Consider the following 55,314-nt stretch of genomic DNA (forward strand, 5'->3'; position numbering starts at 1 on the left):
GCCCCCGGATCAATCCCGGAGCGAAGGAACCCGAGCCACAGCGAGGGCCGTACGTCAGGGTAAAGCCTTTTGGGTTACCTTTTCGGCGTTTGGAAAAGGTGACTCGCCGTAAGGGCGAAACCGCCAGCCGCAACACCCGAAGAAACGGATACACACCCAAACCCAAAAACAGCATGGTCGGCCCAAAGGCCGCCAAGCTCAACTGGGCGAACGCAAAGAATTACTCTCAAGCTCATACCGCAACTCACCAATCAAAGCATCCACCGCTTCCGGAGTACGCAAGGCACCAAGACTCAACCCACTGATCACCAGATCCACCCGCCCCGAAACCGGCTCATAAAGCTTTACAGTAAGGGAATGATCCCCATCCACCACACACTCACAAGCCAACGGCGAAAAACTGCGCTCAAGCCGAGCCCGCAACTGCGCCAGATAAATCATAGCGCCAGCTCCGACAATCGACGCAACACGCCAGGTTCAATGACAAACAACACATTCATGGTCAAATCCATTAACAACGACGGAGGGGACACGATCACGAACAAAACCCGCATCGCACCTCACCAGACTAAGAACAGCCCGCCCCGCCAGACACCCGAATTTGCACCCCATGAACTAGTGCATTTGCACCTTACCGCTGCCCCCGACCGCCCCCCGAAAACAACCCGCGCTCGCGAGCCCAGACAATCGCCTCGCTTCGACTGTGCACATCCAGCTTCGAATACACCGTCGCCACATGATTGCGCACCGTGTTCGGCGCCAGCTTCAGCCGCGCAGCAATCTCCTTGTCCGCCAGCCCCTCACAGATCAGCGCCAGCACATCACGCTCCCGGGCCGTCAGATCGGTGAACGACACGCTCGGCAGCTGCGGCGAGTTGACCTTCTTCACGTTGGCCAGCTTTTCGATCAACGTCCGACTGAACCAGGATGCATCCTTCATCACCTCTTCAATCGCCGCCACCAGCTCAAGCTCGGTGCGCTTGCGCTCGGTGATGTCCATCAGCACCAGCAGATAGCACACCGCGTCCTGGATGTTGACGGTGTCGGCGGACATCGCGCACTCCAGCAGCTCGGCGTCTTTCCTGCGGATCCGCATATCGACGCGGTCAACGCGACCGGTTTTCTCCAGTGCCGCCAGTAACCGGGCGCGTTCCGCCGGTTCATCGATGAAGTCCAGTTGCGCGACGGTCTTGCCGAGCACGTCGTCGCTCTCGTAAGCCAGGGTATCGAGAAAGGCCTGATTGACGTCGATCAGCCGCTGCTCATCGGCGCTGCAAATCAGGATCGGTACCGGCGTCAGGCGAAAGGCCTTGGCGAACCGCTCTTCACTCTGGCGCAGGGCGACTTCGGCCTTATGCCTGAGCTCCATGTCGACGAACGAGAACAGCATGCAATCCTCGTCATTGAGCACCAATGGCTGCCCCGCGACGATCACCTGTTTACTGCCACCGTCCGGCAATCGCAGCTCGGCCTGCATCTGCGGGATCGTCGCGACATCGCGCAAGCGCTGGATCGCCAGGTCCTTGCGCTCGGCCTGTTCGAGAATATCCAGCTCATAGGTCGAGGCGCCGATCACCTGATCGCGGGTGTAGCCGGTCATTTCCAGAAAACCCGGATTGACCTTGATGTAACGCAGATCGCTCAGGCGGCAGATCACCGCCGGGGCCGGGTTGGCGTTGAAGGTTTTTTCAAAGCGCTGCTCGGCGTTGGCCCAATCGGTGACGTCGCTCATGATCAGCACCAACGACTCGATGTCGCCGTCCCGATCGGTCAGCACCATGCTGCGCACGCTGTGCACCCAGGTGCGTTCTTCATCGCTGCGCGGGGAAACCTCTACCAGCACATCACTGAACGTTTCCCCGGTCGCCACGCGGCTGATCGGGTATTGCTCCGGCGTCAACGTGTGGTTGTTGCGATACCGCAGGTTGAAGCGCTCGACGTATTCCCCGGCGTTGTTGCCCAGCTCGCCGATCCGGCTGACGCCATGCATCGCCAGCGCCGCCTCGTTGGCCCAGAGAATCGTCTGGTCGAGCTCCAGCAGAATCACCCCGTCGGAAAGCCCGGCAATGATCTGCTGCAACTGACGGCGATTGGTTTCGGTGGTCAGGACGTCCCGGCTCATTGGTTCTCCACAAGTTCGCGCATGTGAAGTTTACGACCGCAGGCCGTTGTGATCGTGCCGACAATCTCGGACATGCCGCCCTCTCTGTGATCCGCACAAGTGTGCGGGTATTCGCGCGCCCACGGTTTCTCGACTAACGTTAGTACCTCATCGGATTGAGCCCCTGCCAGCCACACCGGGCTCTTGATCAAGGAGAGACTGATGACATCCCGCCGCCTCATCGAACAGACCTATCGCAGCTGGTCCAGCCCCATCCTGCTGGAACTGAAAAAGCGCGAACACCAGATGGCGCCAGTCGAGCGTCAGGCGCTAGAGAATGTAATGGTGGAAAGACGATTGCTGGACGTTGGCAACCCGAATGGCGTTGAGCGACGAAAAGCGCAGTGAAAGGAAATACTGCTCGGGGCAGTCCGCCGTAAGCTTTGCGCGTGGTGCGGGCCTGGCGTAGGCGTCAATGTCCAGATACGCCGAGCCTGAGGTGATGACTTTGATAAGCGACATTGCGCGTCCTGACTTCCTTTTCAGGGGCGGCAACGTCGCACATTTTCATGAACGATTAATGAACGTCAGGCAGCGCGTTGCCCCCCGGCCACCGCTGCCGAAGCCGCCAGCATTGCCCGCAGCAACACCGCGCATCCGGCCGCCAGATCGTCCGGCGCGGCGTTTTCGATTTCGTTGTGGCTGATGCCGCCTTCGCACGGCACGAAGATCATCCCGGCCGGACCCAGTTCGGCGAGGAAAATCGCGTCGTGGCCGGCGCCGCTGACGATGTCCATGTGCGACAGGCCCAGGCCTTTGGCGGCGCCGCGCACGGCTTCGACGCAGCCCTTTTCGAAATACAGCGGCGGGAAGTCGGCAGTCGGGGTCAGTTCATAGGTCAGGCCGTGTTCTTCGCAGGTCGCTTCGATGACTTGCTTGACCTCGGCGATCATCGAGTCGAGGCGCGCCGGTTCCAGGTGGCGGAAGTCGAGGGTCATGCGCACTTCGCCGGGAATGACGTTGCGCGAACCGGGATAGGCTTGCAGGCAACCGACCGTGCCGCAGGCGTGGGGTTGATGACCGAGCGCCGCGCGATTGACCGCGCCGACGATCACCGAGGCGCCGACCAGTGCGTCCTTGCGCAGGTGCATCGGGGTCGGGCCGGCGTGGGCTTCGACACCGCGCAGTTTCAGGTCGAACCACTTCTGCCCCAGAGCGCCGAGCACTACACCGATGGTTTTCTGTTCGTCCTCAAGGATCGGTCCTTGTTCGATGTGCGCTTCGAAATAGGCGCCGACCTTGTGCCCGCTGACCTTGCGCGGCCCGGCGTAGCCGATGGCGTTCAGTGCTTCGCCGACGGTTACGCCGTCGGCATCGACCTTGGCCAGGGTTTCTTCGAGGGTGAATTTTTCCGCGAACACGCCGGAGCCCATCATGCACGGGGCGAAGCGCGAGCCTTCTTCGTTGGTCCAGACCACCACTTCCAGCGGCGCCTCGGTTTCCACGCCGAGGTCGTTGAGGGTGCGCAGAACCTCGACCCCGGCGAGCACGCCGAAGCAGCCGTCGAACTTGCCGCCGGTGGGCTGGGTGTCGATGTGGCTGCCGGTCATCACCGGTGGCAGGTTCGGGTTGCGGCCGGGGCGACGGGCAAAGATGTTGCCGACTTCATCGACCGTGACGCTGCAACCGGCGTCCTTGCACCACTGCACGAACAGGTCACGGGCCTGGCGGTCGAGGTCGGTCAGGGCCAAGCGACAGACCCCGCCCTTGACCGTGGCGCCGAGCTTGGCGAGTTCCATGAGCGACGCCCACAAGCGGTCGCGGTTGATGTGCTGATGGGTCGATTGCAGAACGTCTACGGCTGCGTTCATGGGGATCTCCTCAGGCTGCTGTTCTTATGGATGTCGCTGTGGTGTCTGGTAGACCGCTATCGCTGGCAAGCCAGCTCCCACAGGATTTTGAGTGAACACACAATTTGTGTACGACTCGATCCCTGTGGGAGCTGGCTTGCCAGCGATGAGGCCTGTCGCTACGCCGCTGTTTTCACGGCAGAGGGCTGCGCACGCATCGCGCACAACCCGTAATAGATCAACCCGCCCAGCGCCGAGCCGGTGAACCAGCCGTAGCTGTAGAACCAGCTGAATGCGCTGCTGCCCAGCGACAGCAGGGTCAGCACCACCGGCACGCCGAAAGCGATGAACCCGGACCAGTTCCACGCCGGGTACACGTCGTCGCGGTACAGGCCGGCCAGATCCAGTTGCTGTTTCTTGATCAGGAAATAGTCCACCACCATGATCCCGGCAATCGGCCCGAGCAGACTGGAATAGCCCAGCAGCCAGTTCGAATACACGGTTTCCAGGCTGACATCGGAGACGATCAGCCCAAGCTTTTTCAGCAGCTCATGGCCCATCAGCGCCAGCCCGACAAACCCCGTGAGAATCACCGCTTTGGTGCGGTTGATGACTTTGGGCGCGATGTTCTGGAAGTCGTTGGTTGGCGAGACAATGTTCGCGGCAGTGTTGGTCGACAGCGTGGCGATGATGATCAGCGCCATGGCCACCGCAACCCACACCGGGCTCTGGATATGGCCGATCAACGTCACCGGATCGGAGACGCTGACGCCCACCAGTTTCACCGAGGCGGCGGTCATCACCACGCCCAGTGCGGCGAACAGGAACATGGTCAGCGGCAGACCGAAAATCTGCCCGAGGATCTGATCCTTCTGGCTGCGGGCATACCGGCTGAAGTCAGGAATGTTCAGCGACAACGTGGCCCAGAAACCGACCATCGCCGTCAGCCCGGCGGCGAAGTAACTGACCACGCTCGCACCTTCGGGACGCTTCGGCGGAATCGCCAGCAACTCGGTCATCGACACATTCGGCATGGCCCATACCAGCAGCCCGATGCCGACCGCCACCAGCAGCGGCGCGGAAAGGGTTTCCAGCCATTTGATCGACTCGGCGCCACGGATCACCACCCACAGGTTCAGCGCCCAGAAGATCATGAAACCGATCACCTCCCCCGTCCCGCCGAGGGATTTCCAGCCGTCGAACACCGAGCCGAGAAACAGGTGAATCGCCAGCCCGCCAAACATGGTCTGGATGCCGAACCAGCCGCACGCCACCAACGCGCGGATCAGGCACGGCACATTGGAGCCGAGAATGCCAAACGACGAGCGCAGCAGCACCGGAAACGGAATGCCGTATTTGGTGCCGGGAAACGCGTTGAGTGTGAGGGGAATCAGGACGATGACGTTGGCAAACAGAATCGCCAGCAGCGCCTCACCGACGGTCAAACCGAAATACGCGGTGAGCACGCCGCCGAGGGTGTAGGTCGGCACGCAGATCGACATGCCGACCCACAGTGCGGTGATGTGCCACTTGTTCCAGGTTCGTTCGCGCACCTTGGTCGGTGCCATGTCGTGGTTGTAACGGGGACTGTCGAGGACGTCGCTGCCGGCTTCGAGTTCGAACAAGCCGTCGCGCTCGGTCACTTGCGATCTGTTCTGTTGCATGGCCGCTCCACTGTTCTTCTGATTATTTTTTGCTCATCAGGCGGCTGCACACGCAAGTGCGAACCGGACGATGGCCGGAGGAACTGACAACTTTCATGCACCGGCCATGGTGTCAGCGGCGGCATCAATAAACGTGCCGGGGGAACCGCCTGGCGCCAGGGACGTGCTTTGATCTTGTTGTAACTGACTGATGTTTATCAGTTTTAATTATTCACCTGGTCAGGCCGCGAAAACTTGACTGAACACTCAAGCCAAATGCCAGGCAAGTTGTCCGAACTGTCAGGACTCAATCTGGTGCACTGCATTATTTTTCTTCAGGACGCCTCACTCCCCGCTCAACTTCAAGCGGCTGATTTCACATAGGAAATCTTGCTCATATTTCCATCCTGTCAAGTGCGTCAAAATGGTGAAGCGCCTCACCATTTTGGTGACTTTGTATTTTTATCGTTATTTTTCAATTAGTTAAAACAGCCATAAGCTTATAAAAAATAATCTTGATCAATTGCATAACTGCGACTAGCGTCTATTCCTGACAGCGCTGACAAGATTACGCTTTTGGCGCTGCAGACAATAAAACACTAGAACCGGCACAAGTCGGTCATGCCTGCGAGGAACTCGGAATGTCTCTGTTGATCCGTGGCGCCACCGTTGTTACCCATGATGAAAGTTACCGCGCCGATGTCTATTGCGCTGACGGCGTGATCAAAGCCATTGGTGAAAACCTGGATATTCCCGCCGGCGCCGAAGTGCTCGACGGCAGCGGTCAATACCTGATGCCCGGCGGCATCGATCCGCACACCCACATGCAACTCCCGTTCATGGGCACCGTGGCCAGCGAAGACTTCTACAGCGGCACCGCTGCAGGGCTGGCCGGCGGCACCACCTCGATCATCGATTTCGTGATTCCCAATCCGCAGCAGTCGCTGCTCGAAGCCTTTCACCAGTGGCGCGGCTGGGCGGAAAAGTCCGCCTCCGACTACGGCTTCCACGTCGCGATTACCTGGTGGAGTGAGCAGGTGCGGGAGGAAATGGCCGAGCTGGTCAGCCATCACGGGATCAACAGCTTCAAGCATTTCATGGCTTACAAGAACGCGATCATGGCCGCCGACGACACGCTGGTGGCGAGCTTCGAGCGCTGCCTGGAACTCGGCGCGGTGCCGACCGTGCACGCAGAAAACGGCGAGCTGGTCTATCACCTGCAACGCAAGTTGATGGCCCAGGGCATCACCGGGCCGGAAGCGCATCCGCTGTCGCGGCCCTCGCAGGTCGAAGGCGAAGCCGCGAGCCGGGCGATCCGTATCGCGGAAACCATCGGCACACCGCTGTACCTGGTGCATGTTTCGACCAAAGAGGCCCTCGACGAAATCACCTACGCCCGCAGCAAGGGCCAACCGGTCTACGGCGAAGTGCTGGCCGGGCATCTGCTGCTGGACGACAGTGTCTATCAGCATCCGGACTGGCAGACCGCCGCCGGTTATGTGATGAGCCCGCCGTTCCGTCCGCGCGGGCATCAGGATGCGCTGTGGCATGGTTTGCAGAGCGGCAATCTGCACACCACCGCCACCGACCACTGCTGCTTCTGCGCCGAGCAGAAAGCCGCCGGCCGCGACGACTTCAGCAAGATCCCCAACGGCACTGCCGGCATCGAAGACCGCATGGCGGTGTTGTGGGATGAAGGGGTGAACTCGGGACGGTTGTCGATGCAGGACTTCGTCGCCCTCACCTCCACCAACACTGCGAAGATCTTCAACCTCTACCCGCGCAAAGGCGCGATCCGCGTCGGCGCCGATGCCGACCTGGTGCTGTGGGACCCGCAAGGCACCCGCACCATCTCCGCCAAGACCCACCATCAGCAGGTGGACTTCAACATCTTCGAAGGCAAGACCGTGACCGGTGTGCCAAGCCATACCGTCAGCCAGGGCCGGGTGGTCTGGGCCGACGGCGACCTGCGCGCCGAGCGTGGAGCGGGCCGGTATATCGAACGGCCGGCGTATCCGGCGGTGTTTGATTTGCTGAGCAAGCGGGCTGAGTTGCACAGGCCTGTGGCCGTCAAGCGCTGATTTCCTGATTGCCGATGATCGTTCCCACGCTCTGCGTGGGAATGCCTCAAGGGACGCTCTGCGTCCAGTGACGCGGAGCGTCACGGGCTGCATTCCCACGCGGAGCGTGGGAACGATCAAACACAGCACAAAAAACCACTGCCCGACAGAGGCAGAAACCTCAATTAACCGTGAGGCAAAAAACCGTGATCGAGACCCTGAACCATCTCCCGCACCCGCACGAAAGTGCGGCCGCCCTCGCCGGCCATTTCACCGATCTGGCGCCACCGCTCAACGACCGTCAGGCGCATCTGGAAGCCTCGCGCTGCCTGTATTGCTACGACGCGCCGTGCGTGAATGCATGCCCGAGCGAGATCGACATTCCGTCGTTCATCCGCAATATCCATCAGGACAACGTGCCCGGCGCAGCGCAGAAAATCCTCTCGGCGAACATCCTCGGCGGCAGTTGCGCCCGCGTCTGTCCGACCGAGATCCTCTGCCAGCAAGCCTGCGTGCGCAACAACGCCCACGAATGCGCACCGGTACTGATCGGCCTGCTGCAGCGTTATGCCGTGGACAACGCGCACTTCACCGAGCACCCGTTCCAGCGCGCCGCCGCCACCGGCAAACGCATCGCGGTGGTCGGTGCCGGCCCGGCGGGTTTGTCCTGCGCGCATCGCAGCGCCATGCACGGTCACGAGGTGGTGATTTTCGAAGCGCGGGAGAAGGCTGGCGGGCTCAACGAATACGGGATCGCCAAATACAAACTGGTGGATGACTACGCGCAGAAGGAGCTGGATTTCCTCCTGCAGATCGGCGGCATCGAAATCCGTCACGGCCAGAAACTCGGTGAAAATCTGACCCTCAGCGAACTGCATCAACAGTTCGACGCGGTGTTCCTCGGCCTCGGCCTGAACGCCAGCAAGCAACTCGGCCTGCCCCACGAAGACGCCCCCGGCCTGCTCGCCGCCACCGACTACATCCGCGAACTGCGCCAGGCCGATGACCTGTCGCAACTGCCGTTGGCCGAACATTGCATCGTCCTCGGTGCCGGCAACACCGCCATCGACATGGCCGTGCAAATGGCCCGCCTCGGCGCCCGCGACGTCAATCTGGTCTATCGCCGTGGCGCAGCGGAAATGGGCGCCACCGGCCACGAACAGGACATCGCCAAGGCCAATCAGGTGCGGCTGCTGACCTGGGCGCAACCGGACGAAGTGCTGCTCGACGCTCAAGGCAAGGTGCGCGGCATGCGTTTCGCCCGCACCCATCTGGTGGACGGTCGTCTGCAAACCACTGGCGAAACATTCGAACTGGCCGCCGATGCGATCTTCAAAGCCATCGGTCAGGCCTTCGACGGCAGCGCCCTCGCCGACCCGCTGGCCCGCGAACTCAAGCGTCAGGGCGAACGCATCCAGGTCGATGAAAACCTGCGCACCAGTATCCCCGGCGTGTACGCAGGCGGCGACTGCACCAGCCTCGATCAGGACCTGACCGTGCAAGCGGTGCAACACGGCAAGCGCGCCGCCGAGGCGATCAACGCTCAACTGATGCTCAACGTGGAGGCTGCGTAAATGGCCGATCTCTCGATTGTCTTCGCCGGTATCAAAGCCCCCAATCCGTTCTGGCTGGCCTCCGCGCCACCGACCGACAAAGCCTACAACGTGGTGCGCGCCTTCGAGGCCGGCTGGGGTGGCGTGGTCTGGAAAACCTTGGGTGAAGACCCGGCGGCGGTCAACGTGTCGTCGCGCTACTCGGCGCATTACGGCAACAACCGCGAAGTGCTGGGCATCAACAACATCGAACTGATCACCGACCGCTCGCTGGAAATCAACCTGCGGGAAATCACCCAGGTGAAAAAGGACTGGCCGGATCGCGCGCTGATCGTGTCGCTGATGGTGCCGTGTGTCGAGGAGTCGTGGAAACACATCCTGCCGCTGGTGGAGGCCACTGGCGCCGATGGCATCGAACTGAATTTCGGCTGCCCTCACGGCATGCCCGAGCGCGGCATGGGCGCGGCGGTCGGTCAGGTGCCGGAGTACGTCGAGCAGGTGACGCGCTGGTGCAAGACCTATTGCTCGCTGCCGGTGATCGTCAAACTGACGCCGAACATCACCGATATCCGCGTCGCCGCCCGCGCTGCACACCGTGGCGGCGCCGATGCGGTGTCGCTGATCAACACCATCAACTCGATCACCAGCGTCGACCTTGAACACATGGTCGCCCTGCCCACCGTCGGCAGCAAAAGCACCCACGGCGGTTATTGCGGCTCGGCAGTGAAGCCGATCGCGCTGAACATGGTCGCGGAAATCGCCCGTGATCCACAGACCCAGAGCCTGCCGATCTGCGGCATTGGCGGCATTGGCAGCTGGCGTGACGCGGCGGAGTTCATCGCACTGGGCAGCGGCGCGGTGCAGGTATGCACGGCGGCGATGCTGCACGGCTTCCGGATTGTCGATGAGATGAAGGATGGCCTGTCGCGGTGGATGGACAGTCAGGGTTACGCCAGCATTGCCGAGTTTTCCGGGCGCGCGGTGGGCAATACGACCGACTGGAAGTACCTGGACATCAATTATCAGGTGATCGCGAAGATCGATCAGGAGGCATGCATCGGTTGCGGGCGTTGCCACATTGCCTGCGAAGACACGTCACACCAGGCGATCAGCAGTCTGAAACAGGCCGATGGCACGCATAAATATGAAGTGATCGATGATGAGTGTGTGGGGTGCAATCTGTGTCAGATCACCTGCCCGGTGGCGGATTGCATCGAGATGGTGCCGATGGAGACAGGGAAGCCGTTTCTGGACTGGAATCATGATCCGAGGAATCCGTATCACGTCAGCCCTTGAATGATCGTTCCCACGCTGAAAGATCGTTCCCACGCTCCGTGTGGGAATGCAGCCATGGACGCTCTGCGTCCGCTTCAGAGCATGACGCAGAGCGTCACCGGAGGCATTCCCACGCGGAGCGTGGGAACGATCAGTTACGAGGCTCAAGGTTCTAATCCGATCCCCCGCAAAATCACGCTGGTCACCGTCTGCACCGCCCGCTCGAACTGCATGTCCGACAGCGGCTGATGCTCATTCAGAATATTCACCTGATGATCGAAGTCCGCATAGTGCTGCGTCGAGGCCCAGATCATGTACAACAAACTCGACGGCTCCACCGGCAGAATCCGCTTGTCCTCGACCCACTGCCGGATCTTCGCCTCTTTCATCTTCGCCCAGTCATACAGGCTCACATCCAGCGCCTCGCCGAGGGTTGGCGCGCCGTGGATGATTTCGTTGGCCCAGACTTTCGAACCGTAAGGCCGACTGCGCGAGTGGTTCATCTTGGCGCGGATGTAGCTGCTGAGCACCACGCGCGGATCGTCGAACATCTCGAAGCACAGCGCGTCCTGCTTCCACACTTCCAGCAGGTCGAACAGCACCGCGCTGTACAGCTCGCTCTTGGTCGAGAAGTAGTAATGCAGGTTGGATCGCGGCAGCTGCACTTCAGCGGCGATGTCCGCCATGGCGGTGCCGCCGAAACCTTTTTCGGCGAAGACTTTTTCCGCCGCCAGCAGGATCTTGTCGACGTTGGTGCGGCGGATTTCGATCTTGTGATTGCCCATGAGGGCTCCCTGAAGACAACGTTGTTGAAGACTAGCATCCGCTCTGGGCACGGTGCGACAGCCGAGAACGATTCTTCACACACTTGGGCTTTTTTCTGGTTTAGGATCGCCCTCCTTCTCCCCGTCAGACACTGAAGGATCTGTCCATGACCATTCGAAAGCGCGTCGCTGCGGATGATCCGCAGCTCGCCGCACTGTGGGAGCGCTCGGTCCGCGCCACCCACGATTTCCTCCCGGAAGATGACATTCACCGGCTGTTCCCGCTGGTGCGTGACACCTACCTGCCTGCGCTGAATGTGCAGGTTTTCGAGAACCCCGATCACTCTCCGGCAGGCTTCATCGCCACCGACGACGACACCGTGCAGATGCTGTTCATCGACCCGGCGTTTCGTGGCCAGGGCATCGGCCGACGTTTGCTCGACCACGTCCGCCGCCCGTTGCTGAAGGTCGACGTCAATGAACAGAACCCGCAGGCCCATGGTTTCTACCGGCACTACGGCTTCGAAGACATCGGCCGCTCGGCACTCGACGGCGAAGGCCGGCCGTTTCCGGTCATTCACATGCGCCTGAAAGCCCTGTGATCCACGTCCTATACTCAGCCCGCCATTTCACTGAAAGGAATCGTTCCATGTCGATGAAAAAACTGTTCACCGCTGGCGCGCTGCTGGCCTCGCTGGTCGTCACTTCCCAGGCCTTCGCCCACGCCCATCTGAAAAGTCAGACCCCGGCCGCCGACAGCACCGTCGCCGCACCGGCGGATCTGCGCCTGGTGTTTTCCGAAGGCGTCGAAGCCAGCTTCACCAAAGTCACCGTGACCCACGACGGCAAGCCGGTGGCGGTCAAACCGCTGACCACCGAAGGTGACAAGAAAACCCTGATCGTCACCCCCGAAGCACCGCTGACCGCTGGCGAATACAAGGTCGAATGGCATGCGGTGTCGGTCGACACGCACAAGAGCGAAGGCGCCTATCAGTTCAAGGTTGGCCAGTAATTCATGAGCGAAGCGCTGGTGCTGTGCCGGTTCCTGCATTTCATCGTGGTATTGATGCTGTTCGGGGCCTGGCTGTTCCGGCCGCTGCTGCTCAAGGGTGAAGCGCCAGTTCTGGATCGGAAGCTGGCGCAACTGTCCCGCTGGCTGGTGGCGATTGCCCTGGCCAGCGGCGTCTGTTGGGCGTTGTTGATTACCGCCAGCATGGCCGGTTCGGCGGCTGCGGCGTTTGATCCGGCCACCGTCGAGCTGGTTCTCGGTCATACGTTTTTCGGTCAGGTCTGGCGCTGGCATCTGTTGATCAATGCGCTGTTGCTCGCGTTGCTGTTTACGCCGTGGCGTTCGAACCGGCCATTGCGGCTGGGCCTGAGCGCACTGCTGCTGATGACGCTGGCACCGGTCGGTCACGGCGCGATGCTCGATGGTTTCAGCGGGCAGATGCTGATCCTCAATCAATTGATACACCTGACGTGCGTCGGCGCCTGGCTTGGCGGGTTGCTGATGCTGGCGATGATCCTGCGCCAACCTGACAAAAACATTCGCGAAATCCTGCGGCGATTCAGCGGGCTCGGTTACGGGCTGGTCGCCGGCCTGCTGATCACCGGGCTGATCAACGTGCGCGTGCTCACCGGCCAGTGGTGGCCGACACCGCTGTTCTCGGGGTTCGCCCTGATCCTGTTGATCAAGGCGCTGCTGGTGTTCGGCATGCTTGCACTGGCGCTGTTCAATCGCCTGCGGATCAACGATTGCGAACAGCGGATCGACACCCTCAAGCGCAGCGTCATGCTCGAATGGCTGCTGGGCATCGGCGCCGTGGCGGCGGTGTCCGTGCTCGGCACCCTGCCGCCGATGATCGCTGCCTGAAGGCTCACCACGCATCCCTGTGGGAGCGGGCTTGCCCACGATCGCGGAATATCAGAAACAGAGATCGTGTAAGTGCCGACCCCATCGCGGGCAAGCCCGCTCCCACAAATTGATGTGTTGATCAGTGAGGTTGTGTATCACCGGCGGCCGTATCAATGCTGACCACCACCGACATCCCCGGCCGCAAGCGCTCGCTTTCCTGCTGATCCGGATCGATGGTGATGCGCACCGGCACCCGCTGGGCGATTTTCACGAAGTTGCCGGTGGCGTTGTCGGCCTGCAACAACGCGAATTCAGAACCGGTGCCCGGCGAGATGTGCTGCACGTGGCCGGTGAATTTACGGTGGTTCAAGGCATCGACGGTGAAGCTCGCCGGTTGCCCGACGCGCACGTTGTCCATCTGGGTTTCCTTGAGGTTGGCGATTACCCATTTCTGGTTCGGCACCAGCGCCATCAACTGCGCCCCGGAGTTGACGTAGGCGCCGAGGCGCACGCCGATCTGCCCGAGCTGACCGTCACGCGGGGCGATGATCCGGGTGTTGGACAAGTCGATCCGCGCCAGCTGCACTGCCGCCTCGGCACTTGCCACCGCGGCTTCCAGCGAGCCGCGATTGACGATCACCGTTTGCAGATCCTGCCGGGCGATTTCCAGATTGGCCTTGGCCTGCGCCACCGCCGCAATGCTTTGCGCATTGGCAGCCAGCGCCACGTCCATCTCACGCTTGGACACCGAACCGTCATTGACCAGCGCCTTGTTGCGACGCAGATCCGCCTCGCTTTTACGTAACTGCGCTTCACTGTCGGCCACCACCGCCTGACGTAATTTGATCGTCGCTTCGGCGCTGTTGCGCTGCTGCACGACGTTGGCCAGCGAAGCCTTCTGCACCGCCAGTTGCGCCAGCGACTGGTCGAGGCGTTGCTGATAGATGCGGTCATCAAGACGCACCAGCAAATCCCCTTCCTTCACAAACTGGAAATCCTGCACCGGCACTTCAAACACATAACCGCTGAGCTGCGGACCGATGATCGTCACCTGCCCGCGCACCAAGGCGTTTTCAGTGGTCTCGACCGCACTGCTGAACGGCGGCAGTTGCCACGCATAGAGCACGATCAGCACACCGACGATGGCAATCGCGGCAAACCCCAGCGACGAGATGATCCGCACCCGCAACGAGCGCGGCTCGGTGTTCGGTGATGACGGCGGCGCCACACCTTCAGGGGTGGCGGCGATGGCATTGGTGGTTGTGGTGGTCGGTTCGGTCATGAAGAAGTGGCACCGCTGGAAGGTACGGAAGATGTCGGGGCGACGGCTCGGGTGGTGCTGATCAGCCACAGCGCACGGATGGAAATCCAGATCATGGTCAGGATCGCGATCACCGCGATCAGCATGAACACATCGTTGTAGGCCAGCACATTGGCTTCGCGGGTGGCGGCGTTGGCCAGGCTGCGAATGCCTTGCAGATTGCGCAGACTCGGGTCGGCAATCACGGAGCCGACCGCCGACCCGCCGCTCTGCACCCGGGCGGCGACACGCGGATCAGACATCACCAGTTGCTCGACGATGTGGCTGGAATGAAATTTCTCGCGCACGATCTGGAACGTCCCCAGCAACGCCGCGCCGATCAGGCCGCCGAGGTTGTTGCAGATCCCGAACAACACCGAAAAACTCACGAGGTTGCGCGGATTGGTCAGCACGTTGCGCGTGCCCAGCACCATGGTCGGGCCGAGGAAGAAGGTACTGCCGAACGCCAGCAGGAACTGGCTGAAATACAGGTTTGCGGGGCGGGTCAGGTTGTTCGATGAGCTGTCCATGATCGAGCCGGTGGCCATCAACGCCAGCGAAATGATCAGCGGCATCAGCAGGTGTTTCGGGTCGATGGTCAGCGCACTGGTCAGCAGCCCCGCGACGCTGCCAATCAGCATCACCACATACAGGCTATGAAGCTGCTGGCTACTCATGTTCAGGTTCTGCATGAAGCCCACGGCGCCGGTGGATTGCTCCGAGGTCACCATGCGAATCAGGATCACCGCCAGCGCCAGGCGGATCATCACCCCGCTGCCGAGCCAGCGGGTCATCAGCATCGGGTTGCTGCGGTTATGTTCGATGGCCAGCCCCGCGAGAATCAGGGCAATCGATGCGGCCAGGGCGATACCGATCCAGTCGGCCTCCAGCCACCAGTCGATCCGCCCGAGAGACAACACGGCGCACAACAGGGCCACGCCACTGGCAAGGATCGCAAAGGTCAGGAAGTCGAGGGGTTCGAAGGTCTTGAAGCGGTCACCCGGCGGCAGTTTGAGCAACAAGACGCAGCCCAGCGACAGCAACGCCATGCCCAATTCAAACAGGTACAGGCCGCGCCATTCGGCGATCTGCAGCAGGTCTTCGGAAAACAGTCGCGCCAGTGGCAAGGCCAGCTGTGAGGTGCCGAGGCCCAGCACCAGCGCCTTCATCCGCCATTTGGCCGGGAACGCCTGCACCATGTAATACAGGCCCAGCGAACTGAGCGCCGCACCGACCATGCCATGGGCCGCACGCACGGCGACCGCCGAATTCAGGTCATTGACGAACAGATGGCCGAAGGTCACCAGCGCATACAGCACCAGAAACACTTCGGTGAATGCCCGCAGCCCGAACTGCTGGCGAAACTTCACCAGCAGCAGGTTCATCGACACGTTGGTCATCACATACGCCGCCGGCAGCCAGGCCATCTCCGCCGTGGTCGCCCCGAGCGCGCCTTGCAGGTAAGGCAGGTTGGCGACCACCAGTGCATTGCCCAGACCACCCGTCACCGCGACAAGCACGCCCACCAGCGCATAAGCCAGGCGCTTGGGGTTGGAATGCAGCGGCGTCGAGGGGGAACCGGGCAGACTGGGCTTCTCGTGCGGCTGCCAGTTGCGCGGGGCGTATTGATCCATTGAAAGGCCTTGTCTTGTAGTCGCTTAAGTGTGCCGCAATTCCTGGTCGAACACCTATCCAGTGTGAGAGCAAGCTCGCTCCCACAAAGGGATTTTGGGTGGATTCGTAAATTCTGTTTAAAAGACATCTCGCCCGCAGCTGATTTTTCCCAAGCGTAGCGGATGCCAACCTTGCAGCACTTCTCAACCTGCAAGGTGCCCGATATGACCACTCCCCGCTGGCAACGCTCCCCGCGTCTGCTGAAAAACCTGCTGGCCGCCGCGCTGATGCTGCCCGCCCTCGCCTTCGCTCAGGAACGCCCGTGGCCGGATGGCTCGCAACTGGTGATTTCGGTGTCGATGCAGTTCGAAACCGGTGGCCAGCCCGAGGGCGCCGAAAGTCCGTTCTCCGGCACACCGCTGCCAAAAGGTTATCCGGACCTGCCGGCGCAGACCTGGTTCGATTACGGCTACAAGGAAGGCCTGTGGCGCATGCTCGATCTGTGGGATCGCACCGGCATCAAAGTCACCTCCCACGTGGTCGGCGAAGCGGCGCTCAAGCACCCGGAACTGGCCAAGGCGATCGCCGAGCGCGGTCATGAACTGGCGGCCCACGGCATGCGCTGGGCCGATTCATACAACATGAACTACGCCCAGGAAAAACAGTTCATCGGCGACGGTGTCGCAGCGGTGGAAAAAATCACCGGCCAGCGCTCGGTCGGCTACAACGCCAACTGGCTGCGCCGCAGCCCCAATACGTTGAAGGTGCTGCAGGATCTGAATTTCACCTACCACATTGACGACGTCAGCCGTGACGAGCCGTTCGTGACCATGGTTCGCGGGCGTAAATTTGCCGTGGTGCCATACACCCTGCGCAACAACGACATCGTGCTGGTCGAGGGCCGGCATTTCTCTGCCGAGCAGTTCTATCAGCAACTGGTGCTGGAATTTGATCGCCTCTACGCCGAAGGCGCGAGCAAGCGGCGGATGATGTCGGTGAGTCTGCACGACCGCATCGGCGGCACCCCGGCGATGGTCGAGGCCATGGAGCGCTTCATCCGGTACGCACAGTCGCATCCGAAGGTGAGTTTCATGCGCAAGGACCAGATCGCGCAGATCGTGCTGACCGAAAAAAATCCCCTGATCGATAACACTGAAGCGCTCTACAACCAGTAAACGTGCCGAAAGCAGCCCTCTTCACAGCGCTTTGAGGGCTGCCCGCTCACCCAAAGTCATCGTACGACGCCCTGTTGACATTTCCGGAAAACCTCGCAAATATCCGCAACCATGTTGTACGACGACGTATAACAAATAATAAAAACAACAAATGAAACAGGGAGCGTCACAGTGAGCACACTCGTCTGCAATTCCGTCCGCACGTCCCGTTTTTCTGTCCCCCGCCCGCGTTCCACCTTGAGCCTGATCGGCTGCAGCAGTCTCGCTCTCGTCTTGCCGATGAGTGCCGATGCCGAGGGTTTCCTCGAAGACAGCAAAGCCACCCTGAACCTGCGCAACGCCTACTTCAATCGCAATTTCGTCAACCCCAACTACCCGCAGGGCAAGGCTGAAGAGTGGACACAGAACTTCATCCTCGACGCCAAATCCGGTTTCACTCAGGGCACCGTCGGGTTTGGCCTGGACGTGCTGGGCATGTATTCGCAGAAACTTGATGGCGGCAAAGGCACCGGCGGTACGCAGCTGTTGCCGATCCACGATGACGGGCGCCCGGCGGACAATTTCGGGCGCCTGGGTGTAGCGCTCAAGGCCAAGGTGTCGAAGACCGAATTGAAGGTGGGTGAATGGATGCCGGTGCTGCCCATCCTGCGCTCGGATGATGGTCGATCACTGCCCCAGACCTTTCGCGGCGGCCAGATCACGTCTACCGAAATCAATGGCCTGACCCTTTACGGTGGCCAGTTCCGCGGCAACAGCCCGCGCAACGATGCCAGCATGGAAGACATGTCGATGAACGGCCGAGGCGCCTTCACCTCCGACCGTTTCAACTTTGGCGGCGGCGAATACACCTTCAACGATAAGCGCACGCTCGTCGGTGTGTGGTACGCCGAACTCAGCGACATCTACCAGCAGCAGTATTTCAACCTCAGCCACAGCCAGCCACTGGGCGACTGGACACTCGGCGCCAACCTCGGTTTCTTCACCGGCAAGGAGGACGGCAGCGCTCAAGCCGGCGACCTCGACAACAAAACCGCGTTCGCCATGCTTTCGGCCAGGTACGGCGGCAACACGTTCTACATCGGCTTGCAAAAGCTCAGCGGCGACGATGCCTGGATGCGCGTCAATGGCACCAGCGGCGGCACCCTGGCCAACGACAGCTACAACGCCAGTTACGACAACGCGAAGGAGCGCTCCTGGCAGATTCGCCACGACTACAACTTCGTCGTCCTCGGCGTCCCCGGCTTGACGCTGATGAACCGCTACATCAGCGGTGACAACGTGCACATCGGCACCATCACCGATGGCAAGGAATGGGGTCGCGAATCGGAACTGGCCTACACCGTGCAGAGCGGCCCGCTGAAGAACCTCAACGTCAAATGGCGCAACGCGACGATTCGCCGGGACTTCAGCACCAATGAATTCGACGAGAACCGGATCTTCATCAGTTACCCGATTTCCTTGCTGTAAACCCGAACATGGCATGAGCGGAAGGTGAATCAGCCTTCCGTCATTTACACCGAAAGTCGCGTTGACAAGCTCCGGAAACCCTACCGATACTTCAACGCAGTCATACGACAACCTACAACAAACCTAATAACAACGTGTAAGGGATTGCCATGACGTCCACCTCCACCGCCCCAACTCCGTTCAATCGCCTGCTGCTGACCGGCGCCGCCGGTGGCCTGGGCAAAGTCTTGCGCGAACGTCTGCGCCCGTATGCCAACGTGCTGCGCCTGTCGGATATCGCCGCCCTCGCCCCGGCCATCGATGACCGGGAAGAAATCGTGCTCTGCGACCTCGCCGACAAAACCGCCGTGCATCAACTGGTCGAAGGCGTGGATGCGATCCTGCATTTCGGTGGCGTTTCAGTGGAGCGCCCCTTCGAAGAAATCCTCGGCGCCAATATCTGTGGCGTGTTCCATATCTATGAAGCGGCACGCCGCCACGGCGTCAAACGGGTGATCTTCGCCAGTTCCAACCATGTCATCGGTTTCTACAAACAGGATGAGCATCTCGACGCCAGCTCCGCTCGCCGCCCCGATGGCTACTACGGTCTGTCCAAGTCCTACGGCGAAGACATGGCCAGTTTCTACTTCGATCGCTATGGCATCGAAACCGTCAGCATCCGCATCGGCTCGTCGTTTCCCGAACCGCAGAACCGCCGAATGATGCACACCTGGCTGAGCTTCGACGACCTCACCCAATTGCTCGAGCGTTCGCTGTACACCCCCAACGTCGGCCACACCGTGGTTTATGGCATGTCCGCCAACAAGGATGTGTGGTGGGACAACCGCTTCGCCAGCCACCTCGGCTTCGAGGCCAAGGACACCTCCGAAGTGTTTCGCGACAAGGTCGAAGCGCAGCCGATGCCCGCCAGCGATGACCCGGCGCGGATCTATCAGGGCGGCGCCTTCGTTGCGGCCGGCCCGTTCGGCGATTGAACGGCGCGTTTCACCTCTCCAACAAAACCAAGGGAATGAGTATGCAAGCCGAATTGATCGTCGACGCCCGCAACGCGGTGGGTGAAAGCCCGGTGTGGGTGCCACAGGAAAACGCCTTGTACTGGGTCGATATCCCCAATGGTGGCCTGCAGCGCTGGGATGCCGACACTGGCCATGTTCACGCCTGGAAGGCTCCCGAGATGCTCGCCTGCCTCGCCCGACACAGCCGGGGCGGCTGGGTGGCCGGCATGGAGAGCGGGTTCTTTCAACTGCGCCCCCACAGCGATGGCAGCCTTGACAGCGACCTGCTCGCGACCGTGGAACACAGCCGCCAGGACATGCGCCTGAACGACGGCCGCTGCGACCGTCAGGGCCGGTTCTGGGCCGGCAGCATGGTGCTGAACATGGGCCTGAATCTGCCCGAGGGCCGGCTCTATCGTTACGGTGCCGGGCAAACAGGCGTGATAGAGGCACAACTTGATGGCTTCATCGTGCCCAATGGTCTGGGCTTCAGCCCGGACGGCAAAACGATGTACCTGTCGGACTCGCACCCGAACGTGCAGCTGATCTGGGCTTTCGATTACGACACCGAGACAGGCACACCCTCCAACCGCAGGGTGTTCGTGGACATGAACCATTTTTACGGCCGTCCCGACGGCGCTGCCGTGGATGCCGATGGCTGCTACTGGATCTGCGCCAACGATGTCGGCCTGATCCACCGGTTCACCCCGGAAGGCCGCCTTGACCGCTCGCTGCCGGTACCGGTGAAAAAACCCACCATGTGCGCCTTCGGTGGCAGCCGGATGGACACCTTGTTCGTGACCTCGATCCGCCCCGCCGACGACCAGGACCCGCATTCGCTGGCCGGCGGCGTGTTCGCCCTCAACCCCGGCGTCAAAGGCCTGCCGGAGCCATTGTTCGACGACCTGCTGTAACCCCCCTGCTGCATCGCTGTGCCTTGAACACAAAAATAACAAGACTGGAGAACCCCTCATGGACTTCAAACGCACGTTGCTCGCCGCCGCTCTCCCCCTCGCGCTCACCTTCGGCAGCGCCGCCCAGGCGCTGGAAATCAAATTCGCCGACATCCACCCCGCCGGTTATCCGACCGTGGTCGCCGAAGAACAGTTGGGCAAGACCCTGGTTGCCGAAAGTGACGGCAAACTGACCTTCAAGATGTTCCCTGGCGGCGTACTCGGCTCGGAAAAGGAAGTGGTCGAACAGGCTCAGGTCGGCGCCATTCAAATGGCCCGCGTCAGCCTCGGTATCGTCGGCCCGGTGGTGCCGGACGTGAACGTGTTCAACATGCCGTTCGTGTTCCGTGACCAGGCGCACATGCGCAAGATCATCGACGGTGAAATCGGTGACGAGATCCTCGACAAGATCACTCAATCCGAATTCAACCTCGTCGCCCTGGCGTGGATGGACGGCGGCACGCGCAACATCTACACCAAGAAACCGGTGCGCAGCCTTGAAGACCTCAAGGGCATGAAAATCCGCGTGCAGGGCAACCCGATGTTCATCGAAACCATCAACGCTATGGGCGGCAACGGGATCGCCATGGACACCGGCGAAATCTTCAGTGCGCTGCAGACCGGCGTCATCGACGGCGCGGAAAACAACCCACCGACCCTGCTTGAACACAACCACTACCAGAACGCCAAGTTCTACAGCCTGACCGGGCACCTGATCCTGCCCGAACCGATCGTGATGTCGAAAATCACCTGGGAAAAACTCACGCCCGATCAGCAGACGCTGGTGAAAAAAGCCGCCAAGGCTGCACAGGCTCAGGAGCGCACGCTGTGGGACGCCAAGTCCGTCAGCAGCGAGGAAAAACTCAAGGCGGCCGGCGTCGAGTTCATCACAGTCGACAAGAAGCCCTTCTATGAGGCCACCGCCTCGATCCGTGAAAAATACGGCGCGCCCTATGCCGACCTGATCAAGCGCATCGAAGCCGTTCAGTAAACCTCCCAGCCCTCTGCAAAAGGCCCGGCAGCGCTGACGTCGCCTGATGTCCGCGCGTGCCCGGTTACGGTGGAACCCGATGAAGAATTTGCTGCTGCGCATCAATGACCGGATCTACATGGCCTGCATCTGGGTCGCCGGTCTGTCGGTGCTGACCATTTCCCTGATCATCCCCTGGGGCGTGTTCGCCCGTTACGTCCTCGGCACCGGTTCAAGCTGGCCGGAGCCCACCGCCATTCTGCTGATGATGGTCTTCACCTTCATCGGCGCCGCCGCCAGCTATCGCGCCGGCGCGCACATGGCGGTGGCGATGGTCACCGACCGCCTGCAACCGAACATGCGTCGAACCATGAGCATCGTTTCGCAAGTGCTCATGGGCACCATCTGCCTGTTCATGACCATCTGGGGCACCAAGCTGTGCCTGTCGACGTGGAACCAGTTCATGAGCGCCCTGCCGACATTGCGGGTCGGCATCACTTACATGCCGATCCCGATTGGCGGTGCGCTGACGCTGGTTTTCGTACTGGAAAAACTCTTGCTCGGCGATCAAAGCAATCGCCGCGTGGTGCGGTTCGACCTGGTTGAAGAAAACGAAGGGGCTGCCTGATGGACGCATTGATTCTGCTGGGCAGTTTTATCGCACTGATCCTGATCGGCATGCCGGTTGCCTATGCCCTCGGGCTGTCGGCGCTGATCGGCGCATGGTGGATCGACATCCCGTTCCAGGCCTTGATGATTCAGGTGGCGGGCGGGGTGAACAAATTCTCGCTGCTGGCGATTCCGTTCTTCGTGCTGGCCGGCGCGATCATGGCCGAGGGCGGCATGTCTCGGCGGCTGGTGGCGTTCGCCGGGGTCCTGGTGGGCTTCGTGCGTGGCGGGCTGTCGCTGGTCAACATCATGGCCTCGACCTTTTTCGGCGCGATTTCCGGCTCGTCGGTGGCCGATACCGCGTCGGTGGGTTCGGTGCTGATCCCGGAAATGGAGCGCAAGGGCTACCCTCGGGAATTCTCCACAGCGGTCACCGTCAGCGGTTCGGTACAAGCCCTGCTGACCCCGCCGAGTCACAACTCGGTGCTCTACTCGCTGGCGGCCGGCGGCACCGTTTCCATTGCGTCGCTGTTCATGGCCGGCGTGGTGCCGGGCCTGCTGATGAGCGCGTGCCTGATGGTGTTGTGTCTGATTTTTGCGCGCAAACGCGACTACCCCAAGGGCGAAGTGATCCCGCTGCGCGAAGCCCTGAAGATCTGCGGCGAAGCCTTGTGGGGCCTGATGGCGATGGTGATCATTCTCGGCGGGATTCTGTCGGGGATCTTCACGGCCACCGAGTCGGCGGCCATTGCCGTGCTGTGGTCGTTTTTCGTCACCATGTTCATCTACCGCGACTACAAATGGAGTGAGCTGCCGAAACTGATGCATCGCACGGTGCGCACCATTTCCATCGTGATGATTCTGATCGGCTTCGCCGCCAGTTTCGGCTACATCATGACCCTGATGCAGATCCCGGCGAAGATCACCACGCTGTTCCTGACCCTGTCCGACAACCGCTACGTGATCCTGATGTGCATCAACGTCATGCTGCTGTTGCTCGGCACCGTGATGGACATGGCACCGCTGATCCTGATCCTCACACCGATCCTGATGCCGGTGATTCTCGGTATCGGCGTCGACCCGGTGCAGTTCGGCATGATCATGCTGGTCAACCTCGGTATAGGCCTGATAACGCCGCCCGTGGGAGCCGTGCTGTTCGTGGGTTCGGCGGTGGGCAAAGTCAGTATCGAAAGCACGGTGAAGGCGCTGCTGCCGTTCTACGCCGTGCTGTTCCTGGTGCTGATGCTGGTGACCTACGTTCCGGCGCTGTCGCTTTGGTTACCGCACCTGGTGTTGTAACGCGATCACTGTGGCGAGGGCGCTTGCTCCCTCGCCACAGGTGTTGTCTCACGCCCGCAGCAACATGTAAGCCGCAACCACCAGGCACACACTGGCAAACCCCACCTGCAACGTCCTCGCCGGCACCCGCGCGCAGAGTTTGCGACCGATGATCATGCCGACGATGCTGGCCACGATGAACGACGCGCCAAGATGATCGATCCGCACCCCGGCATGGAACGCGCCGATCACGCCGATCGCGGAAATCAGGCTGATGACCATCAGTGAAGTGGCGACGATGCCGCGCATCTGCACATCGGTCAGTTGCTTGAACGCCGGCACGATCAGAAAACCGCCGCCCACCCCCAGCAACCCGGACACCACACCCGTGACCGCGCCCAGTGCCGCGAGGGTCGCGGTGCATTTGGCGGTCCAGTCGAAACGGCCGGTCTGCTCATTGAGCATGCAGTTCTTCTGGCCCCAACTGGCGTGGCCATGGTCGCTCGGGCCCTCTTGCTGGCGTTCGCGGCGCAGCATGCGCCACGCCACCATCACCATCAGCAGGCTGAACAGGATCATCAGGACCTTTTCCGGCAACTGATGGGCGAAGTAGATGCCCACCGGCGAAAACACCGCGCCGAGCGCCGCGATCAGCAGCGCCGCGCGATAACGCACCAGACCATGGCGCAAGCCATCGATCGCGCCGACCGCCGCTGCGCTGCCAACGGCAAACAACGCCACCGGCGCCGCCTGCGTCATCGTCCAGCCCAGCCCGAGCACCAGCGCCGGTACGGCGAGAATCCCGCCGCCGGCCCCGGTCAGTCCAAGGATCAACCCCATCACCACGCCAAACAGACTTGCCAGCAACATAGAGTGTTCTCAGTCGACCCTGGACAGACGCGTCAGCCATTCGCGGCCCTTGAGCATGCCGTTCCAGTAGAACCACGGCAGCAGCGTCGCCTTCAGCCACCACGCGGAGCGGCGCGGCACGGTCGGGTCGAGGGGAAAGGTCGGCAACAATTTTCCGCCGTAGCCGAACTCGGCGAGGATCACCTTGCCCTTCTCTACCGTCAGCGGGCAGGAACCATAGCCGTCGTACTTCAGCGGCAGCGCCAGTTCCTTGCGCAGGGCCAGCAGGTTTTCCGCCACCACCACGACCTGCTTGCGCACTGCCGCGGCGGTTTTCGCATTGGTGGTGCCGCAGATATCGCCCAAGGCAAACACTTCCGGATAGCGCGGGTGTTGCAGCGTGTGCGGGTTGACCTCGCACCAGCCGGCGGCGTCGGCCAGCGGACTTTGTGCGATGAAATCCGGTGAAACCTGCGGCGGGACGACGTGCAACAAATCGAAAGTCTTTGCCTGACGGGTAACGTTGCCGTCCGCATCCTTGACGTCGAACCAGGCAGTTTTCGCCGGGCCGTCGACCTTCACCAGATTGGAATTGAATGCCAGCCGCGCGTTGTATTTCTCGATGTACTTCATCAGCGGCGGCACGAAGGTCGGCACGCCGAACAGCGCGGCACCGGCCAGATTGAACTCGACATCGACCTGACTCAGCACGTTGCGCTTGAGCCAGTGATCGCAAGACAAGTACAGCGCTTTTTGCGGCGCGCCGGCACACTTGATCGGAATCGGCGGCTGGGTGAACAGCGCTTTGCCGCCACGCAATTTCTGAACCTGATCCCAGGTGTATTGCGCGTGCTGATAGCTGTAGTTGGAGGTGACGCCGTGCTGGCCGAGGCTGTCCTGCAGGCCTTCGATCTTCTCCCACGCCAGCCGCAGGCCGGGGCAGACGATCAGGTTCTGATAGGTAATGGTGCGTTGATCGTTGAGGGTGAGACGGCGCTGGTCGGGGTCGATGCCGGTCACGGCGGCCTGAATCCAGGTGGCCTGGCGCGGCATCACTTTGTTCATCGGTCGGGCGGTGTCTTTGGCGTCATAGGCGCCACCGCCGACCAGCGTCCACGCCGGTTGGTAGTAATGCAGGGTGCTCGGCTCGATCACCGTGATTTTCAGGCCGGGATCGCGCTTGAGCAGGCTCGCGACAAAACCGATGCCGGCAGTGCCGCCGCCGATGACCACGATGTCCGCACTGATGGATGGGCCCCAGTGTTGATCGTTCATTGTTTGTTCCTTATGGCTGCACGCAAGGATAGCCGGGTCTATTGCGCCCAGCTTTTGAGCACGGCTCCGCAGTAGAGTCCGGAGAGGGTTTTCATCACCTGGATCACTTCGTGACTGGCGAGACCGTAAAAAATGTACTTGCCTTCACGACGGGTCGCGACCAGCCCTTCATCACGCAGGATGCCCAGTTGCTGGGACAGGGTCGGCTGACGCACGCCGGTCATTTTCTCCAGTTCGCCGACGTTGCGCTCGCCCTGGGTCAACTGGCACAGGATCAACAGCCGATCCTCGTTGGCCAAGGCCTTGAGCAGCGAACAGGCCTTGGAGGCCGAGGCGCGCAGTTGCGCCACTTCACATTCGGTCAGACTGGATTGCATTTGCAGGATGCCTTCAACGTCACTTAAGCTGCGGACATTATGTGTTTACATAAAGTGTTGCAACCCTGACTTCCCACCTTCCCGCACAGGACCGTGTTCATGCCCGCGCTGATTGAAGCTTTCCTCGACCCCGCCTCTTCGACCTACAGCTATGTGGTCTACGAGGCCGACGGCGGGCAGTGCGCGATCGTTGACCCGGTGCTCGATTACGACGGCGCCGCCGGCCGCACCTGCACGGCTCAGGCGGACAGGATCATCGCCTTCGTGCGTGCCCATAACCTGCAAGTGCAGTGGCTGCTGGAAACCCATGCCCACGCCGACCACCTGTCCGCCGCGCCCTACCTGCGCCGGGAACTGGGCGGGAAAATCGCGATTGGCGAATCGATCAGCAAAGTGCAGAACGTGTTCAAGGCGCTGTTCAACCTGGAACCGGAATTTCGCGTCGACGGCTCGCAGTTCGATCACCTGTTCGCACCGAACGAATCGTTCAGGATCGGCAATCTCAAGGCCACCGCCCTGCATGTCCCCGGCCACACCCCGGCGGACATGGCCTACCTGATCGATGGCGAACAGATCCTGGTCGGCGACACGCTGTTCATGCCCGACGTCGGCACCGCCCGTTGCGACTTCCCAGGTGGCAACGCCCATCAGTTGTTCAATTCAATTCAAAAGCTGCTGGCCTTCCCTGCCAGCGTGAAGCTCTATGTCTGCCACGACTATCCGCCGCAAGGCCGCGACTCGCAGTGCCAGACCACCGTCGGCGAGCAGCGTAAAAGCAATATCCATGTACATGACGGCGTCGACGAAGCCGCGTTCGTCGAGATGCGTACCAGGCGCGATTCAGGACTGGGAATGCCGACGCTGTTGCTGCCGGCGATTCAGGTGAACGTGCGAGCAGGAAATCTGCCGCCGGCTGAAGGCAATGGCGTCGTCTACCTGAAGATCCCTATCAACTCCGTGTAAGAAAAAATCAGTGAAGCAATTCGAATCAAGGGGATTCGTACCTGTTACGTCGGATTCCATGAACTGGGCGTAATCTCGGCCGACAGGCAGACTTCATGGGGTAATCAACCCATGGAGATTTGGCAATATGGATATTCGCCGCAACCACCGGGATCTATCCCGGGAGGAAAAAGCCGCCTTCATCAACGCGGTCCTGACGCTGAAAAACAACGTCAACAGCGTGCTGCGTCCCGGTCAGCAAAGCCGTTACGACGATTTTGTACAGATACACAAAAACTCAATGGGACGTGGCAATCCGCTCGCTCCCAACCCGCATCAAAGCCCCTTGTTTTATCCGTGGCACCGGGTTCTGATCCGCCAGTTCGAACTGGCGCTGCAGGCCGCCGCCGATGACCCTCGCATCACACTGCCCTACTGGAACTGGCAAATCGGCGGCGCCGACAATCCATTCACCTCGGACTTCATGGGCGGCAACGGTGACAATACCCAGAATCAGCTGGTGACCAGCGGACCCTTTTCCAATAACCAGTCGCCATTCATCGTCTCGGTATGGGACGAGGGTGTCGGTGATGCGGGCTTGCGTCGCAATCTCGGGGCTGCCGGCGCCTTGCCGTCACCAGAAACCGTCATCTCGGCCCTGAACAGAACGTCCTATTGGATGGAGCCGGGCGGTTGGGAAAACTTTTCCGAACGTGAACTGCACAATCCCGTGCATGCCTGGATCGGAGGCAACATGATGGAGGCATCCTCTCCCAATGACCCGATATTCTTCCTGCATCATTGTTATCTGGATCTGCTCTGGGAGCGCTGGAAACACCAGCATCCGAACGTTCCCTCTTTCCCGCAGGAGGAACTGAGCAACTCGACACTGGTCTTTCACCCCGAAAACGAACTCGCTCCGTGGCCTCAAAGCTTCACCATTGAGCAGACTCTTTTTACCGAAGAACTGGGTTATCGATATGAATACCTGTGAACGGCACCGGATTCAGTTGCCCAGCGTCAAACCGTTCGACGGCAGCGGCAATGCCGTCTTATAGCGCACCTGCTTGAGCGCAAAACTTGACCGAATGTTGGCCACGCCCGGCACCTTGGTCAGAAAGTCCATCATGAAGCGTTCGAGCGACTGAATGGTCGGCACCAGCACCCGGATCAAGTAGTCAGGGTCGCCGGCCATCAGGTAACACTCCATGACTTCAGGACGATCGGAAATGGCTTCTTCGAAATGCTGCAGCGCTTCCTCTACCTGCTTCTCGAGACTGACGTGGATAAACACGTTGACGTGCAGTCCCAGCAGGTCGGCATCGAGCAGGGTCACCTGCTCGCGGATCAGCCCCAGCTCCTCCATCGCCTTGACCCGGTTGAAGCACGGCGTCGGCGACAGATTGACCGAACGGGCCAAGTCGGCGTTGGTGATGCGCGCGTTCTCCTGAAGGCTGTTGAGAATGCCGATGTCGGTACGGTCCAGTTTGCGCATGAGACAAAACCACCTGCTTTTTATGTTTATGCAGAATTTCTATCTGCAAATGATCTTCAGCGCAACGAAACAGAGAGAAATATTCTTCTTGCCCGGGCCTATGATTGTTGTAGGACAAGATTTCTTTTATCGAAGAATGACTGCCAGCTCACTACAAGAAATTCACAAGATCGAGCGTAGAAGCCATGACCCAAGCGTATGAACCGCTGCGTCTGCACGTCCCTGAACCCTCGGGCCGCCCAGGCTGCAAAACCGACTTCTCCTACCTGCATCTGACCGATGCGGGCACGGTGCGTAAACCTTCCATCGACGTTGAACCCGCCGACACCGCCGACCTGGCCCGTGGCCTGATTCGCGTGCTCGACGACCAGGGCAACGCCCTCGGCCCATGGGCTGAAAACGTGCCGGTCGAGATCCTGCGCAAAGGCATGCGCGCCATGCTCAAGACCCGGATCTACGACAACCGCATGGTGGTTGCCCAGCGTCAGAAAAAAATGTCGTTCTACATGCAGAGTCTTGGTGAAGAAGCCATTGGCAGTGCCCAGGCCCTGGCCTTGAACATCGACGACATGTGCTTCCCGACCTACCGCCAGCAAAGCATTCTGATGGCTCGCGACGTACCGCTGGTCGACCTGATCTGCCAGTTGCTGTCCAACGAACGCGACCCGCTCAAGGGCCGTCAACTGCCGATCATGTACTCGGTCAAGGACGCAGGCTTCTTCACCATTTCCGGCAACCTCGCCACCCAGTTCATTCAAGGCGTGGGCTGGGGCATGGCCTCGGCGATCAAGGGCGACACCAAAATCGCCTCGGCCTGGATCGGCGACGGCGCCACCGCCGAATCGGACTTCCACACCGCCCTCACCTTCGCTCACGTCTATCGTGCGCCGGTGATCCTCAACGTGGTCAACAACCAGTGGGCGATCTCGACGTTCCAGGCCATCGCCGGTGGTGAAGCCACCACCTTCGCCGGACGCGGCGTTGGTTGCGGCATCGCCTCGCTGCGGGTTGACGGCAACGATTTCTACGCGGTCTACGCCGCCTCCGCCTGGGCTGCAGAACGCGCCCGCCGCGGCCTCGGCCCGACCATGATCGAATGGGTCACCTACCGCGCCGGCCCGCACTCGACCTCCGACGATCCGTCCAAATACCGTCCTGCGGACGACTGGAGCCACTTCCCGCTGGGCGATCCGATTGCCCGCCTGAAACAGCACCTGATCAAGGTTGGCCACTGGTCGGAGGAAGAGCACGCCGCCGTCAGCGCCGAGCTGGAAGCGGAAGTGATCGCCGCACAGAAACAGGCCGAGCAGTACGGCACCCTGGCCGGTGGCCAGATTCCAAGCGCCGCGACCATGTTCGAAGACGTCTACAAAGAGATGCCGGAGCACTTGAAGCGCCAGCGTCAGCAGTTGGGGATCTGACATGAACGATCACAACAACAATATTCAGTTGGAAACCGCCATGACCACAACCACCATGACCATGATCCAGGCCCTGCGCTCGGCCATGGATGTGATGCTTGAGCGTGACGACAACGTGGTGGTGTTCGGCCAGGACGTCGGCTACTTCGGCGGCGTGTTCCGTTGCACCGAAGGCCTGCAGACCAAGTACGGCACCTCGCGGGTGTTCGACGCGCCGATTTCCGAGAGCGGCATTGTCGGTGTCGCCGTGGGCATGGGCGCTTATGGCTTGCGTCCGGTGGCCGAGATTCAGTTCGCCGACTACGTGTACCCGGCGTCCGACCAGATCATTTCCGAAGCCGCCCGCCTGCGTTATCGCTCGGCCGGCGAGTTCACCGCACCGATGACCCTGCGCATGCCCTGCGGCGGCGGCATCTACGGCGGCCAGACCCACAGCCAGAGCATCGAGGCGATGTTCACTCAGGTCTGTGGTCTGCGCACCGTCATGCCGTCCAACCCGTACGACGCCAAAGGCCTGCTGATCGCCTCCATCGAAAACGATGACCCGGTGATCTTCCTCGAGCCAAAACGCCTGTACAACGGCCCGTTCGACGGCCACCACGACCGCCCGGTGACCCCGTGGTCGAAACACCCGCAAGCCCAGGTGCCGGACGGTTACTACACCGTGCCGCTGGACGTTGCCGCGATTACCCGTCCGGGCAAGGACGTAACTGTGCTGACCTACGGCACTACCGTGTACGTGTCGCAAGTCGCTGCTGAAGAAAGCGGCGTTGACGCTGAAGTCATCGACCTGCGCAGCCTGTGGCCGCTGGACCTGGAAACCATCGTCAAATCCGTGAAGAAAACCGGCCGTTGCGTCGTGGTTCACGAAGCCACCCGCACCTGCGGATTCGGTGCCGAGCTGGTGTCGCTGGTGCAAGAGCATTGCTTCCATCACCTGGAAGCGCCGATCGAACGCGTCACCGGTTGGGACACCCCCTACCCGCACGCGCAGGAGTGGGCGTATTTCCCTGGGCCGTCCCGAGTGGGCGCGGCGCTGAAACGGGTCATGGAGGTCTGAATGGGCACGCACGTTATCAAGATGCCGGACATCGGCGAAGGCATCGCAGAAGTAGAACTGTCGCAGTGGCACGTCAAGGTCGGCGATCTGGTCGTTGAAGATCAGGTGCTGGCGGACGTGATGACCGACAAGGCGATGGTCGACATTCCGTCGCCGGTCCACGGCAAGGTCATTGCGCTGGGTGGTCAGCCGGGCGAAGTGATGGCGGTCGGCAGTGTGCTGATCAGCATCGAGGTCGAGGGCGCCGGCAATCTGAAGGAGTCGGACAAACCGGCGTCTGTTGCGGCGAAAGAAACACCTGTCGCCCCCAAAATTGAAGCTGTCGTTGAAAGCAAACCTGCTGCCGCCGCTCCGCGTCCGGCGGCAGCCGCTTGCCAGGGCCCGATGGTTGCCCGCGAAGCCAATGAGCGCCCGCTGGCCTCGCCAGCCGTGCGCAAACACGCGCTGGATCTGGGCATTCAATTACGTCTGGTGCGCGGTTCCGGTCCGGCCGGTCGCGTGTTGCACGAAGACCTCGACGCCTATCTGGCGCAGGGTCAGTCCAATGCTTCGGCGCCGGTCGCCGCTGCGTACGCCCAGCGTAATGATGAAGAACAGATTCAAGTGATCGGCATGCGCCGCAAGATTGCCCAGCGCATGCAGGACGCCACCCAGCGTGCGGCACACTTCAGTTATGTCGAAGAAATCGACGTCACCGCGATTGAAGAACTGCGCGCCCATCTGAACGAAAAACACGGCGCGAGCCGTGGCAAGCTGACCTTACTGCCGTTCCTGGTGCGCGCACTGGTCGTCGCCCTGCGCGACTTCCCGCAGATGAATGCCCGTTACGATGACGAAGCCCAGGTCATCACCCGCCTCGGCGCGGTGCATGTCGGCGTCGCTACGCAAAGCGATGTCGGCCTGATGGTGCCGGTCGTGCGTCACGCCGAGGCTCGCAGCCTGTGGGACAGCGCGGCGGAAATTTCCCGTCTGGCCAACGCCGCGCGCAATGGCAAGGCCAGCCGCGATGAACTGTCCGGCTCGACCATCACTCTGACCAGCCTCGGCGCCCTTGGCGGCATCGTCAGTACCCCGGTGCTGAACCTGCCGGAAGTGGCCATCGTCGGCGTGAACAAAATCGTCGAACGTCCGATGGTCGTCAAAGGCCAGGTGGTGATCCGCAAGATGATGAACCTCTCCAGCTCCTTCGATCACCGCGTGGTCGACGGTATGGACGCGGCGCTCTTCATCCAGGCCATTCGTGGTCTGCTCGAACAACCCGCGACCCTGTTTGTGGAGTGATGGCATGCAATCTCTGAACACCACGCTGCTGATTATCGGCGGCGGTCCTGGCGGTTACGTGACGGCCATTCGTGCCGGGCAACTGGGCATTTCGACCATTCTGGTCGAGGGTGAATCGCTGGGCGGCACCTGCCTGAACATCGGCTGCATTCCGTCGAAAGCGCTGATCCACGTGGCCGAGCAGTTTCACCAGACTCAACATCACAACCAGCATTCGGCACTGGGCATCAGCGTTTCCGCGCCGACCCTCGACATCACTAAAAGCGTCGAGTGGAAGGACGGCATCGTTGATCGCCTGACCACCGGCGTCGCCGCGCTGCTGAAGAAGAACAAGGTTCAGGTCATCAACGGCTGGGCCAAGGTCATCGACGGCAAGACCGTGGAAGTCGGCGACACCCGCATCCAGTGTGAACATCTGGTGCTGGCCACCGGCTCGAAAAGCGTCAATTTGCCGATCCTGCCGATTGGCGGGCCGATCATATCGTCCACCGAGGCGCTGGCGCCGAAGTCGGTGCCGAAACACCTGATCGTGGTGGGCGGTGGTTACATCGGTCTGGAATTGGGCATTGCCTATCGCAAGCTCGGCGCCGAGGTCAGTGTGGTCGAGGCGCAGGATCGGATCCTGCCGGCCTACGACGCCGAACTGACTCAACCGGTGCACGACGCGCTGAAGCAACTGGGCGTGAAGCTCTACCTCAAGCACAGCGTGCTGGGTTTCGACGGCACGTTGCAGGTGCGCGATCCGAACGGCGACACGCTGAATCTGGAAACCGATCAGGTGCTGGTGGCCGTCGGTCGCAAACCCAACACCCAGGGCTGGAACCTTGAAGCGCTGAACCTGGACATGAACGGTTCGGCGATCAAGATCGACAGCCGCTGCCAGACCAGCATGCGCAACGTCTACGCCATCGGCGACCTGAGCGGCGAGCCGATGCTGGCCCACCGCGCCATGGCCCAGGGCGAAATGGTCGCCGAGCTGATCAGCGGCAAGACCCGCGAATTCAACCCGACTGCCATCGCTGCCGTGTGCTTTACCGACCCGGAACTGGTAGTCGTCGGCAAGACGCCGGACGAGGCCAAGGCGGCGGGACTTGAGTGCATCGTGTCGAACTTCCCGTTCGCGGCCAATGGCCGGGCGATGACCCTGGAATCGAAAACCGGCTTCGTGCGGGTGGTCGCTCGTCGGGACAATCATGTGATTGTCGGCTGGCAGGCGGTCGGTGTCGGGGTCTCGGAGCTGTCGACTGCGTTCGCGCAAAGCCTGGAAATGGGGGCGCGACTGGAAGACATCGGCGGCACCATCCATGCGCACCCGACCCTGGGTGAAGCGGTGCAGGAAGCGGCGTTGCGTGCGCTTGGGCACGCGTTGCACCTATAACTCTCGGTCGCAGATCGTTCCCACGCTCTGCGTGGGAATGCCTCCACGGACGCTCCGCGTTCGGCTGTTGGGACGCAGAGCGTCCCGGACTGCATTCCCACGCAGAGCGTGGGAACGATCAAAGGCAGAGATTTCGGGCTGCGAAACCGCTCAAGAATGAAGTATTGTTGTGCCCATCCAAAAAAACGTCAGAAGCCTTGAACCGCTTCGGCGGTTGTTCAGTGATAGAGGGTGTCATGGGTAACGAAAGCATCAACTGGGACAAGCTGGGTTTTGACTACATCAAGACCGACAAACGCTATCTGTCATACTTTCGCAACGGCGAGTGGGACAAAGGCACCCTGACCGAAGACAACGTGCTGCACATCAGCGAAGGTTCCACTGCCCTTCACTATGGCCAGCAATGCTTCGAAGGCCTGAAGGCCTATCGTTGCAAGGACGGCTCGATCAACCTGTTCCGTCCCGACCAGAACGCCGCGCGCATGCAACGCAGCTGCGCCCGCCTGCTGATGCCGCATGTGTCTACCGAGCAGTTCATCGAAGCGTGCAAGGAAGTGGTTCGCGCCAACGAGCGTTTCATCCCGCCTTACGGCACCGGCGGCGCGCTGTACCTGCGTCCGTTCGTGATCGGCGTGGGTGACAACATCGGCGTGCGTACCGCGCCTGAGTTCATCTTTTCGGTATTCGCGATCCCGGTTGGCGCCTACTTCAAGGGCGGCCTGACCCCGCACAACTTCCAGATCTCCAGCTACGACCGCGCCGCGCCACAAGGCACCGGTGCCGCCAAGGTCGGTGGCAACTACGCGGCCAGCCTGATGCCAGGCTCCCAGGCCAAGAAAGCGCACTTCGCTGACGCCATCTACCTGGATCCGCTGACCCACAAGAAGATCGAAGAAGTCGGTTCGGCCAACTTCTTCGGGATCACCCACGACAACAAGTTCGTGACCCCGAACTCGCCATCGGTACTGCCGGGTATCACCCGTCTGTCGCTGATCGAACTGGCCAAGTCCCGTCTGGGCCTGGAAGTGGTCGAAGGCGACGTATTCATCGACAAGCTGTCGGACTTCAAAGAGGCCGGCGCCTGCGGTACTGCGGCGGTGATCACCCCGATCGGTGGCATCAGCTACAACGACCACCTGCACGTATTCCACAGCGAAACAGAAGTCGGCCCTGTGACCCAGAAGCTCTACAAAGAGCTGACCGGCGTGCAGACCGGCGACGTCGAAGCGCCAGCAGGCTGGATCGTCAAGGTTTGACCTGACGGCCAGATGCACAAAAGCCCCCATCGAGTGATCGATGGGGGCTTTTTTATTCGTTTGGCTCGGTGGCCTTCATGGCAATCCGCTTGCCCGCGCGACCGGCAATCCCGCTCGCCTGTCCGTTCTGCTGCTTGCCCATTCGCGCCTGGGTAATCAATCCGGGAATCAGCTCTCCTTCCGGCAGGTTCTTCCAGAACCGCGTCGGCAAATGCCCTTGCATGACCTTCTCGTTCAACCGCGCCGGGTTGAAGATGTGGCTGTAGTACGTCAGCCACAAGTCACCGTGGGGGTCGTCGACGTTCTGCGCCAGTTGCTGCCACTCCAGCGGACACTGACGTTCATGGATCAGTTGTTCACCATCGTAATAAACCCCATCGCGGGGCGTGGCGATCAGCCAGCGATGCCGGCCCATGCGCCCGACGAAGTGTTCGCTGGCACTGTGCAGAATGTCGTGGGCCGGCTCGTGCCACGCGACGTATTGCGGGCCCGGCAGCTCTGCGGGGCGCTCGATGAAGCGCACGAACGCATGCAGATGATGGGCTTCGCGCTGCACCTGCTTGATCCGCCGCTGCAACTCGCTGCCCAGCTTGTCGCCGGCCATCATTGCCGTGCGGTCGCCGTGGCTGACTCGCCACAGCACTTCATACAGCAAACTCCAGCGCTGATCGCCACGGTATCGCGACGCTTGTTCCAGGGTGTCGAGCAACGCACGCGGAATCCGCGCCTGAAACGGCCCCTGTCCTTCGGGCACCGCTACGTCACTGGCAAACAGATCACTTACCCCTTCCGACGCCCAGCTCACCAGACTCGGATCGATTTCATGGCTGAGCAGCCAGCGCGCCTGTTGGCGCCAGGTGTCGAACAGGTCGTCGCAGTCGAGGTTGATCATCCCCACAGCCCCATCTGTTGCGGCATTGGTCGGTCGCGCAATTGCTGATAAAGCATCTGGCTGGTGACTTCCGCCTGCTGAGGGTGGTAATCGCTGGTGATGATGAACGGCTTGGCTTTGGCCAGCACACAGCGCATGCGCGCCACGTCTTCGTAGCGAATGCGCCGCTGCCGACGCAGTTCCACCAGACGTTCGGTGGTGCGCAAGCCGATGCCGGGGATGCGTGAAATCAACGCCGGTTCGGCGCGATTGAGATCCAGCGGAAACAGCTCGCGATTCTGCAGCGCCCAGGCCAGTTTCGGATCGATGTCCAGCGCCAGATTGCCGGGGCCCGTGAGCAACTCACCGGCGGTATAGCCATAACCGCGCAACAGAAAATCCGCCTGATACAAGCGGTGCTCGCGCATCAGCGGCGGTGCGGCCAACGGCACGCTTTTCGGGCTGTCGGGAATCGGGCTGAACGCCGAGTAATAGACCCGGCGCAGTCGGAAGTTGCCGTAGAGCGCCTGAGCGCTGTGCAGGATGGTGCTGTCGTCGGTGTCATCGGCACCGACGATCATCTGCGTGCTCTGCCCGGCCGGGGCGAACTTCGGGGCACGGGGTTCGTTGAGCACGGTCTGCACGCCGGTGTAGATCGTGTTCATCGCCTGCTTGATCGAGCCGATCTGCTTCTCCGGCGCCAGGGTTTGCAGGCTGGCATCGGTGGGCAATTCGATGTTGACGCTCAGGCGATCGGCGTAACGCCCGGCCTCTTCGATCAGAGCGGGATCGGCGTCAGGAATGGTCTTGAGATGGATGTAGCCACGGAACTCGTGCTCTTCGCGCAACAGCTTCGCGACGCGCACCAGTTGCTCCATGGTGTAGTCCGCCGAACGAATGATCCCCGAGCTGAGGAACAACCCGCTGACGCAATTGCGCCGGTAGAAGTCCAGGGTCAGTGTCACCACTTCCTCGGGCGTGAAACGCGCACGGGGCACGTCGCTGGAACGGCGGTTGACGCAGTATTGGCAGTCGTAGAGACAGAAGTTGGTCAGCAGAATCTTGAGCAGCGACACGCAACGCCCGTCCGGCGTGTAGCTGTGGCAGATGCCCATGCCATCGGTCGACCCCAGCCCGGTCTTGCCTTCGGAACTGCGCTTGGGCGCGCCGCTGCTGGCGCAGGAGGCGTCGTACTTGGCGGCGTCGGCGAGGATGCTGAGCTTGTCGATGATTTGCATGGCAGGCACTCGATACTGTTCACATATACAGTATAGAGAGCGGTTGGCTCATACAAGGCGCAACGCCGCTCTTCGTCGGAATGTCATGCCACAGCAGTCAGGTCAATTTGACTCAAGCGCAGTCAGATTGACTCGATGTAACAAAGGTCATAATGACTATCAAACCTGCGCAGCCCTTGATATTAAAGGCTCTCCGGCATGGCCCGAAAATTGACTGGTTCCCCGTAGCCATTTGGCTGAAGACCAAAAACGGGAGTCGAACATGGATCATATTTTTCAGGGCAAGATTGCCGTCATCACCGGTGCCAGTTCGGGCATAGGCCTGGCCGCTACCGAGCGTCTGCTGGATCAAGGCGCACGCGTGTTGGCCATGTCGCGAAAGCTCGGCCCACTGGCCGAACTGCTTGAGCGGTATCCGCAGCAACTGGTCTGGCATCCCGGCGATGTCACTCAAGCCTCTGACCTTGCCTCCTTGGCCGAGCAAGCTGCACACATCGGTCCGGTAAGCTTCGTGGTGCCCAACGCCGGTATCGCAGAACTGGCCGACGGACTCGACAGTTCGGCGTTCGATCGCCAATGGGCAGTGAACGGCGCCGGCGCCCTGAACACCTTGGCCGCCCTGCGCCCGCACCTTGCAGGCAAGGCGTCAGTGGTGTTCATCGGTACTTTTCTGGCCCAAATCAGTTTCGCGGGACTGGCCGCCTACATCGCGTCAAAAGCGGCGTTGATCGCCCATGCCCGAACCCTTGCGGTCGAGCTGGCACCCCATGGCGTGCGCATCAATTGTGTCTCCCCCGGCCCGACCGCAACGCCGATCTGGTCAACGCTGGGCCTGAGTGACGAAGCGCTCGGCGACGTCGCCCAAGGCGTCAACAAACGACTGTTGGGCGGACAATTCCTGGAACCTGCGGCGGTGGCCGACGTCATTCTTTTCCAGCTGGGCAATGGTGCTCGCGGCGTCATCGGTCAGGATTGGGTGGTCGATAGCGGATACACCTTGAGCTAACGCGCATGCAGCGATCCGGGCGTGGAATCCGTCAGCTGGCGGCCTGACGATTCCCGCCCGGCCCCAGGCAAAACCAGTCCCCAGCGCGACGCCAGTTCCCGACGCCCCTGCACCGTCAACGTCAGTGCCCGACTGTCCAGATCCTGCGTCACCCATTTGCGCTTCAACGCGGTCTGCAACAGCGACGCTCCAAGTGATCCACCCAGATGCGGCCGACGCATGCTCCAGTCCAGGCACGGGCAGGCAAAGCGACGGCGCATCGTCGACAGATCCTTGACCTCAATACCCAGCCCTTCAAAAAACGCCTCCCCGCTTTCACTGAGGCGATAAACCTGCTCGTCGGTTTCCACCAGCCATCCCGCCTCAAGCAGGCGGTCATGCAGCAACACCGCCAACGTTCCCGCCATGTGGTCGTAACAGGTACGGGCGAATTGCAAGCGATCCGGCGTGTGCGGTTTGAAGGCCGGCGCGGGGTTCTGTCCGATCACCATCAGCGCTTCGAGGGCCTGGGCCACACGCTTGTCGGCGAGGCTGTAATAACGATGGCGGCCCTGCACATGCAGGCGCACCAGCGCCAGGTCCTTGAGCTTGGCCAGGTGTGCGCTGGCGGTCGAGGCGCTGACGTCGGCGAGGCTCGCCAGCTCCGTGGCGGTGCGGGCGTGGCCGTCCATCAGCGAACACAGCATTTTGGTCCGCGCCGGTTCCGCGATGGCGGCGGCCACTTGCGAGACGCCGATGTCTTGATGTGCTGCGTGCATATTTCGCTCCCGGACGAATCATCGCCCTCAAGGACTGGAGATAGTAGCAACACTTTCCCCACCGACAAGGTTGCGATCCATGGACCCGATCATCGCGGCGTCTCACGCCGACCCCTACCCTTATTACGCCGAACTGCGCGCGGCGGGCGGGCTGACCTTTCATCACGGACTTAAACTGTGGGTTGCCAGCAGCGCCCGCGCGGTGTGCGCGGTGCTGGCGCATCCGGATTGCCGGGTGCGTCCGGTGCAGGAGCCGGTGCCCAAGGCGATTGCCGATGGCTTGGCGGGCGAGGTGTTCGGCCAGTTGATGCGCATGAACGACGGCGAGGCTCAGCGCTGCCCGCGTTCGGCCATCGAGCCGCCGCTGGGATTGATTGATCGGGAAGAAGTCAGCGATCTGGTGTCCGCGCGGTTGATCACGAACGATGCCGACGGCCTCTATAAAGCCATGTTTCGCGGCCCGGTGTGCGTGGTTGCATCGCTGCTCGGGTTCACCCCGGCGCAGGCGCGGGTCATCAGTGAACTGACGGCGGATTTCGCGGCGTGTCTGTCGTCGTTGAGCAATGACCTGCAACTGGCGGCAGCCCATCGGGCGGCGGAGCAATTGCGCGGATACTTCATCGAATTGCTGGCGAATCCGAATCCGTTTCTCGCCGACATTCGCCAGCGTTTTGTCGGCAATGAGGACGTGCTGCTCGACAACCTGATCGGCCTCTGTTCGCAGACGTTGGAGGCTACCGCCGGGTTGATTGGCAATGCGCTGGTGGCGCTACAGCGGCAGCCTGAATTACACAATGCGTCCTTAGATTCGCTGCTCGCCGAAGTCCAGCGTTTCGATCCCTCGGTACAGAACACCCGTCGATTTGTGGCGAACAGCTGCGAAATCGACGGCGTTCGGCTGGAAGCCGGCGACGTGATTCTGGTGCTGCTGGCCTCGGCCAATCGAGACCCGGCACTGAATGAAAACCCGGATTGCTTTATGCCGGTTCGCCCGAATCGCCGCAGTTTCACGTTCGGCAACGGTCGGCATCAATGTCCCGGACAGACGCTGGCAATGACGATCGCCAGCGCCACGCTCACCGAAATCCTCGCCCACAACATTGATCCGGGAAGATTCGCGTGGCACTACCGGCCTTCGCTGAATGGACGAATTCCGATGTTCAGCGAGGTGCAGCCTTAAGCGTTGCGCAATTCGATGGTCAGGTGCGAAAGCTCATGCACCGGCGCCAGGCGCTCACGGATCGCGTCGGCAGTCACGCCCGCCACCGCGACCACACTGACAATCGCCGCCCGCGCCTGCGGGCCGACCTGCCAAACGTGCAAATCGCTGATGCGCACATCATCGGAGGTTTCCAGCAGTTCGCGGATCTCCTCGGCCACGGGTTCATCGGTGGTGTCGAGCAACACGGCGGCGCTGTCACGCATCAGGTTCCAGGCCCATTTGGCGATGACAATGGAACCGACGATGCCCATCACCGGGTCCATCCACACCCAGCCCAGATAGCGCCCGGCCAGCAGCGCGGCAATCGCCAGCACCGACGTCAACGCGTCCGCCAGTACATGCACGTAGGCTGAACGCAGGTTGTTGTCGTGATGGTGGTGATGGCCATGATCGTGGCTGTGGTCGTGACTATGGCCGTGGTCGTGATGGCTGTGGTGACCGGCCAGCAAAAACGCGCTGAGCAGGTTGACGCCCAAGCCGACCACGGCGATCAAGGTTGCTTCGCCGAACGCCACACTGGTTGGCTGGAACAGACGGAAAACCGATTCCCCGGCAATCCCCAGCGACACCAGCCCCAGCACCATCGCCGAGGCAAAACCCGCCAGATCACCGACCTTGCCGGTGCCGAAACTGTAGCGTCGGTTGTTGGCGTTACGCCGGGCAAAACCATAGGCCGCCGCCGCGATGCCCAAGGCGCCGGCGTGGGTCGCCATGTGGAAACCGTCGGCCAGCAATGCCATGGAACCGGTGAGATAACCGGCGGCAATTTCGCCGATCATCATCACGAAAGTCAGCACCACCACCCACAGGGTGCGGCGGGCGTTTTCATCGTGCGAAGCACCGAGAAACTGATGGTTGTGGGAAAAGTCATCAACCTTGAGGGTCATGATGTCGGCGCTCACTTGGAATATCGGCGGATGGCCAGCAGCAACTCTTCCACGCCCTGGGCGCGGGCTTCGTCGCTGAGGTCGGGACGGGCGACATGCTCGCGGGCGTGGGCCTCGATGAACTGCTCCATCAAGCCATTGACCGCGCCGCGAATCGCCGCCATCAGGTGCAACGTCTTGGCACAATCGGCCTCGGATTCCAGCGCTTTTTCAACAGCCTGAACCTGCCCGGCAATGCGCCGAACCCGGTTGAGCAACTCGCCTTTGTGTTCGTGCGTGTGTGACATACCTATACCCCCTACCCCTATATAGCGAGCATGGTCGCTGTTCCGATCGGAAGGGGCAAGGCCTGTTTGGGATTGGAGGACAAACGGATGACTTCAGCCTACGCATACCCCTGTGGGAGCGAGCTTGCTCGCGATGGCGGACTGAAAAATGACGCATCATTTTGCCCCCATCCGAGAGGCTACATCGCCTTGCGCCTTTGCCTACAACTACGCCAGAATCCGCCGGCTTGTGCGGTTTTGAGGGCGTCGGTAACTTGGTTCGCGTCACTGAATGGTCAGTGATCGGGTTTAGTCGCTCGATGATTTCTCAAAACTTTACATGTGCTCCAGACAGTCAGGTGACCTTCATCTGCACTCTATGGCGGCTGTGTGCAGGGCACCCTCGGGTGCGCCGGTTTTGGGAAGTCGCCGGTCGACTAACCTGCGTACAGCTGCCACCTTTTCGTTTAGTCGCGAGGTGGTGTCGGCATCACTTTGAGGCTTTCCCGAATGTTCAAATACGTCCCCGATCCACCCGAAACAGACAAACCCAACGAATCCGATCCGGCCTCGCCCTACGCCTCCGCCGATTCCAGAAAACTCCACGAAGCCGCCGAGCGCGCCCTCGACCATTACCTGAAACCCACCGCCCCGAAACAACACTGCCCCGGCCGCATGTTCCTGGTCGCCCCCGACCTGGATCAGCATGCCCTGCTGGCCCACGCCTGCGAATCGATGACTTCGGCCAGTGTGATGCTCAGCGACTTCGCCGCGCTGCTTGACCCGCCCTACCGCAGCACTGTGCTGGGCATCGCCCAAGTGGTGATGTGTGGAGAACTGGCTGTGAACCGGGCGCTGGACACTCTCGATGCCACGACCTGAGGAACACCCATGGAAAGCAAATCCGATGCACACATCATCGCCGCCCTGATCTCCATCGGCCTCAACGAGAAAGACAGCCAATGGGCCCAGAAAGCCTGTCTGCTACTGCTCGAGAGCGAACGGAAATCCATCGTCAGCGCCGCCCTCACCGCCCTCGTCCAGATTGCCCGCGACCATGGCGAACTGGACCGCAGCCGCCTGCTGCCGGCACTCACCAGCGTAAAGCGCCGATTCCCAAGCCTGACCGGCACGATTGCCGCGACGCTGGATGAGATGGCGATGGCTGCGTAACACCTGGGGTACAAGGCAAGAAAAAACCCGCTGTCTCCGTGAAGGGAGGCAGCGGGTTTTTATGACTTCAGCAATGAAACGGTCATCAATCCTCCCGCGTCAAAACCTCAAGCAACTCAATTTCGAACACCAGATTCGAATTCGGCGGAATCTTGCCCATCGTCCGTTCGCCGTAACCCAGATGCGCCGGCACCAGCAGTTTGCGCTTGCCGCCAACCTGCATCCCCATGATCCCCTGATCCCAACCCTTGATCACCCGGCCCGTGCCGATCACGCACTGAAACGGCTTGCCCCGGCTCCAGGACGAATCAAATTCGGTGCCGTCTTCCAGCCAACCGGTGTATTGGGTGGTGATCAACGCGCCTTTGACGGCGGCTTTTCCGTCGCCGGGCTGAAGATCGATTATCTGCAGTTCATCATTCATAACATTCACTCTATTGTTCCGCTGGCCGCCGTTTTCCCAGAAATACCGGTCATTGGCAACCGTTTGACCCTACGTCGGCCGTGATGGATGATGGCCACCCGCTACCAATCCTGATCGATACGCCATGACAGCGACGCTTGAATGACTCAACTCTGGATCAGCTTCGCCATTGTCGTTGTGCTGTTGGTCGTGATCGCCGTTCTGATCCGCCGAGTGCGCGCGCTTCGTCAGCAACTCGCCGAGTATCGCGAACTGCTCACCCGCGCCGCCGAGGGCCAGAACATCCGTCAGGATGGCGACGCCGACCGCTTCAAGCGCAGCCAGTATTTTGCGCGGATCGGCACTTGGGATTGGGAAGTCGACACGGATCGACTCTATTGGTCCGACGCAATATTCGGCATGTTCGGCTTCAAGATCGGCGAAGTGACGCCCTCCTACGCGCTGTTCTGTTCCTGCGTACACCCCGATGACCGCGCCAGGGTGCGCGCGGGGGAATTGCGATGCCTGGAGACCGGCGAAAACCACGACGAGGAGTACCGCGTGGTCTGGCCCGACGGCACGATTCGCTGGCTGCGGGAAACCGGTAACGTGGTGCGCAACGATCACGACGCGGTGATCAAGATGATGGGCGTGGTGCGCGACATCACCGAAGAAAAGGCCTCGGCCAGCTACCTCCAGCACCTCGCTCATTTCGACCCGTTGACCGGCCTGCCCAACCGCCTGGTGCTGGAAGAACGGCTATCGGAAGCACTGGAACATGCGCGCGTGACCGAGACGCGGGTAGCGTTGGTGTTTATCGATCTCAACGGCTTCAAAGCGATCAACGACCGCTACGGTCACGCCGCCGGCGACCGCGTTCTGATCACCACCGCCACGCGCCTGAAACGCATCCTGCGGGTCAGCGACACCGTCGCGCGCATCGGCGGCGATGAATTCGTGGTCATCCTGCAAGGCCTCGCCCCCGGTCTGAACCTGCAGGACGAAGCGCGCAGCATCTGCCAGAAAATCTTCATCGAACTGTCCCCGCCAATCCCCATCGGCAATGAACAACGCCACATCGGCACCAGCCTCGGCGTCGCCGTCTTCCCCGACCACGCACCGACCATGGACCGGTTGCTGCACATTGCGGATCTGGCGATGTACGAGGCCAAGCGCAGTGGGAACAATCAGTATCGGTTGGGCGGCGGGCAGACGCTGAGTCATGGCCGGGCTGATTGAATTTCAGCGCTCGGGCGTACCGAATACAACGCCATTGAAGGTATGCGTGCAGCATTGGCAGTAGGGCGTCATGTCTTCGGCTTTCAGGGCGGGATTGACGATTTGCAGGCGCTTCTGTTCATCGACATACAGGCCATTGAAGTAACTCGATTCACCGAGCCGCACTATTTCTTCCCGGTCACTTTCAAGCACAGCGACCATCCAGAACACCGGCTCTTGCCGATCCAGCCGCGACACCGCTTCACTGAAAATCTCGTCCCAATCACCGCCGACTCGCGACAGCAAAAAGCGAAACAAGGGCGTGTAATCGAAGCCACGGTGCTGGATCCCATGCATCGAGCCGCGAGTAGCCTCGCTGTTGATTTCAGCCTTGGTATTTCGCTGATGCCGGTAATGTCCGCCGGAATTGTTGCGACGGACGTTATGGGTGGTCGTATTTTCTTTGCGGTAAAGAGGTTTCTTCTCCAACCTATTGCTCCTGACATCCAGTCACTCGAAACGCCCCTCGCGTTTTACCGGAACGGCGCTCGAATGCAATCAACCGTCCATGGCCAATTGTTGCTTGAGGTCAGCGCTCCACCGGCTGAATCGCCACAATCGTCCCGTTGGTAATCATCACCATCACGTATTTGTCATTGATCTGCACCCACTGCGCCTGCGGTTCCGGCTGCTTGAGGCCTTTCTGTTTCCAGTTTTTGATGGCTTTTTCGCTGCGCTGGTAAATGTCCGGGGCGCGGTCGTTGACGTTCAGTTCGCGGTTGCCGGTCGGTGATTGTTCGACAGTGTCGTTCGAGGTTTGCGCCGCTTGAACGAGTGGGCTGATCCCGGCGATGCCGGCGACGAGGGCCAGGCTGGCAATTAGGGTCTTGTTGTTCATCGGTGAACCTCCTTCAGATGTGTGATACCTGAACTCCGACTGCGAGGTTCGGGAATCATTCCTTGTATTTTTTTGCCCGGATTGTCTGGGAGATTGTAGTCGCCGACCAGTCCGCCATCGCTGGCAAGCCAGCTCCCACAATGGTTGTGGTGTTTACAGATTCGCTGAGCACACCATCAAAACTGTGGGAGCTGGCTTGCCAGCGATAGGGCCGGCACATTCAAAACTTGCACTGTCTGACACACCATCACTTGCCTGCGAGCCCCCCACAAAGCCCCCGATTAATCCGGCATACGCATCAATCCATGCCAACAATGCAATTAACAAATCGATCCCTGCGCGCCACTATCCGCCCCAATAAGAACCGTGCGCCGCCTCCCCGTCGCGCACGTCATAAAAGCGGTGGAGTACTTTTCTATGACAGCCTCAATCCCACACGGCGGCTCGCGGGCCGGCGCCATTTTCCGGGTGACCTCGGGTAACTTCCTCGAACAGTTCGACTTCTTTCTGTTCGGCTTCTACGCCACGCAGATCGCGGCGGTGTTCTTTCCGGCGAGCAGTGAGTTCGCGTCCCTGATGATGACTTTCGCAGTGTTCGGCGCAGGCTTTTTGATGCGTCCGCTGGGGGCCATCGTGCTCGGCGCGTACATCGATGACGTCGGTCGGCGCAAAGGTTTGATCGTGACGCTGTCGATCATGGCCAGCGGCACGATATTGATTGTGCTGGTGCCCGGATACGAAACCATCGGCCTGTTTGCCCCGGCGCTGGTGTTGATCGGAAGGCTGTTGCAAGGTTTCTCCGCCGGTGCGGAACTGGGCGGAGTTTCGGTGTATCTCTCCGAAATCGCCACGCCCGGTCGCAAAGGCTTTTTCACCGCCTGGCAGTCGGCCAGTCAGCAGGTGGCCATCGTCGTCGCCGCTGCGCTGGGTTATGGCTTGAACCAATGGATGGCGCCGGAAGCGGTCGCCGATTGGGGCTGGCGTATTCCGTTTTTCGTCGGCTGCATGATCGTTCCGTTCATCTTCTTTCTGCGACGCAATCTGGCGGAAACCGAAGAGTTCGCCGCTCGCAAACATCGTCCAAGCATGAAGGAAGTGTTCCGCACCCTCGGTCAGAACTGGGGCGTGGTGCTGGGCGGGATGCTGATGGTTGCCCTGACTACCACTGCGTTCTACCTGATCACCGTGTACGCACCGACCTTCGGCAAAACCGTGCTGCACCTGAGCACATCCGATGCGTTGCTGGTGACGTTGCTGGTGGGCGTTTCCAACTTCTTCTGGCTGCCGATTGGCGGTGCATTGTCCGATCGCGTCGGCCGCCGTCCAGTGCTGATCGCCATGGCGCTGCTGGCGCTGGCCACCACGTATCCAGCGCTGTCGTACCTGGTGCAGGCGCCGAGCTTCAGTCACATGCTGCTGTCGCTGTTGTGGCTGTCGTTTATCTACGGCCTGTACAACGGCGCGATGATTCCCGCGCTGACCGAGATCATGCCGGTGGAAGTGCGGGTGGCCGGTTTCTCCCTGGCCTATAGCCTCGCCACTGCCGTGTTCGGCGGATTCACTCCAGCGATGTCGACCTTCCTGATTGAGTACACCGGCGACAAAGCCGCACCGGGTTACTGGATGAGCATCGGCGCACTGTGTGCATTGTGCGCGACGCTTTATCTGTATCGCCGGGCCGGCGGTCGTCTGCAACCTATTACTGCCTGAGAACATCACCATGAAAAAACTGTTTACCGTTACCGCCCTGCTCGCCGGTCTTGCGTTCAACGTTGCGGCCCAGGCCGAAGAACTGCGGGTCATGACCTCCGGCGGTTTCACCGCCGCCTACAAGATCCTCGGGCCGAAATTCGCCGCCGCGACCGGCAACACGCTGGACACCCAGCTCGGTCCGTCGATGGGCAAGGCGCCGGAGGCAATCCCCAATCGCCTCGCCCGTGGTGAAAAGGCCGACGTAGTGATCATGGTCGGCTATGCCCTCGATGATCTGATCAAGCAAGGCAAGGTCGACCCGGCTTCGCGTGTGGAGCTGGCGGATTCGCGGATCGGCCTGGTGGTGCGCGAAGGCGCGCCGAAACCGGACATCAGCAACGTCGACGCCCTGAAGAAAACCCTGTTGGATGCAAAATCGGTGGCCTACTCCGACAGCGCCAGCGGCGTGTACATCGAGCAGCAATTGTTCAAGAAGCTGGGGATCGAAGATCAGCTGAAACCGAAGGCGAAGATGATCCCGAAAATCCCGGTCGGCTCGGTGGTCGCCACCGGCGACTATCAACTGGGCTTCCAGCAGGTCAGCGAATTGCTGCCGGTGCCGGGGGTGAGTTTTGTAGCGAAGATTCCGGAGTCGGTGCAGTCGGTGACCCGATTTGCAGCGGGCATTCCAGTGGGTGCGCAGCATCCGCAGGAAGCCAAGGCGTTGCTCGCTTATCTCGCCGCACCCGCCGCCCAGCCTGACGTGCAGGCCACCGGTCTGGATTCGGTCAAGCGCTGACCGTCGGCGGCTGGACTTTCATTTCCACCACCAGCCGCTCCAGCTCCAGTGCCGCCGGGGTCAGCGTACGACCCCGGCGTTTGATGATGCCGACGCTGCGCATCACTTGCGGATCGGTCAGCGGCACCCGCGTCAGGATCGGATGATCCGCCGCCGGCATCGCCATCAACGGCACCGCTGCCACCCCCAACCCCGCTTCCACCAGACCGATCATGGTCGTCACATGCCGCGTCTCGCAGATGCTCGGGCGCTGCGGTACCACTTTGGCCAGCGCCTGATCGAGCAAAAAACGATTGCCGGAAGTCTTGTCCAGCGAGATGTAATCCTGCCGGTAGAACTCGTCCCAGGTCACGCTCCTGCGCCCGGCCAGCGGATGATCGCGGCGACAGGCGACTACGTAGCTTTCCTGCACCAGCGGTTCGAAATCCACGCCCGCCTCCTGGGTGCCCATGAAACTCAGACCGAAATCCGCCTCGCCGTTGACCACTGCGCTCAGCACGTCGTGGGCGCTGGAATCGAGGACTTTGACTTTGATTCGCGGGAACTGCTGGTGATAACGGGCGACGACGCTCGGCATGAAGTAGTACGCCGCCGACGGCACGCAAGCGACGGTCACGTGGCCCTGCCGATTCGAGGCGACCTCACTGATGCCGAGCAACGCGACGTCCAGATCGTCGAGCAAGCGTTCGACGCTGGGCATGAAACCGCGTCCGGCCTGGGTCAGGCTGACCTTGCGCGTGGTGCGCTCGAACAGCTTCACGCCGAGAGCGTCTTCGAGCTTTTCGATGCGCCGGCTCAGGGCCGGTTGCGACAGGCGCACGGTGTCGGCGGCCTTGCGGAAACTGCCCTGCTCGACCACGGCGCGAAAGGCTTGCAGGTCGTTGAGGTCGAAGTTGATGGCCATGAAAGACTCGAAGGAATTGATTCGTTGAGGTTATAAATGTAACCAATTGATGCAAATTATTACAGAAGCACATCTGCTCAAGCAGGCGCTGCGCTGGATCTGTAATCATTTCAGCCTTTATTCTTGTCGCCCCCCCGCCGTACCGCGTTACTGGAGTTCCGCTCATGCCCCATGAAGGCAATCTGTTACAAGCCGCCGTCGTCTTTCTCTTCGCCGCCGTGCTCACCGTTCCCCTGGCCAAGCGTCTGCAACTGGGCGCGGTGCTCGGTTATCTGTTTGCCGGGGTGATCATCGGCCCGTCGGTGCTCGGCCTGATCGGCAATCCGCAAAGTGTCAGCCATATTTCGGAACTGGGCGTGGTGCTGCTGTTGTTCATCATCGGTTTGGAGCTGTCGCCGCGACGTTTGTGGGTGATGCGCAAATCGGTGTTCGGCGTGGGGCTGGCGCAGGTGTTGCTGACCGGTTCCGTCATCGGTGTGCTGGCACTGTCGGTGTTTGGCCAGCCGTTGAACAGCGCGATTGTTCTGGGCCTCGGTCTGGCGCTGTCGTCTACCGCGTTCGGCCTGCAAAGCCTTGCCGAGCGCAAGGAACTGACCAGCCCCCACGGGCGGCTGGCGTTTGCGATTCTGCTGTTTCAGGACATCGCCGCGATCCCGCTGATCGCGCTGGTGCCGATGCTCGCGGGGGTCGATCACCACACCAGCACTGCCGACGACGTGCGCCACAGTTTGCAGGTGCTCGGCGGCATCGCGGTGGTGGTGATCGGCGGACGTTATCTGCTGCGTCCGGTGTTCCGCATCGTGGCGAAAACCGGTCTGCCGGAAGTCTCCACCGCCACTGCGTTGCTGGTGGTGATCGGCACCGCATGGCTGATGGACATGGTCGGTGTGTCGATGGCGCTGGGCGCATTTCTCGCCGGGTTGCTGCTGGCGGATTCGGAATATCGCCATGAGCTGGAAGCGCAGATCGAGCCGTTCAAGGGCCTGTTGCTGGGGCTGTTTTTCATCAGCGTCGGCATGGGCGCCAACCTCAGTCTGCTGCTCAGCGCGCCGATCACGGTGCTGGGGCTGACGCTGCTGCTGATCGCCCTGAAGTTGCCGTTGCTGTTTGTGGTCGGGCGCCTCGCCGGTGGATTGAACAAGGTCAGCGCGATTCGCCTCGGCATCGTGCTGGCGGCGGGCGGTGAATTTGCGTTTGTGGTGTTCAAGATCGGTCGCGATCAGGGCCTGTTCGAACCGCGTCTGTACGATCTGCTGGTGCTGACCATCACCCTGTCGATGGCGGTGACGCCGCTGTTACTGTTGGTCTGCGCACGACTGGTCAGCCCGAAGGTGCAGCCGGTGGAAGTGCCGGAGAAATTCCGCCAGATCGAGACCGAATCGCCACGGGTGGTGATTGCCGGTATGGGTCGGATGGGTCAGATCGTGGCGCGGATTCTGCGGGCGCAGAACATCAAGTTCGTGGCGCTGGACACCTCGGTGGAAACCATCGAACTGTCGCGCAGTTTCGGTGGCGTGCCGGTGTTCTACGGTGACCCGATGCGTCCGGAAATCCTCAGTGCGGCCAAGGTCGGTGAAGCGGAGTACTTCGTGATTGCCACGGATGATCCGGAAACCAACATCAAGACCGCCGAGATCGTGCGCAAGCTCTACCCAGACATGAAGATCATCGCCCGGGCGCGTAACCGGCAGCATGTTCATCGGTTGGTGGATGTGGGGGCCGATCCGATTCGGGAAACCTATTACTCCAGTCTGGAAATGAGCCGCCGTACGCTGGTTGGCCTCGGCTTGACCCAGGCCCAGGCCGATGCGCGGATCAAGCGCTTCAAGCACCATGACGAACAGGTACTCGAGGCTCAACACGCGGTGTACGACGACGCGGCCAAAGTGCTGCAGACCGCCCAGGAAGCGCGGGCGGAACTGGCCCGGTTGTTCGAGTCGGATCAACTGGAAGAACAATCGGGCAAGTCCTGAGCCCCCGCACACTGCGCGCGCCGACCGCCTGACCCTGATCGTTCCCACGCTCTGCGTGGGAATGCAGCCCGGGACGCTCCGCGTCCCTTCCAGAGCTGGAACGCGGAGCGTCCCTTGAGGCATTCCCACGCGGAGCGTGGGAACGATCACAAGTCAGGCCATCTCCAGCGCCCGTTTTTCCTGCACAGGCGCCACTTCAAACCGGTCCGCCAGAAACGGCGTGATGTCCAGCGGCAACGGTTCATCGTTGACCAGTTTGTCCAGCAACACCCCGGTGATCGCCGAAGTCAGTACCCCGGTGCGGAAATGCCCGCAGGCGTTGAGATACCCCTCTACCCCGGCCATCGGCCCGAGAATCGGCAACTCGTCCGGCGAGCCCGGCCGCAATCCGGCCCAGGTACGCTTGAGGTTGATGTCCGCCAATTCCGGCAAGCAACGGACGGCGCCCTGCACCAGCCCGGCGATTTCCGGCCAGGTGGTGGTGACGTCGAAGCCCTTGTCCTCGGTGGTGCTGCCGATCAGGATTTCGCCGTTGTCCTTCTGCGCCATGTAGCAATCGCTGGTGGTCAGGCAGCCGTTGAGGATTTTCGGCAGACGTTCGGTCAGCAGGATCTGGCCTTTCACCGGTTTCACCGGAATACGGATGCCCGTGGCCCACTCGCTCAAGTCCGCTGCCCAGGCGCCGGCAGCGTTGATCAGGGTCTTGCAGTGGAACACCCCGGCTTCAGTCGTCTGCACCCCGGTCACCCGCGTGCCGTGATGCAGCACGCCGGTGATGTTGGTGTTGACATACATGTCCACGCCATTCTGTCGGGCGCCTTCGGTGTAGGCGTCGGCCAGGCGGAACGGGCTGACCTGATGATCGCAGAGGAATTCCAGCGCCCCGCGTGCCTCGTGGCTGACGCTCGGCTCGGACTCGCGCAACGCCGCCTGATCCAGCCAGCGCACTTGATCGGCCAGATGCGGAATGCAGCCGACGATGTGCTCGGCGTACAACCGGTCCTCATCGTCATAGATCACGAATTTGAGCCCGGTCTTTTCGAACTTGAAATCCATCCCGTGATTGTCCTTCAGCTCGCGATGCAACGCCGGGTACAGCGCATTGGATTGCAAAGCGAAATCGAAGAACGACGGCGGCAGAATGTGAGGCGTGCTGGCGTCCACCGCCACCGCCGCGCCCTGGGTTTCGCGCTTGCGGTTGGCCGACATCATGCGGAAGAAAATCACCCCGCAGCCCAGCCCCACCGACTCGCCAATCGCCCATAAGCCACCGGCCGAGGCGCGGGTCGCGTTGCCCGGACGCTTGGCGTCGATCAGCGCAACCTTGAGGCCTTTGCGTTTGGACAACTGATAGGCGATGGACGCGCCGATCACACCGCCGCCGGCGATGACCACATCGTAGAACTTACTCATGGGAAACGGCCTCCGTGCCGAGGGACTGGAACGCGGAAAAAGGAATCGGATCGATCGGGAAACGCGGGCGCAGCCAGCCGACATCCTTGCGCCCGGTGGCCTGACGCAAGCGGTCGCTGCAATAGCCGACGCACATCCGCCCCTGACAGTCGCCCATACTTACGCGGGTGCGCATTTTCAGGCTGGCGATGTCTTGCACGCCCTGCTCCAGCGCCCGGTCGATGTCGGCGCGGGTCGCGTGTTCGCAGCGGCAGATCACCGTGTCGGCGGCTGGCAATGCGGTTTGCCCGACGCCGCGTTCGGTGTAGCGATCCACCGCAGCGCGGAAACGTACGATAGCTTTGAGTTTGCCCAGGTAACGGTCGCGACGGACGCGCGCCAGCTCTTCTTCCAGCACGCCGCGTTGCAGCAGGATCGAGGTTGCCGCGATCTTGCCGGCGAGCATCGCCGCTTCACCACCACGAATCCCGCCCATGTCACCGGCCAGATGCACGTGGGGCTCGCTGCTTTGCTGCCAGATGTTGGCGTTGGCGCGCAGGTAACCGTCGTCGCTGAAGCCGTGATCCAGGCCCATTTGCTGACTCAGTTGCGTGCGCGGGATAAAGCCGTAACCGACCGCGAGGGTCTTCGCTTCGAAGCGTTCGACGCGGCTCATGTCCGGCTCCCACGTTGCCGAGTACGGCGCCACGCTGACGCTTTTCAGTTCGCCGTCGCCGTGCGCTTCGACCACGCCCCAGCCGTAGTTCATCGGGATGCCATGCAATTTCAGATAGGCGAGCATGCTCAAGCCATCGAGGAACAGCTGCGGCTTGTTCAGCAGCGCCAGGCTTTCCTTGGCGATCTTGCCGAATGCGCAAGCCTCGTAGACCCCCGCCACACTCACGCCCGACGCGTGCAACTGGGTCGCCACCAGCGGCAACAGCGGCCCGGTGCCGGCGATCACCACCGGCCCCTGCGGTTTGACCACCCCGCTTTTGATCTGCAATTGCAGGCCACCGAGCATGATCACGCCGGGCAGCGTCCAGCCTGGAAACGGCACGCTGCGTTCGTGGCAACCGGCGGCCAGCAGCAACTGCGGGTATTCGATTTCGTGCAGACGCTCGTCGCCGTCCAGCACCACCAGCGAGCGCGTGCCTTCAGCGCCGACCACGCGATGGTTGAGGCGCACGTCGATCAGCCCGGACTGCTCCTGGAAATCACCGTGCAATTTGCCCAACGCCTCGGAATAGCGCGGCCCCAGATAATCCAGCTGCACGCCGTCACGCAGCGGCCCGCGATAGACCACGCCACCCAGGCGCGAAGCTTCTTCGAGCAAGGTGCAGCGCACCCCGTGCAGGGCCAGCTCGATGGCCGCCGCCATTCCCGCCGGGCCACCCCCTACGATCACCGGATTCTGGCTCATAGCACCTCCTGCCCGTGAATGCGGTTGACCTGGGTCTCGATCAGCATGCCGTCGCGCACCACGGTCTGGCAGGCACGCCGCTTGTGCCGGCCGTTGATTTTCACCAGGCAGCACTGGCACACGCCCATGCCGCAATAGGCGCCGCTGATCTGGTTGTGATCGTTGCGCGCGACCTGGCGCACGCCGAGGGACTGAATGACGCTGAGCACGGTTTCGCCAATAGCGGCAGTGACCGGCTGGCCGTTGATGTGGACAGTCATATCCGCCTGCGCCAAAGGCTGGATATCGAAGGTTCTTTCTAGGCAGTGCATTGCGATGATCATCCGTGAAAAGTTCAGGTGAGGTTGAAACAGCTCCTTGCTGCACTACACCTCGCCGGCTCGTGGGGGTTATCGCTCTCTATCGGGCCGGCAGGCGGGTTTTGTTCGCGCAGCAGAGTGCGCGCAAGCAATGTAGTCGATCCAGCGGCAAGGGCCTGGAAATTTCACGTTAGGGGATATTGCGTTAACGGATATTGATCCAGGCCATGGAAATGACTGTACGGTTCTGCGCCTTCGGCCCCGCGCAGAAAGCAAAAAGCCGCTTCAACCCGAAGGTGGAAGCGGCCAAGGCATGTGCCTCAAGGAATCAGTGCACGAACAGGGCGATCAGGATGATGATCGGGATGGGTACGCCGAGGAAAAACAGCAGTAGTGAGCGCATGGTGATTCTCCTTGATTAACGGACTGGCGGCAGCGTGGTCGTGGTGTAGGTTTCGACTTCGACGTACTCGACCGCATCCCGACGGCGACCGCCGAAAGTGGCCGAGAGGCTGGCGAAAAACGCACCGGCCAACAGTGCGATGAACATCCACAGCGTGGTCCAGGCAGCGACTTTGGCGGCGGTGTCGGCGGCTTGTTGCGCTTTCACTTTGGCGTCGGCAATTGCCTTTTGGGTGCGGGCGTAGATTTCATCAACCCGACGTTCGGCATCGGCCTGGGTCAGGTTGGTACGCTGAGCGACCAGTTGCGCGAGGTAGGTCCGGTCTTCGGCGCTGAGCTGACCGTTGGCCAGGCTCTGGGCGAAGATCCGGGTCACGGTGCCACGGGCGGCGTCATCGCTGACGGCGGCGGGACGATCGTCGCGGAACAGGCTGTCGACGAAGTAGCCGTACTGGTCACTGTCGGTGTTGCCGGCCGCCGTGCCGGCCGCTTGCGTCATGGCACCGGCAGCGCCGCCGACAACACTCGCACCGGCCTGCACGCCACCGCTGACGATGCTGCTGACCGAGCCGACCACCAGCGTTGCGGTGACCAGAGTCGCTACACACCAGGAGAGAAAGCCATGAGCGGTGTCGCGGAAATACACCTCGTCACCGTGCATGTTGGCCCACTTCACTCGCAAGCGACCAGCGATGTAGCCGCCGAGCCCCGAAGCGATGATTTGCGTGGCCGCCAGCCAGATAATGGTGGAAATGCCCAGGCCCTTGGCGCTGACGCCCTCCCCGGCCCACGGTGAAACGGCGGAGAAGCCCAGACCGAAGCCCAGCAGCACGAGAATCAGCGACAGTGCCGCCGCAGCGGCAGCCCCTGCGAAGATCGCGCCCCAGGACACCCCCGAGACGTTGCTCGACTCTCCTTCGTAGGCAGGATAAAACCCATCAGAGGATCTATTCATTGTTGTAGTGCTCCAAGCATGAAAAATGGTGTTACAACTCGTCATCAGAGGAATTGCAGTGACCGTGCCAGTCGCCAACATTAAATAAATCGTTTGGATTCAATCAGTTAAAAACTCTGAACTTCCCAGGACCATGCAATTTGCAACAACGGCTCGATAACAGCGGGTTTTATGCATTGGCACAAAAGCCCGGTCGTAGCGTTTGTATCCGCTAAAACATGAAAGTTAATTTAAAGCGCCCGCGTAAAATCTTGGCAAAATGCTGCCATTGCGTTTGAACAGACCAGCAGGCCCACCATGACTCGCATCCTCACCATCGAAGACGACGCCGTGACCGCCCGGGAAATTGTCGCCGAACTGAGCAGCCACGGCCTCGACGTGGACTGGGTCGACAACGGCCGTGAAGGCCTGGACCGTGCCGTCAGCGGCAACTACGACCTGATCACCCTCGACCGCATGCTGCCGGAGCTCGACGGTCTGGCCATCGTCACCACGCTGCGGACCATGGGCGTGGCGACGCCGATCCTGATGATCAGCGCGCTCTCCGACGTCGACGAGCGTGTGCGTGGCTTGCGCGCCGGCGGCGATGACTACCTGACCAAACCGTTCGCCACCGATGAAATGGCCGCCCGAGTCGAAGTTTTGCTGCGTCGGCAGAACAGCAACGGCGCCCAGCCGACCACGTTGCAGGTGGCGGATCTGCAACTCGATCTGATCAGCCACGAAGCCCGGCGCGCCG

At 61.2% G+C, this 55,314-nt stretch carries 55 protein-coding genes (1 of these 55 only partly in view); 31 read left to right on the plus strand and 24 right to left on the minus strand.

Going from position 1 to position 55,314, the window contains the following annotated elements; all coding sequences use genetic code 11:
- Positions 1 to 198: 198 nt before the first annotated feature.
- Together ACTJK7_RS26245 and ACTJK7_RS26250 are read right to left on the minus strand one after the other, a co-directional pair.
- The gene (locus ACTJK7_RS26245) at positions 199 to 441 is read right to left on the minus strand and encodes a DUF1652 domain-containing protein (RefSeq protein WP_084776931.1); all 243 of its coding nucleotides are present in this window, start codon (positions 439 to 441) and stop codon (positions 199 to 201) included.
- Between the two features lie 190 nt (positions 442 to 631).
- Entirely contained in the window at positions 632 to 2,122 is a 1,491-nt protein-coding gene (locus ACTJK7_RS26250) for a helix-turn-helix transcriptional regulator (protein WP_011334793.1), read from the minus strand.
- A gap of 201 nt (positions 2,123 to 2,323) precedes the next feature.
- Here ACTJK7_RS26250 and ACTJK7_RS26255 point away from each other — a divergent pair, with 201 nt between their 5' ends.
- Entirely contained in the window at positions 2,324 to 2,509 is a 186-nt protein-coding gene (locus ACTJK7_RS26255; protein WP_084776932.1) for a hypothetical protein, read from the plus strand.
- Positions 2,510 to 2,688: 179 nt separating this feature from the next.
- Here ACTJK7_RS26255 and ACTJK7_RS26260 read toward each other — a convergent pair whose 3' ends face one another.
- Together ACTJK7_RS26260 and ACTJK7_RS26265 are read right to left on the minus strand one after the other, a co-directional pair.
- Positions 2,689 to 3,972, minus strand: coding sequence for a Zn-dependent hydrolase (locus ACTJK7_RS26260; protein ID WP_007952875.1), 1,284 nt, complete (start codon positions 3,970 to 3,972; stop codon positions 2,689 to 2,691).
- A gap of 158 nt (positions 3,973 to 4,130) precedes the next feature.
- The gene (locus ACTJK7_RS26265; protein WP_440780934.1) at positions 4,131 to 5,615 is read right to left on the minus strand and encodes an NCS1 family nucleobase:cation symporter-1; all 1,485 of its coding nucleotides are present in this window, start codon (positions 5,613 to 5,615) and stop codon (positions 4,131 to 4,133) included.
- 620 nt (positions 5,616 to 6,235) lie between these two features.
- Between ACTJK7_RS26265 and hydA the strand changes: the two genes are divergently transcribed.
- The 3 genes from hydA (at position 6,236) to preA (ending at position 10,503) form a co-directional block, all read left to right on the plus strand.
- The gene (gene hydA, locus ACTJK7_RS26270) at positions 6,236 to 7,675 is read left to right on the plus strand and encodes a dihydropyrimidinase (RefSeq protein ID WP_085654261.1); all 1,440 of its coding nucleotides are present in this window, start codon (positions 6,236 to 6,238) and stop codon (positions 7,673 to 7,675) included.
- Positions 7,676 to 7,860: 185 nt separating this feature from the next.
- Complete coding sequence (locus ACTJK7_RS26275; protein ID WP_440780932.1) at positions 7,861 to 9,228, plus strand: NAD(P)-dependent oxidoreductase; 1,368 nt, start codon at positions 7,861 to 7,863, stop codon at positions 9,226 to 9,228.
- Entirely contained in the window at positions 9,229 to 10,503 is a 1,275-nt protein-coding gene (preA, locus tag ACTJK7_RS26280) for an NAD-dependent dihydropyrimidine dehydrogenase subunit PreA (protein WP_323151174.1), read from the plus strand. It begins immediately after the preceding gene.
- A 143-nt stretch (positions 10,504 to 10,646) separates the two neighbouring features.
- Here preA and ACTJK7_RS26285 read toward each other — a convergent pair whose 3' ends face one another.
- The gene (locus tag ACTJK7_RS26285; protein ID WP_007952885.1) at positions 10,647 to 11,267 is read right to left on the minus strand and encodes a TetR/AcrR family transcriptional regulator; all 621 of its coding nucleotides are present in this window, start codon (positions 11,265 to 11,267) and stop codon (positions 10,647 to 10,649) included.
- 146 nt (positions 11,268 to 11,413) lie between these two features.
- On the opposite strand from ACTJK7_RS26285, the gene ACTJK7_RS26290 reads away from it, so the two are divergent.
- Genes ACTJK7_RS26290 through copD form a run of 3 tightly spaced genes read left to right on the plus strand, consistent with a single transcriptional unit; the run spans position 11,414 to position 13,119 of the window.
- On the plus strand, positions 11,414 to 11,848 hold the full coding sequence (locus ACTJK7_RS26290) for a GNAT family N-acetyltransferase (protein ID WP_064380525.1): 435 nt from the start codon (positions 11,414 to 11,416) through the stop codon (positions 11,846 to 11,848).
- A 47-nt stretch (positions 11,849 to 11,895) separates the two neighbouring features.
- A complete protein-coding gene (copC, locus tag ACTJK7_RS26295; RefSeq protein WP_108562568.1) occupies positions 11,896 to 12,258 on the plus strand; it encodes a copper homeostasis periplasmic binding protein CopC in 363 nt (120 codons plus the stop codon).
- Positions 12,259 to 12,261: 3 nt separating this feature from the next.
- Positions 12,262 to 13,119, plus strand: coding sequence for a copper homeostasis membrane protein CopD (gene copD / locus ACTJK7_RS26300; protein WP_440780930.1), 858 nt, complete (start codon positions 12,262 to 12,264; stop codon positions 13,117 to 13,119).
- A gap of 121 nt (positions 13,120 to 13,240) precedes the next feature.
- Here the strand turns inward: copD and ACTJK7_RS26305 are convergent, their stop codons facing one another.
- Both ACTJK7_RS26305 and ACTJK7_RS26310 read right to left on the minus strand, forming a co-directional pair.
- Positions 13,241 to 14,383: an HlyD family secretion protein gene (locus tag ACTJK7_RS26305; protein WP_064380532.1), complete on the minus strand. Its 1,143-nt coding sequence runs from the start codon at positions 14,381 to 14,383 to the stop codon at positions 13,241 to 13,243.
- Positions 14,380 to 16,035, minus strand: coding sequence for an MFS transporter (locus ACTJK7_RS26310; protein ID WP_440780928.1), 1,656 nt, complete (start codon positions 16,033 to 16,035; stop codon positions 14,380 to 14,382). Before ACTJK7_RS26310 ends, ACTJK7_RS26305 begins: the two co-directional genes overlap by 4 nt.
- A 204-nt stretch (positions 16,036 to 16,239) precedes the next feature.
- Between ACTJK7_RS26310 and ACTJK7_RS26315 the strand changes: the two genes are divergently transcribed.
- The 7 genes from ACTJK7_RS26315 (at position 16,240) to ACTJK7_RS26345 (ending at position 23,483) form a co-directional block, all read left to right on the plus strand.
- Complete coding sequence (locus ACTJK7_RS26315; protein WP_108562577.1) at positions 16,240 to 17,190, plus strand: polysaccharide deacetylase family protein; 951 nt, start codon at positions 16,240 to 16,242, stop codon at positions 17,188 to 17,190.
- 171 nt (positions 17,191 to 17,361) lie between these two features.
- Positions 17,362 to 18,657, plus strand: coding sequence for an OprD family porin (locus ACTJK7_RS26320; protein WP_064380538.1), 1,296 nt, complete (start codon positions 17,362 to 17,364; stop codon positions 18,655 to 18,657).
- A gap of 149 nt (positions 18,658 to 18,806) precedes the next feature.
- Positions 18,807 to 19,631: an NAD-dependent epimerase/dehydratase family protein gene (locus ACTJK7_RS26325; RefSeq protein WP_108562579.1), complete on the plus strand. Its 825-nt coding sequence runs from the start codon at positions 18,807 to 18,809 to the stop codon at positions 19,629 to 19,631.
- Between the two features lie 41 nt (positions 19,632 to 19,672).
- Positions 19,673 to 20,566, plus strand: coding sequence for an SMP-30/gluconolactonase/LRE family protein (locus ACTJK7_RS26330; RefSeq protein WP_108562581.1), 894 nt, complete (start codon positions 19,673 to 19,675; stop codon positions 20,564 to 20,566).
- 58 nt (positions 20,567 to 20,624) lie between these two features.
- Complete coding sequence (locus tag ACTJK7_RS26335; protein WP_064380543.1) at positions 20,625 to 21,596, plus strand: TRAP transporter substrate-binding protein; 972 nt, start codon at positions 20,625 to 20,627, stop codon at positions 21,594 to 21,596.
- A gap of 79 nt (positions 21,597 to 21,675) precedes the next feature.
- Positions 21,676 to 22,203 (plus strand): TRAP transporter small permease, encoded by a 528-nt coding sequence (locus ACTJK7_RS26340; RefSeq protein ID WP_108562583.1) that lies wholly within the window; start codon positions 21,676 to 21,678, stop codon positions 22,201 to 22,203.
- Positions 22,203 to 23,483 (plus strand): TRAP transporter large permease, encoded by a 1,281-nt coding sequence (locus tag ACTJK7_RS26345; RefSeq protein ID WP_011334824.1) that lies wholly within the window; start codon positions 22,203 to 22,205, stop codon positions 23,481 to 23,483. The genes ACTJK7_RS26340 and ACTJK7_RS26345 overlap by 1 nt, the downstream gene beginning before the upstream one ends.
- 48 nt (positions 23,484 to 23,531) lie before the next feature.
- On the opposite strand, the gene ACTJK7_RS26350 is transcribed toward ACTJK7_RS26345, so the two are convergent.
- From ACTJK7_RS26350 to ACTJK7_RS26360, 3 genes are read right to left on the minus strand one after another with little or no spacing between them, the layout of a single operon-like run.
- Entirely contained in the window at positions 23,532 to 24,332 is an 801-nt protein-coding gene (locus tag ACTJK7_RS26350; RefSeq protein ID WP_011334825.1) for a sulfite exporter TauE/SafE family protein, read from the minus strand.
- A gap of 9 nt (positions 24,333 to 24,341) precedes the next feature.
- Complete coding sequence (locus tag ACTJK7_RS26355) at positions 24,342 to 25,586, minus strand: FAD-dependent oxidoreductase (RefSeq protein WP_440780927.1); 1,245 nt, start codon at positions 25,584 to 25,586, stop codon at positions 24,342 to 24,344.
- A gap of 38 nt (positions 25,587 to 25,624) precedes the next feature.
- Positions 25,625 to 25,963, minus strand: a complete 339-nt coding sequence (locus ACTJK7_RS26360) for an ArsR/SmtB family transcription factor (protein WP_007952897.1) — start codon at positions 25,961 to 25,963, stop codon at positions 25,625 to 25,627.
- Positions 25,964 to 26,062: 99 nt separating this feature from the next.
- On the opposite strand from ACTJK7_RS26360, the gene ACTJK7_RS26365 reads away from it, so the two are divergent.
- Both ACTJK7_RS26365 and ACTJK7_RS26370 read left to right on the plus strand, forming a co-directional pair.
- Positions 26,063 to 26,926 carry an MBL fold metallo-hydrolase gene (locus ACTJK7_RS26365; RefSeq protein ID WP_440780925.1) on the plus strand — a complete coding sequence of 288 codons (864 nt, stop codon included), beginning with the start codon at positions 26,063 to 26,065 and terminating at the stop codon, positions 26,924 to 26,926.
- A gap of 127 nt (positions 26,927 to 27,053) precedes the next feature.
- Positions 27,054 to 27,899, plus strand: coding sequence for a tyrosinase family protein (locus ACTJK7_RS26370; protein WP_440780923.1), 846 nt, complete (start codon positions 27,054 to 27,056; stop codon positions 27,897 to 27,899).
- Positions 27,900 to 27,911: 12 nt separating this feature from the next.
- Here the strand turns inward: ACTJK7_RS26370 and bkdR are convergent, their stop codons facing one another.
- Positions 27,912 to 28,400 carry a Bkd operon transcriptional regulator BkdR gene (gene bkdR / locus ACTJK7_RS26375; protein WP_323151169.1) on the minus strand — a complete coding sequence of 163 codons (489 nt, stop codon included), beginning with the start codon at positions 28,398 to 28,400 and terminating at the stop codon, positions 27,912 to 27,914.
- Positions 28,401 to 28,585: 185 nt separating this feature from the next.
- Between bkdR and ACTJK7_RS26380 the strand changes: the two genes are divergently transcribed.
- From ACTJK7_RS26380 to ACTJK7_RS26400, 5 genes are all read left to right on the plus strand, one after another.
- Positions 28,586 to 29,821, plus strand: coding sequence for a 3-methyl-2-oxobutanoate dehydrogenase (2-methylpropanoyl-transferring) subunit alpha (locus ACTJK7_RS26380; RefSeq protein ID WP_007965287.1), 1,236 nt, complete (start codon positions 28,586 to 28,588; stop codon positions 29,819 to 29,821).
- A gap of 1 nt (position 29,822) precedes the next feature.
- Positions 29,823 to 30,881, plus strand: coding sequence for an alpha-ketoacid dehydrogenase subunit beta (locus ACTJK7_RS26385; protein ID WP_003224000.1), 1,059 nt, complete (start codon positions 29,823 to 29,825; stop codon positions 30,879 to 30,881).
- The gene (locus ACTJK7_RS26390; RefSeq protein ID WP_440780922.1) at positions 30,882 to 32,162 is read left to right on the plus strand and encodes a dihydrolipoamide acetyltransferase family protein; all 1,281 of its coding nucleotides are present in this window, start codon (positions 30,882 to 30,884) and stop codon (positions 32,160 to 32,162) included.
- Positions 32,163 to 32,166: 4 nt separating this feature from the next.
- Positions 32,167 to 33,540 (plus strand): dihydrolipoyl dehydrogenase, encoded by a 1,374-nt coding sequence (gene lpdA / locus ACTJK7_RS26395; protein ID WP_108562597.1) that lies wholly within the window; start codon positions 32,167 to 32,169, stop codon positions 33,538 to 33,540.
- A 236-nt stretch (positions 33,541 to 33,776) separates the two neighbouring features.
- The gene (locus ACTJK7_RS26400; RefSeq protein ID WP_064380561.1) at positions 33,777 to 34,796 is read left to right on the plus strand and encodes a branched-chain amino acid aminotransferase; all 1,020 of its coding nucleotides are present in this window, start codon (positions 33,777 to 33,779) and stop codon (positions 34,794 to 34,796) included.
- Between the two features lie 52 nt (positions 34,797 to 34,848).
- Here ACTJK7_RS26400 and ACTJK7_RS26405 read toward each other — a convergent pair whose 3' ends face one another.
- On the minus strand, positions 34,849 to 35,688 hold the full coding sequence (locus tag ACTJK7_RS26405) for a TIGR03915 family putative DNA repair protein (protein WP_440780921.1): 840 nt from the start codon (positions 35,686 to 35,688) through the stop codon (positions 34,849 to 34,851).
- Complete coding sequence (locus ACTJK7_RS26410; RefSeq protein ID WP_440780919.1) at positions 35,685 to 36,905, minus strand: putative DNA modification/repair radical SAM protein; 1,221 nt, start codon at positions 36,903 to 36,905, stop codon at positions 35,685 to 35,687. The genes ACTJK7_RS26405 and ACTJK7_RS26410 overlap by 4 nt, the downstream gene beginning before the upstream one ends.
- 262 nt (positions 36,906 to 37,167) lie before the next feature.
- Between ACTJK7_RS26410 and ACTJK7_RS26415 the strand changes: the two genes are divergently transcribed.
- The gene (locus ACTJK7_RS26415; protein WP_064380566.1) at positions 37,168 to 37,911 is read left to right on the plus strand and encodes an SDR family NAD(P)-dependent oxidoreductase; all 744 of its coding nucleotides are present in this window, start codon (positions 37,168 to 37,170) and stop codon (positions 37,909 to 37,911) included.
- Here the strand turns inward: ACTJK7_RS26415 and ACTJK7_RS26420 are convergent.
- Positions 37,908 to 38,669, minus strand: a complete 762-nt coding sequence (locus tag ACTJK7_RS26420) for an ArsR/SmtB family transcription factor (protein ID WP_323151167.1) — start codon at positions 38,667 to 38,669, stop codon at positions 37,908 to 37,910. The genes ACTJK7_RS26415 and ACTJK7_RS26420 overlap by 4 nt on opposite strands.
- Positions 38,670 to 38,748: 79 nt before the next feature.
- Here ACTJK7_RS26420 and ACTJK7_RS26425 point away from each other — a divergent pair, with 79 nt between their 5' ends.
- On the plus strand, positions 38,749 to 39,849 hold the full coding sequence (locus ACTJK7_RS26425; protein WP_323151166.1) for a cytochrome P450: 1,101 nt from the start codon (positions 38,749 to 38,751) through the stop codon (positions 39,847 to 39,849).
- On the opposite strand, the gene dmeF is transcribed toward ACTJK7_RS26425, so the two are convergent.
- Together dmeF and ACTJK7_RS26435 are read right to left on the minus strand one after the other, a co-directional pair.
- A complete protein-coding gene (dmeF, locus tag ACTJK7_RS26430) occupies positions 39,846 to 40,778 on the minus strand; it encodes a CDF family Co(II)/Ni(II) efflux transporter DmeF (protein WP_041475578.1) in 933 nt (310 codons plus the stop codon). The two genes, ACTJK7_RS26425 and dmeF, sit on opposite strands and share 4 nt — an antisense overlap.
- An 11-nt stretch (positions 40,779 to 40,789) precedes the next feature.
- Positions 40,790 to 41,065, minus strand: coding sequence for a metal/formaldehyde-sensitive transcriptional repressor (locus ACTJK7_RS26435; protein WP_011334838.1), 276 nt, complete (start codon positions 41,063 to 41,065; stop codon positions 40,790 to 40,792).
- A 489-nt stretch (positions 41,066 to 41,554) separates the two neighbouring features.
- Here ACTJK7_RS26435 and ACTJK7_RS26440 point away from each other — a divergent pair, with 489 nt between their 5' ends.
- Positions 41,555 to 41,926, plus strand: coding sequence for a DUF6124 family protein (locus ACTJK7_RS26440; protein WP_108562610.1), 372 nt, complete (start codon positions 41,555 to 41,557; stop codon positions 41,924 to 41,926).
- Positions 41,927 to 41,935: 9 nt separating this feature from the next.
- Positions 41,936 to 42,217: a hypothetical protein gene (locus tag ACTJK7_RS26445; RefSeq protein WP_108562612.1), complete on the plus strand. Its 282-nt coding sequence runs from the start codon at positions 41,936 to 41,938 to the stop codon at positions 42,215 to 42,217.
- 85 nt (positions 42,218 to 42,302) lie between these two features.
- On the opposite strand, the gene ACTJK7_RS26450 is transcribed toward ACTJK7_RS26445, so the two are convergent.
- Positions 42,303 to 42,641, minus strand: coding sequence for an FKBP-type peptidyl-prolyl cis-trans isomerase (locus ACTJK7_RS26450; RefSeq protein WP_007952931.1), 339 nt, complete (start codon positions 42,639 to 42,641; stop codon positions 42,303 to 42,305).
- Positions 42,642 to 42,782: 141 nt separating this feature from the next.
- Between ACTJK7_RS26450 and ACTJK7_RS26455 the strand changes: the two genes are divergently transcribed.
- Positions 42,783 to 43,859: a sensor domain-containing diguanylate cyclase gene (locus ACTJK7_RS26455; protein WP_108562614.1), complete on the plus strand. Its 1,077-nt coding sequence runs from the start codon at positions 42,783 to 42,785 to the stop codon at positions 43,857 to 43,859.
- A gap of 3 nt (positions 43,860 to 43,862) precedes the next feature.
- On the opposite strand, the gene ACTJK7_RS26460 is transcribed toward ACTJK7_RS26455, so the two are convergent.
- Complete coding sequence (locus tag ACTJK7_RS26460; protein ID WP_108562616.1) at positions 43,863 to 44,327, minus strand: hypothetical protein; 465 nt, start codon at positions 44,325 to 44,327, stop codon at positions 43,863 to 43,865.
- Between the two features lie 100 nt (positions 44,328 to 44,427).
- Positions 44,428 to 44,736 (minus strand): RcnB family protein, encoded by a 309-nt coding sequence (locus ACTJK7_RS26465; protein ID WP_064597595.1) that lies wholly within the window; start codon positions 44,734 to 44,736, stop codon positions 44,428 to 44,430.
- Between the two features lie 417 nt (positions 44,737 to 45,153).
- Between ACTJK7_RS26465 and ACTJK7_RS26470 the strand changes: the two genes are divergently transcribed.
- A complete protein-coding gene (locus ACTJK7_RS26470) occupies positions 45,154 to 46,446 on the plus strand; it encodes an MFS transporter (RefSeq protein ID WP_108562618.1) in 1,293 nt (430 codons plus the stop codon).
- 10 nt (positions 46,447 to 46,456) lie between these two features.
- Positions 46,457 to 47,227 carry a substrate-binding domain-containing protein gene (locus ACTJK7_RS26475; protein ID WP_085746042.1) on the plus strand — a complete coding sequence of 257 codons (771 nt, stop codon included), beginning with the start codon at positions 46,457 to 46,459 and terminating at the stop codon, positions 47,225 to 47,227.
- Here ACTJK7_RS26475 and ACTJK7_RS26480 read toward each other — a convergent pair.
- Positions 47,217 to 48,131: a LysR family transcriptional regulator gene (locus ACTJK7_RS26480; RefSeq protein WP_108562620.1), complete on the minus strand. Its 915-nt coding sequence runs from the start codon at positions 48,129 to 48,131 to the stop codon at positions 47,217 to 47,219. The genes ACTJK7_RS26475 and ACTJK7_RS26480 overlap by 11 nt on opposite strands.
- A gap of 164 nt (positions 48,132 to 48,295) precedes the next feature.
- Between ACTJK7_RS26480 and ACTJK7_RS26485 the strand changes: the two genes are divergently transcribed.
- Positions 48,296 to 50,104 (plus strand): monovalent cation:proton antiporter-2 (CPA2) family protein, encoded by a 1,809-nt coding sequence (locus ACTJK7_RS26485; protein WP_064380587.1) that lies wholly within the window; start codon positions 48,296 to 48,298, stop codon positions 50,102 to 50,104.
- Between the two features lie 153 nt (positions 50,105 to 50,257).
- Here the strand turns inward: ACTJK7_RS26485 and hcnC are convergent, their stop codons facing one another.
- From hcnC to hcnA, 3 genes are read right to left on the minus strand one after another with little or no spacing between them, the layout of a single operon-like run.
- Positions 50,258 to 51,517: a cyanide-forming glycine dehydrogenase subunit HcnC gene (gene hcnC, locus ACTJK7_RS26490; protein WP_108562622.1), complete on the minus strand. Its 1,260-nt coding sequence runs from the start codon at positions 51,515 to 51,517 to the stop codon at positions 50,258 to 50,260.
- Positions 51,510 to 52,919, minus strand: a complete 1,410-nt coding sequence (gene hcnB / locus ACTJK7_RS26495; RefSeq protein ID WP_064380590.1) for a cyanide-forming glycine dehydrogenase subunit HcnB — start codon at positions 52,917 to 52,919, stop codon at positions 51,510 to 51,512. The genes hcnC and hcnB overlap by 8 nt, the downstream gene beginning before the upstream one ends.
- The gene (gene hcnA, locus ACTJK7_RS26500) at positions 52,916 to 53,230 is read right to left on the minus strand and encodes a cyanide-forming glycine dehydrogenase subunit HcnA (RefSeq protein WP_108563701.1); all 315 of its coding nucleotides are present in this window, start codon (positions 53,228 to 53,230) and stop codon (positions 52,916 to 52,918) included. Before hcnA ends, hcnB begins: the two co-directional genes overlap by 4 nt.
- Before the next feature lie 215 nt (positions 53,231 to 53,445).
- Between hcnA and ACTJK7_RS26505 the strand changes: the two genes are divergently transcribed.
- The gene (locus ACTJK7_RS26505) at positions 53,446 to 53,640 is read left to right on the plus strand and encodes a hypothetical protein (protein WP_108562624.1); all 195 of its coding nucleotides are present in this window, start codon (positions 53,446 to 53,448) and stop codon (positions 53,638 to 53,640) included.
- Here ACTJK7_RS26505 and ACTJK7_RS26510 read toward each other — a convergent pair.
- Positions 53,637 to 54,575, minus strand: a complete 939-nt coding sequence (locus ACTJK7_RS26510) for a hypothetical protein (RefSeq protein ID WP_108562626.1) — start codon at positions 54,573 to 54,575, stop codon at positions 53,637 to 53,639. The two genes, ACTJK7_RS26505 and ACTJK7_RS26510, sit on opposite strands and share 4 nt — an antisense overlap.
- A gap of 297 nt (positions 54,576 to 54,872) precedes the next feature.
- Here ACTJK7_RS26510 and ACTJK7_RS26515 point away from each other — a divergent pair, with 297 nt between their 5' ends.
- Positions 54,873 to 55,314, plus strand: partial view of a response regulator transcription factor gene (locus tag ACTJK7_RS26515; RefSeq protein ID WP_007952956.1) — the 5' portion only. The gene runs 242 nt beyond the window's last position; only the first 442 of its 684 coding nucleotides appear in the window; it begins with the start codon at positions 54,873 to 54,875; its stop codon lies off the right edge, out of view.

It is taken from the genome of Pseudomonas sp. 22085, from assembly GCF_052045815.1.
GTDB lineage: Bacteria > Pseudomonadota > Gammaproteobacteria > Pseudomonadales > Pseudomonadaceae > Aquipseudomonas > Aquipseudomonas glycinae.

Coding starts and splice junctions, on each gene's coding strand:
- ACTJK7_RS26480 (WP_108562620.1), bottom strand. CDS start 48,131: ATGGCCATCAACTTCGACCTCAACGACCTGCAAGCCTTTCGCGCCGTG.
- preA (WP_323151174.1), top strand. CDS start 9,229: ATGGCCGATCTCTCGATTGTCTTCGCCGGTATCAAAGCCCCCAATCCG.
- ACTJK7_RS26335 (WP_064380543.1), top strand. CDS start 20,625: ATGGACTTCAAACGCACGTTGCTCGCCGCCGCTCTCCCCCTCGCGCTC.
- ACTJK7_RS26260 (WP_007952875.1), bottom strand. CDS start 3,972: ATGAACGCAGCCGTAGACGTTCTGCAATCGACCCATCAGCACATCAAC.
- ACTJK7_RS26310 (WP_440780928.1), bottom strand. CDS start 16,035: ATGGATCAATACGCCCCGCGCAACTGGCAGCCGCACGAGAAGCCCAGT.
- bkdR (WP_323151169.1), bottom strand. CDS start 28,400: ATGCGCAAACTGGACCGTACCGACATCGGCATTCTCAACAGCCTTCAG.
- ACTJK7_RS26510 (WP_108562626.1), bottom strand. CDS start 54,575: ATGAATAGATCCTCTGATGGGTTTTATCCTGCCTACGAAGGAGAGTCG.
- ACTJK7_RS26435 (WP_011334838.1), bottom strand. CDS start 41,065: ATGTCACACACGCACGAACACAAAGGCGAGTTGCTCAACCGGGTTCGG.
- ACTJK7_RS26245 (WP_084776931.1), bottom strand. CDS start 441: ATGATTTATCTGGCGCAGTTGCGGGCTCGGCTTGAGCGCAGTTTTTCG.
- ACTJK7_RS26365 (WP_440780925.1), top strand. CDS start 26,063: ATGCCCGCGCTGATTGAAGCTTTCCTCGACCCCGCCTCTTCGACCTAC.
- ACTJK7_RS26285 (WP_007952885.1), bottom strand. CDS start 11,267: ATGGGCAATCACAAGATCGAAATCCGCCGCACCAACGTCGACAAGATC.
- ACTJK7_RS26455 (WP_108562614.1), top strand. CDS start 42,783: ATGACTCAACTCTGGATCAGCTTCGCCATTGTCGTTGTGCTGTTGGTC.
- ACTJK7_RS26445 (WP_108562612.1), top strand. CDS start 41,936: ATGGAAAGCAAATCCGATGCACACATCATCGCCGCCCTGATCTCCATC.
- ACTJK7_RS26265 (WP_440780934.1), bottom strand. CDS start 5,615: ATGCAACAGAACAGATCGCAAGTGACCGAGCGCGACGGCTTGTTCGAA.
- ACTJK7_RS26345 (WP_011334824.1), top strand. CDS start 22,203: ATGGACGCATTGATTCTGCTGGGCAGTTTTATCGCACTGATCCTGATC.
- copD (WP_440780930.1), top strand. CDS start 12,262: ATGAGCGAAGCGCTGGTGCTGTGCCGGTTCCTGCATTTCATCGTGGTA.
- ACTJK7_RS26400 (WP_064380561.1), top strand. CDS start 33,777: ATGGGTAACGAAAGCATCAACTGGGACAAGCTGGGTTTTGACTACATC.
- ACTJK7_RS26340 (WP_108562583.1), top strand. CDS start 21,676: ATGAAGAATTTGCTGCTGCGCATCAATGACCGGATCTACATGGCCTGC.
- ACTJK7_RS26475 (WP_085746042.1), top strand. CDS start 46,457: ATGAAAAAACTGTTTACCGTTACCGCCCTGCTCGCCGGTCTTGCGTTC.
- ACTJK7_RS26350 (WP_011334825.1), bottom strand. CDS start 24,332: ATGTTGCTGGCAAGTCTGTTTGGCGTGGTGATGGGGTTGATCCTTGGA.
- hcnA (WP_108563701.1), bottom strand. CDS start 53,230: ATGCACTGCCTAGAAAGAACCTTCGATATCCAGCCTTTGGCGCAGGCG.
- ACTJK7_RS26505 (WP_108562624.1), top strand. CDS start 53,446: ATGGAAATGACTGTACGGTTCTGCGCCTTCGGCCCCGCGCAGAAAGCA.
- ACTJK7_RS26420 (WP_323151167.1), bottom strand. CDS start 38,669: ATGCACGCAGCACATCAAGACATCGGCGTCTCGCAAGTGGCCGCCGCC.
- ACTJK7_RS26380 (WP_007965287.1), top strand. CDS start 28,586: ATGACCCAAGCGTATGAACCGCTGCGTCTGCACGTCCCTGAACCCTCG.
- hydA (WP_085654261.1), top strand. CDS start 6,236: ATGTCTCTGTTGATCCGTGGCGCCACCGTTGTTACCCATGATGAAAGT.
- ACTJK7_RS26425 (WP_323151166.1), top strand. CDS start 38,749: ATGGACCCGATCATCGCGGCGTCTCACGCCGACCCCTACCCTTATTAC.
- ACTJK7_RS26405 (WP_440780921.1), bottom strand. CDS start 35,688: ATGATCAACCTCGACTGCGACGACCTGTTCGACACCTGGCGCCAACAG.
- ACTJK7_RS26355 (WP_440780927.1), bottom strand. CDS start 25,586: ATGAACGATCAACACTGGGGCCCATCCATCAGTGCGGACATCGTGGTC.
- ACTJK7_RS26360 (WP_007952897.1), bottom strand. CDS start 25,963: ATGCAATCCAGTCTGACCGAATGTGAAGTGGCGCAACTGCGCGCCTCG.
- dmeF (WP_041475578.1), bottom strand. CDS start 40,778: ATGACCCTCAAGGTTGATGACTTTTCCCACAACCATCAGTTTCTCGGT.
- ACTJK7_RS26390 (WP_440780922.1), top strand. CDS start 30,882: ATGGGCACGCACGTTATCAAGATGCCGGACATCGGCGAAGGCATCGCA.
- ACTJK7_RS26255 (WP_084776932.1), top strand. CDS start 2,324: ATGACATCCCGCCGCCTCATCGAACAGACCTATCGCAGCTGGTCCAGC.
- copC (WP_108562568.1), top strand. CDS start 11,896: ATGTCGATGAAAAAACTGTTCACCGCTGGCGCGCTGCTGGCCTCGCTG.
- ACTJK7_RS26465 (WP_064597595.1), bottom strand. CDS start 44,736: ATGAACAACAAGACCCTAATTGCCAGCCTGGCCCTCGTCGCCGGCATC.
- ACTJK7_RS26290 (WP_064380525.1), top strand. CDS start 11,414: ATGACCATTCGAAAGCGCGTCGCTGCGGATGATCCGCAGCTCGCCGCA.
- ACTJK7_RS26305 (WP_064380532.1), bottom strand. CDS start 14,383: ATGACCGAACCGACCACCACAACCACCAATGCCATCGCCGCCACCCCT.
- ACTJK7_RS26250 (WP_011334793.1), bottom strand. CDS start 2,122: ATGAGCCGGGACGTCCTGACCACCGAAACCAATCGCCGTCAGTTGCAG.
- lpdA (WP_108562597.1), top strand. CDS start 32,167: ATGCAATCTCTGAACACCACGCTGCTGATTATCGGCGGCGGTCCTGGC.
- ACTJK7_RS26410 (WP_440780919.1), bottom strand. CDS start 36,905: ATGCAAATCATCGACAAGCTCAGCATCCTCGCCGACGCCGCCAAGTAC.
- ACTJK7_RS26485 (WP_064380587.1), top strand. CDS start 48,296: ATGCCCCATGAAGGCAATCTGTTACAAGCCGCCGTCGTCTTTCTCTTC.
- ACTJK7_RS26330 (WP_108562581.1), top strand. CDS start 19,673: ATGCAAGCCGAATTGATCGTCGACGCCCGCAACGCGGTGGGTGAAAGC.
- ACTJK7_RS26325 (WP_108562579.1), top strand. CDS start 18,807: ATGACGTCCACCTCCACCGCCCCAACTCCGTTCAATCGCCTGCTGCTG.
- hcnB (WP_064380590.1), bottom strand. CDS start 52,919: ATGAGCCAGAATCCGGTGATCGTAGGGGGTGGCCCGGCGGGAATGGCG.
- hcnC (WP_108562622.1), bottom strand. CDS start 51,517: ATGAGTAAGTTCTACGATGTGGTCATCGCCGGCGGCGGTGTGATCGGC.
- ACTJK7_RS26315 (WP_108562577.1), top strand. CDS start 16,240: ATGACCACTCCCCGCTGGCAACGCTCCCCGCGTCTGCTGAAAAACCTG.
- ACTJK7_RS26450 (WP_007952931.1), bottom strand. CDS start 42,641: ATGAATGATGAACTGCAGATAATCGATCTTCAGCCCGGCGACGGAAAA.
- ACTJK7_RS26440 (WP_108562610.1), top strand. CDS start 41,555: ATGTTCAAATACGTCCCCGATCCACCCGAAACAGACAAACCCAACGAA.
- ACTJK7_RS26385 (WP_003224000.1), top strand. CDS start 29,823: ATGAACGATCACAACAACAATATTCAGTTGGAAACCGCCATGACCACA.
- ACTJK7_RS26370 (WP_440780923.1), top strand. CDS start 27,054: ATGGATATTCGCCGCAACCACCGGGATCTATCCCGGGAGGAAAAAGCC.
- ACTJK7_RS26470 (WP_108562618.1), top strand. CDS start 45,154: ATGACAGCCTCAATCCCACACGGCGGCTCGCGGGCCGGCGCCATTTTC.
- ACTJK7_RS26415 (WP_064380566.1), top strand. CDS start 37,168: ATGGATCATATTTTTCAGGGCAAGATTGCCGTCATCACCGGTGCCAGT.